Source organism: Bacillus sp. FSL K6-1338, from assembly GCF_038006965.1.
Classification (GTDB): domain Bacteria; phylum Bacillota; class Bacilli; order Bacillales; family Bacillaceae_G; genus Bacillus_A; species Bacillus_A thuringiensis_S.
Genome location: NZ_JBBOWI010000001.1, coordinates 523,186 through 580,856, shown reverse-complemented (window position 1 = coordinate 580,856; position 57,671 = coordinate 523,186). Strand labels below are relative to the sequence as shown.

The following is a 57,671-nucleotide window of genomic DNA, read 5'->3' as shown; positions in this document are numbered from 1 at the left end:
AAGGATCTATCCCTTTCGGGGCATATTCTATTTGATCTCCCTTCACACCTCTTTGAGACCATAAATATTCAATTTGTTCCGTAGATAATTGATTGTTCTTCTTTAACTGTATAATCTTTTTTTGATAGCCTTCTAGACTTGCTTTAAATCGATCAAACATTAGTGGCTTTACGATATAATCTGTTACTCCGCCCCGCAGGGCGTGCCTCACTACATCTGTTTCCGATGCCGCTGTAATCATAATGATATCTGTATCGTGCAAATGATTCCTAATATATGTGACAAGTTCCGTTCCCTGCATATCAGGTAAGTACACATCTAATAACACGAGCTGTGGCTTCACAAGCTCTAGCCATTCTTTCGCTTGTTCTCCAGTCGTTGCCGTTCCAATTACTTTAAATCCCTCAATTTTTTCAGTAAAACGACGATGAATGTCAGCAATCCGAATATCATCTTCTACAATTAATACTTCAATCTCCTCACCCATTACTATTCGCCTCTCTCTTTCGGTAGTGCAATAATAAATAATGCACCACCTAAATCCCCTTTTTCAATTGCAATACTTCCATTTAAATCTTCTACTAACTCTTTCACTTTTGCTAATCCATATCCTCGCTCTCCTCCTTCTTTCGTCGAAAAGCCTTTATAGAATATGCTAGTAATTATTTCATCATGAATCCCTTGCCCTGAATCTTCCACTTCAATTAATATTTCTTCTCCAATATCAGTTACAAACATCCTTACTTTCCTATCATTCTCTTCATTTTTTTCAATTGCTTCAAATGCATTCGTAATTAAATTCCCTAAAATAGAAACGACATAATTACTCTCAATATGTGGACTTAATTTGTCTAAACCACTTTCTCTATCTAGCATAAAATCAATCTTCAACTCTCGTGCTCTATTATAAAATCCAATTAAAATTCCACCTAGCCATGGATTTTGAATCCGCTTCATAATAAATTGAACAAAATCTTGATATACCGCTGTTTCCTTATGAATAAGCTCTAAAGCATCTTCATATGATTCTAATTGGATAAGACCCGAAAGCGTATACAATAAATTATTATATTCATGCGTTTGCGCCCGCAATGCCTCTGTATATTGCTTCGTCTGGGACAATTCTGCTGTTAACTGATCCATTTCAGATTTCAAACGTAAGCTCGATACAACGCCAGTTACTTTATTCTTTACTTTAATAGGTAGACGGTTCGCAATAACAGCCTGTCCTTTTATATTTAATTGGCGGTCAAACTGTTCTTCACCAGTTTGAAGTACATCTAGTATCGTTGAATTAGGAATTACATTTAAAATAAATTCCCCAATAATATTTTGTTGTTTATTTAGCGAAAGAATATCATAAGCTGCTTGATTGACTAAACTAATCATGCCATTTTTATCGATTACAATAATCCCTTCACGTACAGATTGAATCACTGTACTATGCTCTTCATATAAAGATGAAATTTCTTCTGGCTCCATCCCGAACATCATTCTTTTTATACTTCCCGCTAAATATATAGAGCCGATTACCCCAATTAAAAGACCTATTACTGTAATCCAAAATACACGCTTTCCATACACTTCTACTGCTCCATGAATATCAGCCATTGAAAACCCAACAGACACCACACCGATAATTTCATTTTCCTGGTTACGGATTGGGACTTTCCCACGCAATGAAGGGCCTAACGATCCATTAGCTTTCGAAACATAAGATTTCCCTTCTAATAAAACGCCTTTATTATCTCCGCCAACCATTTTTTCTCCTATTTTATCTCGCTCAGGATGCGCATAACGAATCCCCTCTTTGTTTCCAACTACAATAAAGTCAGCTTCTGTATCAATTCGAATTTTTTCTGCGATTGGCTGAATAATAGAAGCTGGATTTTCTTTTTGAAAAGCTTCCTGAATTTCTGGTATCGCAGCAACTGTTTTCGCAACATGCAAGGCCCTTTTACCAATTTGCTCTTCTACTGTTTCAGATAATATGTAAAAAAATAAATAACTTGTTAGCAAAAGTACAACAAGAATAAGTGTACTAATAGTTAATGTAATTCTCGGTTGTAGTTTTAATTTTTTCAATGTCAAAACCATTCCCCTAACATAATTAAAGATAGAATTTAAAGAAAATACAGTTTTTTATTATCATAACACGCTTACTATATATTTCTTTCTTTTTTATCTTCATAAAAAAAGAAACGAAGCATAAGCACTACTTCGTTTCTTAACAGTTTATTATTATATTTTAAACTTACCAATCATCTCTTGTAATTCTTCTGCCATTTGTGATAAATGAACTGCTGCTGCATTTATTTCATCTACTGAAGCTAATTGTTCCTCAGAGGAACCAGCAATATTTTGAACGCTTGCCGCATTTTCTTCAATCGTAGCTGCAATTTCATTAATAGATGCACTTACTTGCTTTGCATCTACCGTCATTTGTTTTGCTACATCTACCATGCTATCAATTTGTACAACTGTATCATTTGTAGACTTCAATATTTCGGCAAAGCTTTGCTTCGTTTCATTTGCAACTACAAGTCCTGATTGTACTTCTGTTCCAACTTGATTCATAGAGCTTACTGTTTCTTTTATATCAAATTGAATCTCTTTCACTAGTTTTCCAATTTCCGTAGAAGACTTTCCTGATTGTTCTGCTAGCTTTCGCACTTCATCTGCTACAATTGCAAATCCTCTTCCTTGCTCTCCAGCTCTCGCAGCCTCAATTGCCGCATTTAACGCTAATAAATTTGTCTGTTCTGCAATATGTTGAATCACTTCAAGAATTGCTCCAATTTGTTTCGACTTATCGTCTAACAAACCAATGATTTTGTCTGACTGTGAAACAGAATCATGAATTAATTGCATTTGATTCACAGTTTTTTCAACTAACGTCCCACCATTTTCAGCTTTTTTCTTCGTATACATAGAGGCTGTAGATACTAATGAAGAACTATCTGCAACACGCTGAATTCCTTCTGTAACTTCTTCTAACAATGTTGCTCCTTCTTCAACTTCTTTCGTTTGTATTTCTGCACCACTCGATACTTGCTCTATCGCCTGTGTAATTTGTTCCGTTGCTTCGCTTGTCTGCTTCATACTAGCTGTTAATTCTTCTGAAGATGCTGCTACATGACTTGCTGAAATGTTTATATTGGAAATGACACTATGTAACGATGTAGCCATCTCGTTAAAGCTTTCTCCTAGCTGTCCAATTTCATCTTTAGAATGAACTGTAATTGATTCTGTTAAATCGCCTTCACTAATCTTCTTCGATGATATAACAAGTTGTTTTAACGGTTTAATAATAGACGCAATAATGAAGTAAATTACAATCCCACCGATTAGTAGCGAAAATCCAAGAACAGTTATTGTTTTATAGAAAATAGGTTCAGCCGCTTCGATAATTTCTTTGGAAGGCATAATTCCTGCTATTTTCCATCCAGTTTTCTTATTCGTTTTAAAAGTGATATTACGATCTTCACCATCTAACGAATAATGAACATCCCCAGCTTCCTGTTTATACAATTCTTTACTAAGTTTCTCTTCTAATTTCTCTCCTGGCTTCAGTGTCGGGTGCGCTACTACATTTTTATCTTGATCAAATATTGCTACATACCCTTCCTTACCGATATTAACCATCTTGGAAGTAGTAACAATATCATTAATGATTAAGTCAATCCCAAGAACGCCACTTTTATCCTCATTTTGTTTTGCTAGTGTAATAACAATATTACCTGTCGTTTTTGACTTATATGGAGCAGTTACAATTACTTCTCCGCTTTTCTTCACTGCCTCTTTATACCAATCTCTTTCTGTAGGATTATATCCATCTGGCATCTGAATAGTTGGTGATTGAATAAACTGTCCATTACTAGATCCTGTATAGATTGCTTCCATTTCTGGATGCAGTTTATTGTATTCTTCTAGTTTATTTTGTATGTTTTGAATTTGATCTGCTTGGTAACTTGATTGTGTGAATAATTTTGTAAAATAAGTTGCATCTATTTTTTTACTATCCAATTCTTTATTAATTACATTATCCAAAATTTTTATATTATCTTTCGCCGAGTTCAAAATCGTTTCATTAAAATTCGTCTTCGCCTGTTGATAAGACGTCCAACCAATTACAATACTTGGAAGAATTAAAATAATAATAAATGATACAAGTAACTTTGTTTTTAAACTACTACTCCTTAATTTCCCTTGAAACATACTTCTACCCCTCCATACCGTTTTAAATGTAATTAATTAACATTTAATCTTTCTATAAAAATAATACAATTTAAATGTATCGATGAGACTCTCTATCTTTTTCTACATCATAAAGAATTGATACATACCTTTTTCATTCTATATAAATTAAATAATTAAAACAATATATAAAAATGTATATTATTCGAAATATTATAATTCACTGAAGAACCTCTAGTATCTCACTTACTAGAGGTTCCTCCCGCTTTACTATTCTTTATCTTTTTCTACTTCTTTTTTCGCATCTTCTACTACAGATACAACAGATTTATCGTTTGATAATTGTTGTACTGCTCCTTTTCCAGCAAATCCTTCTAATAACTCTTTTAAATCAATGCCAGAAGAAGCTTTTAATGTTTCTTGCATCGTTGCCATTAAATCAGTCGCATAACCTGCAACTTTTCCGGCGCCGCTATTTTTACCACCGCCACCTGTATCGACAACTGTAATTTTATCAATGTTGCTAAGTGGGCTTGCAACTTCCTTCGCATAACTTGGAAGCATGTTAAGAACCATATCCATAATCGCCGCTTGGCCATATAACTCAAATGCCTCTGCAATTTTTTGTTTCGCTTCCGCTTCTGCTAAACCTTTTAATCTGATAACATCTGCTTCCGCTGTACCTTGTGCTTTTTGTACTTCTGCTTTTGCTTGACCTTGCGCTTTTTCGATTTCCGCCTTCGCTAAACCTTCTACACGAACTTCTTCTGCACGTGCTCTTGCTTCCGCTTCAATTTTATATTGATCTGCATCTGCTTTTTTCATTTGTTTTACTTTTTCCGCTTCTGCTGATTGTTCAACAGCATAGCGATCTGCATCTGCCTTTTTCTTTACTTCTGCATCATATTGCTTTTCACGACGCGCAATCTCTTTTTCTTCTAATTCAATTTGCTTTTCACGTTCAATGATTTTAACGCGCATTTGCTCTTCTGTAACACCTTGTTGCGCTTTTGCTTGTTGTAATTCATAGGAAAGATCTGCATCTGCGCGAGCTTGTTCTTGATCTCTCTTATAAGATTGTACTTTTAACTCTTTATGTTTTTCAGCTTCAGCGATTTGTGCATCACGTTGATACTCAGCTTCTTTTGCTTCTTTCTCAGCACGAGCTTTTTCAATTCGTGCCTCTTTTTCACGCTCTGCATTTGCAACTGTTGCATCACGCTTAACCATCGCAATTTGTGGCTGACCAAGTGCATCTAAGTAACCGTTCTTATCCATGATTTCTTTAATTGTAAAGGAAACGATGCGAAGTCCCATCTTCTTTAAATCTGTAGAAGCTACTTCATGTACCTTTTGAGCGAATTGCTCTCTATTACTATAGGCATCTTCTACTGTCATAGAAGATAAAATAGCACGTAGATGACCTTCTAAAACTTCTTTTGCTTCTATTTTCAACTCTTCTGTTTCTTTTCCTAAATATTGTTCAGCTGCTGTAGAAACTTCTTCAATGGTAGATCCTACTTTAATAATAGAAACACCATTTACTGTAATCGGTACACCTTGTTTCGTATACGTATCACGTGTTCCCACTTCTAATTTGTAGTTTAATAGACTTAAAGGCTCTGCTCTTTGCATAATCGGAACTACAAAAGTACCGCCACCACGAATAATCTTAATCTTCTTTCCATCATCAGTGGTAACTACATTTTTCCCGCCACCAAGCCAGTTTCCAGTAACAATTAATGCTTCATCTGGTCCAACTGTTCGATACTTTGTAATGAATACTAAAATGAGTAGAATTAAAATTGCGAGTAATACTCCACCGATAATTAATGGAATCGTCATGTAAATTCCCCCTTATAATTTTGGTTTCTTTAAAGAATAAGCGATGTTCTGTACAAGTAAAACACCATCTTGGACTCCCTCGATAATAACCTCTGTTCCTTGCGAAATATCTTTCTTTCCAACTGTTTTAGCTAGGATTGCATTGTTTCCAAATTGGGAGGAAATTAATACTTCACCAAACCCTTCTGTAGGAATAGTCGTAATGACCTCTCCTTTGCAACCGATGAATTCATCCATACGTTGCACCGTGTTTTGTTCTGCTTCTGCAATCGGTTTTAAAATTAGTATTTTCATGATGAATACACCGATAAAAGATATAGCAAATGCAGCCCCAAAAATAAGAATACTATTAAAGGAAAATAAATATTCTCCTATATAACTAAGTCCACATAACATGGCGAAAAAACTAAGTAATAAAGTAACAACGGATACAGATCCGCCTCCAAAACTAAATATGGATTCAAATATATCTCCAAAAAAGATATAAATTACAGTGAGTATAGTAGCAATAATAAATCCATATAAATAAATTGTTTCAAGTGGATAACCAAACAAAGCCATTTCTTATCCCCCTCTCTTAAACAATCCCTTTTTTGTTATGTGTATGCCCCACCTCTTTCAAAGATTATCGTTCTAAATTTTCAGTTATTTACCCTTTAAAGAAAAGCCTGTAAGACAGGCCTCTAAAAAAGAACAGGAGAAACCTATTGTGACAGGCTCCTCCTAGAAAATAACCGATATATTATATATCTATATAATATACTATTTTCCACAAAAAGTAAAGTTAAACATACATTGGAAAAGTACTTATTTTACTGACAATTCGTATGTTCCATCGCCATTATCATATTTATATACATACAAGTAATACTTACCTGGTTTTGCATTAAATTTTGCTTCTATATGATTCCCATTAGCTTGACCGTAAGCCGCATAATTTTGCATATCTGATTCATGGTGAAGTACCCATGTCATCCCAATTCCATACTCATTTAAAACAGAAATGTCGATATCTTTCGCTGATGCTACATTAAATGTATAAACATCAGTGTGGTCCCCGCCAATAAGATTACCTTTTATCGTACTATTTAGCCGGATACGATTTGCTTCCTCTGGACGATTATTTGGTTCTGATTCTGTTAAACTTCCATCTTTAATCGTAACAGTTGTTTCGCTTCTGCTCTCTTTTCCTTTATCATCTTTTACTCTTAACGATACTTTATAAGAACCTTCTCTTTCATATACATGTACTGGATTCACTTCTGCACTTGTGCTTCCATCTCCAAATTCCCATAAATAAGAAACAATTTTTCCATCTTCATCGTTTGAGCCATCACTTTTAAATTGAATTCCCTCTTTTACAACTCCATTATAAGGCCCGTTTACATTAACCGTCGGAGCTTTATTTTCTCCATCATCTTTTGCGATTCCATGGAAGACTACATCATATTCAAATTCATTTGAGCTATTCACACGATAATTGACGAAGTATGCTGTAACAGTTTTGTAGCCACTCCATTCTTTTTGCGCCAATTGTTCTAAAGATTCATTTACTCTTTTACTCATTGCTTTCCAATCTTCTGATTCACCTTTTGTGACACTACCTGTATACGTACCTTCTAATGTAAATGTATTAAAGAATTGAGAATTATGTTTTGTCATTTTTGTATCTTTCATAGGCAACGTATCACTAATTTCTTTCTTCACCGCTGTTAACGACTTCGTTGCATGTTCAGCTAAATAATCATCTGCTACTTCCGGTACATTATATTTATCTTGATTATCAATTAACTGCTGCATATACTCTTGATACTCTTTATTTAACTTAGGATCTTTACTTAGATTTTCACGATATGCATCATAATTTTTCACGTCATTCGCACGAATTAAATCTTGAATTTTATCAAATGTTTCAAACTGATGCGTATATAAGTAAGACTGCAATGCGAACGAGTAATTATAGAAATCCCAAGAACCGTATTTAGCAAATAGTGTGCGCTCTGCAGTATAACGGCTTGCCGGATCAGATGATAATCCGCTAATTATACTCTTTCTTGGTACAACGTTATTCGTACGAGTAGAGCCTGCGAAAAACTCTGCATTTCCTTCTTGGAACCAAGTTAACCTTTCATTTTGATACATATCTCCTCTTCCAAATAAACCAGGAACTTCATATCTCCCTTGCAGATAATGAGTAAATTCATGACGGAATAACTCTTCTAAACTATAAATACTTTGCTCTGGTGTACGCTCATATGTAAAGAATGTTCCTGTTTCTTCGATATAAATTCCACCGTTGTTTGTTTCATACCCATACAATTGTCTATTTAACTGATATTCATCTGGACTATTATAAATTACGATTGTTAACACATCATCCGCATTTCCTGGCTCTAATGCTTTGTCATTTCCAATTACACGGTGATACTGTGCCTTTACTTCCTTCGCAGCCCAATATAATCTCTTAATTTTTTCTTCTGATACTTTATCTCCTGTTTTGAACACAATTGATCCATCATCGAATGTATACGTTTTTGGTAAGTACTGCTCTTTTCCTTCTTTACGTATTTTCTCTAAATCTACTGTATTCCCGCTATAATCTTTACCATTATAATTTGTTGTAATTTGTTCTATCGCAACAAAATATGGTTCACTTAAGTGTGGGTACATATGCATTGCTTGTGTAACAACCTCTAATCCTTTATTCGGATTGCTATGAAATTTCCCTAAACGGCTTGCAAAATAAATACCATTATTAACGAGCCATTTATTTTCTGACGTTACTTCATTTAAAAGAGCAATACGATTTATTTCATTAATAAACCCATCTACTTTTCCATACCACATCGTTTCATTCGCTTCTTTACGGGCCTCAACTAAATACGACTGTATATCATAGTCAATCCCTTGCATAATATCGTATATTGCTTGTCCCTTCATTCGATCATTTACATAAGTAGTAAAATTATCATTGTATTGCTTTAAAATATTTGATGCGTATTGAACTGTTTCAACATCACTTGATGCATTACTAATTAATTTTCCGTATGCAGATACGACTGTATCTTGTTCATCTGTACCAAGCTTAAAGTTTGGATTTTTTGCGATTGCTTTTAAAGCAGGTAAACATTTATCCTGGAAGCTTCTTTCATTTAATTCACTTAATTCGTTATTATAAAATGCCAGATAAAAAGCGGAACGCAACACTTCAGTAAACGTTTGAATTCCTTTTGAATCATCTTTCGTAAATGTACTACCTCTATGAGCTAATTCATCTATAATGACTTGCATTTTTCCTTTATCTTTATAAAAGGCCTTTGTGTCTTCATTAAACTGGAATAAATCTGTAATTTGGTGCCACTTAATACTGCCTAATGTTTCAACTAATTCTTGATCATTCATTTTGTTTAAATCAGCCATTGAATAGCTTTCTTTAACTTGCTTTACTGCCGTTTTCTTCGTAATAGATGCTGGTCGCTGTGAAAAATCGCCTACTTTTAAACGTTCTTGAAATGATAAGGTTTCATCAACTTTTGAAACATGCCCAACTTCATCTACTGGCTTTTCAATTCCAACCGGTTTCGTTTTTAGCACATTATACGGTACTTTTTCTTCCGCTACTGCATGAGTTTGAAGTGCCCCTAACGATAAAGCCATTGTACTAATGCTAAGCATCACTTTATTGATCTTTGATTTCTTGTTCATATCCTTGCCCCCTATTTTAATATTCCATTCAAGAATTTAACATAAAATCTGGATGTAACAATATAAAATGCAATATTTCATATTATTTCTTCCTATAATTTGTACATATCGTGAACACCCTTTCCTTTATCTAACCTCCGCTGATTATGAACTTATAACAATCAAAATTCCCTTTTACAAATATTAAAAAGAGAATTTTTTGACATTTCACCCTTTAATTGTTATGGTTAATATAATTGTTAACTTTATTAAATAAAGGTGGGATTCTATGATAAAAAAAGAGAACAGTGTATTTTATATCTCCATCTTGCTTACAACCTTATTTATTATATGGGGTGTCATACCAGCAAGCTGGATACAAGGCCATGATTTACAAAGTATCACATCTTCTTTAAACTCATTTATCCTCAATAAATTTGGATGGTTTTACTCTCTACTTATGACCACAATGCTTGTTTTAGCTACTTATTTAGCCTTTTCAAAATACGGTTCTATTCGTCTTGGTAAAGATGGAGAAAGACCAAAATACAGCTATTCATCTTGGTTATCCATGTTGTTTGGAGCAGGAATGGGGATTGGACTCCTCTTCTATGGAATCGCTGAACCGATTTCACATTTTACAGATCCATTAACAGGAAAAGCAGGTACAGAGGAAAGCGCCAAACTCGCTATGCAATATTCATTTTTCCACTGGGGACTCTTTCCGTGGTCACTATACGCGATGGTTGCTTTAACAATTGCATATTTCACATTCCGCAAACAAAAAGGTAGCACAATTGGGGCTACAGTTACTCCATTATTTAATCGATCGAAAAATTCTCCTATCGGAAAAACAGTCGATATTTTGGCTGTTTTAGCCACAGTATTTGGCATTGTGCCATCTGTTGGGATTGGTGCTCAACAAATTGCCGGAGGATTAAGCTATTTATTCCCTTCTATTCATAACACTTTACTTACTCAGCTCGTACTTATAGCTATCTTCGCTGTTTTATATTTAACAAGTGCGCAAACTGGCTTAGATCGTGGGATTAAATATTTGAGTAACTTGAATTTCTCTCTCGCAGGTATTTTACTCGTCTCCTTTTTAATTTTAGGACCAACTGTATTTATTATGAAATATTTCACATCTACACTCGGTTCTTATATCGGCGCTTTACCTAGTATGGGATTAAATTTAGGAGCATTTAGTGAAAAATCTTCTTCTTGGATTGAAAACTGGACTATTTTCTATTGGGGATGGTGGATCTCTTGGTCTCCATTCGTCGGTACATTCATTGCTCGTATTTCTAAAGGGCGCACAATAAAAGAATTTATTATTGGAGTTGTATTAGTCCCAACTCTTATCTGTACATTTTGGTTTGCAGTATTTGGCGGTACCGCTATCCATATGGAAATGTTCCAATCGCTTGGGATAGCTGATGAAATCGCAAAAAATGGTACAGAGATTGGATTATTTGCTGTTATTTCGCACCTACCATTCTCTACATTTTTAACGGTTATCGGGTTAATTTTAGTAGCCACATTTTTCGTTACTTCTGCCGACTCGGCAACATTTGTTGTTTCAATGCAAACGAGTAACGGAAGCTTATCACCGAAAAATAGTTTAAAACTTATATGGGGATTAACAATCGCGATCATTGCAGCACTTTTATTACAAGCTGGAGGATTAAATGCACTACAAATTGCAGCTATAATCGCAGCACTACCATTTTCTATCGTAGTCGTTCTTATGGTTGCTTCGCTATTTAAAGAGCTGCGAAAGGAAGATGTTAATTCGCAAACGAAAGAAGTTCCGCAAAAAATAAAAAAGATTATGTAACAATTGGCACCTCAAATTACTTCTGAATCCGTGATGACTGAGAGAAAAAAGAAAATTAACAAACCCCATTCGTATGAAATATAATTTTCATACGAATGGGGTTTTACTCTATCTATTACACAAAAGACAAACATTAATTATATACAATAATAAGATTAAACGTTATTTATTTCTTAAATAACCTCTTTCTAAATACGAACATACTTAGTGCGGAAAGAACAAGTGTTATTCCAGAAAGTAAAGTCGATGTGCTAGCTTCACCGCCTGTTGATGGTAAAGATTTCTTTCCTTCCTCCGTCTTATTAACATGTTGTGTATTTAAAGTATCTGCTGTTCTGCCTTCGTTTTCAACAACCTGATTATTTCCTTTTGGCTCTTTTACTTCCTCTTTCGCTTCTTCAACTTCTTTTGTTGGTTCTTTCACTTCTTCTTTTGACTCTTCCACTTCTTTCGTTGGTTCTTTTACTTCTTCTTTTGACTCTTCAACTTCTTTTGTTGGTTCTTTCACTTCTTCTTTTGACTCTTCAACTTCTTTCGTTGGTTCTTTTACTTCTTCTTTTGACTCTTCAACTTCTTTTGTTGGTTCTTTCACTTCTTCTTTTGACTCTTCCACTTCCTTTGTTGGTTCTTTCACTTCTTCTTTTGACTCTTCAACTTCCTTTGTTGGTTCTTTCACTTCTTCTTTTGTTTCTTCCACTTCTTCTTTTGACTCTTCCACTTCCTTTGTTGGTTCTTTCACTTCTTCTTTTGTTTCTTCCACTTCTTTTGTTGGTTCTTTCACTTCTTCTTTTGACTCTTCCACTTCCTTTGTTGGTTCTTTCACTTCTTCTTTTGGTATTAATTTTTCTACTATATTCTGCATTACAATGCCACTATATAATATGCCAGTCTCATAATGATCTGCATCTAAATCAAATTCATATATTTTTTCTCCTAAAGTACGCCAAATGATTCCCTCATCAGTAAGAGTTCCACCTTCACTCTTTAGTGTAATCTTTTCAATTGGCTCTCCCTCTAAATCATATACAGGTATTTTCACTTCTTTATTTATTTCTGCATCATCCAAAATGACCTTTTGCCTTCTAACATCAATTGTTACCCACTGACCTAATTGTATTAATGGCCTTACATCACGAATCTCATTTTCAGCTAATTTTAAACTAAGTAAGTCTAACATTGAGCCAAGAACCGTTACATCTGTAATACGATTCTCAGTAAGATTTAACCACTGTAAATTTTTCAATGAAGATAGCGGTGTTATATCTTCAATTTGATTATGAGATACATTCACATTATTCAATCGTTTCAAGTTTGAGATGAAATCAATATTTTTCAGGCCTACTCCTTCTAAAGTAAGGTTTTCTAAGTTCGTCATGTACTCTAAACCTGTTATATCTTTTATCTCATTTCCTTTTTCTTTAAGTATCTCTAATTTTTTAACCTGTAATAAATCTTCTTTTGTGATAGGAGCGTTTAAGTTCTCTCTACCTAAATTCTCTTTATTAATATGTTGTTGTAAAGTTTTATCGAGAATTACATTTGCACGTTCTTTTTGTTTTTCAACTATATTCTGTATAACCGTACCATTAAATCTTATTTTACTTTCAGTAGAATTAGTATCTAGTTTAAATTCATATATTTTTTCTCCAGGACTATTCCATTTTATAAATCCGTTATTCAGAGTAGCCCCCTCACTTTTTACATTAATATTTTGAAGTGGTTCTCCCTTAAGGTTGTATACTGGGATTTTTAATTCCTCATCTACGCTTGCTTCATTTAAAAAGATTTTTTGTCTTTGAATGTCAATTGAAATTCGCTTACCTAATTCCTCAACAGGCCTTACGTCAGAAATTTCATTTGCTCCAAGATTTATCTCATGTAAATTTGTTAAAGTGCTCAACGGCGATATATCAGAGATATAATTCTCTTCTAAATTCAGCACTTGTAAATTTCCTAATTGAGATAATGGTGATATATCTTTTATTTCACTATCAGCAATTTCTAGTTCAATAAGATTACTCATTTTACTAATAGATTCAACATTATTAATTTTATTGTTCCCTATCCATAATAGTTCCACATTATTTAATCGATCAATTCCATTAAGATCACTGATTTGATTATTTGCTAAGTATAATTGTTTCATAGTTGATAATGTAAATAATGGCTGGATATCTTTAATGTTATTACCGATTAAATCTAATGTTTTGATTTTTTTCATTTTACTTAATGGTGTAAGATCAGAAATTTTATTATCTCTTAAAAAAAGCATATTAATATTCTCTAATTGCCCAATTGGATGAATACTTTCAATTGAATTAGAAGTTAAATCAACGTACTTCAAACTTCTCAATTTCGAGATAGCTGATATATCTGTTACATTAGACTCTCGTAACGTCAACTTCTCTAAATTTGTCATATACTCTAAACCAGCTATTTCATTTATCCCTTTACCTGAATAAATGGATAATGTTTTAATTTGTAATAAATCTTTCTTTGTGATTGGCGCATCTACATTATCTCTATCTAAGTTATATTTATTAATATATTTTTGTAATTGCTTATCTAATATTACATTTCCGTTTTCATCTTGTTGCTCCTCTTTATTTTCCTTTTGTTTTTCTGAAACATTGTTTTCTAAATTTATAGCATTTACTTCAAACTGCACTTGATATTTATTATCATAGGCCATCGTTGGAATATAAATATGCATTTGCATATTGTATGTTTTTCCTAATTCTCCAACTTCAAATTGAATAACCTTCGTCCCATTTTTCTTTTTGTCTTCTGATAGGACCTTTACATCATGAAACACACCTGGCGTATGAATATCCTCTGTTTTCAAGTATTGGAAGAAATCACTATCACTTAACGTTGCTGTTACAATTTTCTTTCCATTCTCAATTGTTAATTTCGGATCCTTTATATAAACAGCTGCCATAGACTCTTCATTCGTTTTATCTTTATACGCTTTAATAACAGCATCATATGTACCATCTTCTAAACCTTGTCCCGTTTTATTCGCCTCAATTGCCACTGCCGCTAAAGCAGGTGTTGAATAAACAGCAAACGGAAGTGATAACGCCGCCGCTATAATCATTGCATTTATACGTTTTCTTTTATTTTGTTTCAACTTTACATCTCCTCCAAAATATATAATTCGAAATGTAATCATTTCTCGAATAAATGATAATGATTTTCATTATCATTGTCAACTAGGAAAATAAAAAGTTTACAAAAAAAGAACCTCTTTAAAAGAGGTTATGCCATTTTCTCACCTGATTCTTCTCTAAAAAAGCTTTTCATCGCATGAAATACGTCTGCTTTTTGCTTTAAAATATAGTATCTAAAGTTTTCATCTTTAATATTTTTATAGGCTGACATGAGTGTACTATGGCGATTATACTGATTCACTTCCCCATATCCAAACATATTACATTTCTTCATTAATTCTTCCACAAGCTTTACACACCTAGCGTTATCTGATGTTAAATTATCACCATCTGAAAAATGGAATGGATAAATATTATAGCGGTCTGGTGAATATTTATTATCAATCAGTTCTAATGCCTTTTTATATACGGAAGAACATATTGTTCCGCCACTTTCTCCTTTTGAGAAAAATTCTTCTTCTGTGACGACTTTCGCTTCTGTATGGTGAGCAATAAATTCAATATCAACTGTTTCATACTTTGTTCGTAAAAATCTTGTCATCCAGAAAAAGAAGCTACGTGCCATATACTTCTCCCACATTCCCATCGATCCACTCGTATCCATCATCGCTAACACAACAGCCTTTGAATCTGGCTTTAATACTTCATTCCAAGTGCGGAACTTTAAGTCTTCTTGATGAATTGGATGGAAAGATGCTTTACCACGCATCGCATTTCGTTTATATGCAGATATCATTGTTCGTTTCTTATCGATATTTCCCCATAATCCTGTTTTTCTAATGTCATTAAATTCAACATGTTCAATCCGATTTTCATCTATTTCTTTTCTCTTTAAATTAGGCAGCTCTAACTCTCTGAAAAACGCCTGCTCTAATTCTAAAATAGAGACTTCAGCTTCATAGTAATCTTCCCCAGCTGCATCTCCTGCTCCTTGCCCTTTTCCTGGCCCTTTTTGTTTTTGACCACCTGATCCATCTCTCGCAACGACATCACCAACTTTACTGTCACCGTTTCCTTGCCCAACATGTTTATTTTTATCATAATTGTATCTAATCTTATATTCATCTAGAGAACGAATTGGTATTTTTACAACATCTTTGCCATTAGACATAACTATACTTTCTTCTGTTACAAGATCGGGTAAATTATTCTTAATTGCCTCTTGTACTTTTTCTTGATGGCGTTGTTGGTCGTCATATCCTTTGCGATGGAGGGACCAGTTTTCCTGTGAAATCGTATAATTTGGTTGATTTTCTTCGCCCATTCCTTTCCCTCCTTACTGTAATTGTCTTCCTTTATGAACAGCAATCTATAAATTTTGTTCTGTACTGTGCAAGCTAGAATATTTGAAAGGTAACTGCCCACAGAAAATCATCCCATAAACATTTATAACGTTTTTCATACAATACCCGAGCATCCTAAACAAAATTTTGCCACTCACATAATAGAAAGAAATATTCAGCCACTGATAAGAAAGAAACACAATGCATTGTTGCACACATTTTTACTTTGCAACATATTGTATTGTGTTGGCTTTTTTCGTATGAATGGTTGGTTACTCTATCATATGCATATTGTAAAAATAATTGACAATAAATTCATGAAATTGCATCTTAATTTATTACATTTGGACAAGGTATGACACTTTATACACATATGAACGGATAATAAAACGCTGTCCCGCAAAATACAAGAGACAGCGTTTTGTTATCAAACTATCGGTTTAACAAGCTACCTACATAGCGTAATAATTCATTTGCTGAAGAAGAATTATAGCCATGCTCATCAATTAAACGCGCAACAACATCATTGATTTTCTTAAGCTGATTTTCGTCTGGCGTTTTCGTTGATGTTGTAATTTTCACTATATCTTTTAAATCAGCAAATAGTTTTTTCTGAATCGCTTCACGAAGACGTTCATGTGAATTATAATCAAAGCGTTTTCCTTTACGGGCATAAGCAGAAATGCGAATTAAAATCTCTTCACGGAACGCTTTCTTAGCATTTTCTGAAATCCCAATTTGCTCTTCAATTGAGCGCATTAATTTTTCATCTGGACTCATTTCTTCTCCTGTTAACGGATCACGTAATTTCGATTTATTGCAGTACGCCTCGACGTTATCTAAATAATTATCCATAAGTGTCTTAGCCGATTCTTCATATGAATAAACAAACGCCTTTTGTACTTCTTTCTTTGCGATTTCATCGTATTCTTTTCTCGCTAATGAGATGAAATTCATATAACGTTCACGGTCTTCATTACTAATCGATGGATGCTGATCCAGCCCATCTTTTAAAGATCTAAGTACATCTAACGCGTTAATAGATGGTACCTCTTTTCGAATGATTGTAGACGAAATTCGGTTAATGACATAACGAGGATCAATACCCTTCATACCTTCATCTTGATATTCTCGTTGTAGCTCCTCTACATCAATCGCATTATAACCTTCTACCGTTTCTCCATCATACAAACGCATCTTTTTAATTAAATCAATATCCGGACGCTTCGGATCTTTTAAACGAGTTAAAATAGTGAACATTGCTGCAACGCGAAGTGTGTGTGGTGCAATGTGAACATTCGACACATCACTTTCACGAATCATTTTTTCATAAATATGTTCTTCTTCACTTACTCGTAAATTATAAGGAACTGGCATTACAATAATTCTTGAGTGCAATGCCTCATTTTTCTTATTTGCTATAAATGAGCGATACTCTGTTTCATTCGTATGCGCTACAATTAATTCATCTGCTGAAATAAGCGCAAATCTTCCCGCTTTGAAATTCCCTTCTTGCGTAAGCGATAATAAGTGCCATAAAAACTTCTCATCACATTTTAACATCTCTTGGAACTCCATCATTCCTCGGTTCGCCTTATTTAATTCTCCATCAAATCGATACGCACGCGGGTCTGATTCTGAACCATATTCTGCAATCGTAGAAAAGTCCAGACTACCTGTTAAATCTGCAATATCCTGTGATTTTGGATCAGACGGGCTAAATGTACCAATCCCTGTACGGCGATCTTCAGAGAAGAAAATACGCTCTACAACTACATCCTCAATTCTTGATCCGTATTCTTGCTCTAAACGCATGACATTTAGTGGTGATAAATTCCCTTCAATTCTAACCCCATACTCATCAAAGAAATCATCTCGTAAATGATGTGGAATTAAATGCAGTGGATCCTCATGCATTGGGCATCCTTTAATTGCAAAAATTGCTCCACGATCTGTTCGTGAATATGTTTCTAATCCTCGTTTCAACATCGTAACTAACGTTGATTTCCCTCCACTAACAGGACCCATTAATAATAAAATTCTTTTTCTAACATCTAATCGTTTTGCGGATGGATGAAAATATTCCTCTACAAGACGTTCTAGAGCATCCTCTAATCCAAAGAGCTGATTACTAAAGAAGTTATACTTTCTTCTACCATCAACTTCTTCAATTCCAGCATCTTTTATCATATTGTAAATGCGAGAGTGTGCTGTTTGAGCCACCCATGGTCTTTCTTTCACAAGCTCCAAATACTCCGCAAACGTACCTTCCCATTGTAACCGTTCTTCTGCTGCTCGATGCTGTTCAATCTTTTTTAGAATATCCATTATAGCTCCTCCCCCATCTCCTTGTTCAATCGGATTATTATAAAAGGTATGCTAGGATGTCCTTAAACATTCTTTAAATCAAAACGAAATATATAATAGCACGCTAAAATTCTCTCCAAAATTCAAAGAAAATTCTGTATAATATAGGTATTAACGTTTTCACACTGCTATTCATTATAAATAAATTCTTTTCTTCTAAGAACCTTACATACATTTTGGGTAATAAATAGAACTCGTGAACCGAAAAAAGTAAGGAGGATATTAGTATGAAATTATTATTAATTTTAGGTGTATCACTCACATTTCTTACAGCTATTTTTACATCTGGTTACAATGACAAACCAGGTACACATAAAAAATGATGTGCTTTTAGCACATCATTTTTTTATACATTATTTATAATACATATTTTCCATATCATATTTGGATAATGGTCGACTATAATAATAACCTTGTACAAGCTTCACATTCTTTTCTTTCAAAAACTGTATTTGCTCCTTTTTTTCTACTCCCTCTGCAATTACATTCAGTTCTAAAGTATGAGCTAAATGAATAATTGCAGCTGTAATATTCGTATCACGTTCATCTATATGTATACCTTCCATAAAAGAACGATCAATTTTTAAAGTATCAATTGGATATGTTTTCAAGTAACTTAAAGATGAATAGCCTGTTCCAAAATCATCTAAATGAATCTTTAAATTTTGTTCTTTTAATTGTAGTAACACTCTCTTCGATATATCTTTATGTATAAGAGCTCCTTCTGTAACCTCTATCGCTAATAAATAAGCTGGTACATTGTACTTATTTAAAGCCCGTGTAATCATCTCTATTAATGTAATAGAGCGAAAGTGTCTAGCTGAAATATTAACTGCAATTGGGACCACTTCATATCCTTTATTTAACCATTCGCGCAGTTGCTGACACACTTGATTTACTACCCATTCATCGAGCTTAATAATAAATCCTGTTCTTTCTGCCAACGGAATAAATTGATTTGGAGAAACAAATCCTAATTCCTTATTCTCCCACCTTATTAAAGCTTCCATACTAGCTATTTTTTTCGTTTCAATATTAATTTGTGGCTGATAATATAAGAAAAACTCATTTTTTTCTATAGCACGATGTAACTGGTTTTCTATTATAAACCTTTGTTCACGCTCACAGTCTAATCCACTACAATAAAAATGATAATGTCCTTTTCCTTTTTCTTTTGCTTTTTCTAAAGCAGCATCGACCCTCTGAAATAGTATTTTTTCATCTTCTCCATCTGCTGGAGCCATTACAATTCCAATTGACGCACTTAAATATACATCTTCTTCCTCGATTACAAAATATTCACTAATATTTTTCAGTATGCCTTTTGCAATTTCCTCTACACATTCTTTTGTTATATTTTCTATTAACATAACAAATTGATCATCGTGTTCTCTAAATAAGTGCATACCTTCTATTTTTAGATTGCTTAAACATTCTGTAACTTTTTGTAATACTTTATCTCCCTCTTTATGACCAAATGTATCATTAATACGATGAAACTCATCTAAATCTATAAATACAAGCGCAAAATTTATACTCTCTTTTAAAAAAGTATTTAACTTATTTGTACATGAAATTCTATTCATTAATCCCGTTAACTGGTCATAGTAGGCTAAATATTCTGTTCGCATTTCGTTTAATACTTGCCTTGTAACATCTCTCGTAACAATATAAACTCCAACAATTTCACCGTTCACAATAATCGGGATAGTTCTCAAAGAAATATATAGCTCGTACCCTTCTTTATGAACATATTTCTTTGAAACAATTTGTTTTGCTCTTCCCTGCAGAGCTCCTTTAAATAGAATTTGAAAGTCTTTTTCATATTCTTTATTAATGAATTCAAAAATAAATTTATTATTTAACTCTTCATACCGGTATCCAAATATTTCATACGTTGCCGGGTTTGCATATGTAACTCTCCCTATAGAATCTATAGATATAATTGAGTCATTATTATATTCTAGTAACGACTTAAATAACATTTGTTTTTCCTCTATCTCTGTCTTCTCCTCAATTTGAGCTGTAATATCTCTTGTAATACAAATAACAAATTGACATATTCCTTCTTCATCGCAGACAGGATTAAGTGAAGATTCATAATGTATCTCACCTTTTTGTAATTTGACTACATCACAAAATGTGTGTGCTTTCGCTTCTCTCACTACTTTTTCATATTGCCTTTGCAATATCCCCGCTATATCTTTTGGTAATACTTCTGCAAAAGTTTTTCCATAGCACTCTTCGCTTAACCTAGCATAATCCATTCCTATTCTATTCACATACATATATTTAAACGTTTCATCATCAATAACTTTCAAAATAAATACTAAATCTTGAATAGCATGTAATAATCCTTGTCTAATTAAATCCATATCTATCATACTTAAAAAGGTATTTTGATTACTATATTCTTCCTTCATATTTATCTCAACCCGTCTTATCTATTTTTAATCATATATCCCATTCTATATGATTATGTCCTCTCTTTTAAATGTATGATTACATATTATTTTTATTTTATAAAAAAAAGTCGCCATATGGCGACTTTTAATAAACGATTTCTAAATCTAATCCAGGGTAATTTTGTTGACGGAACGCTTCATAAATTAAAATTGCTGCTGTATTAGATAAATTTAATGAACGTACTTTATCTGTCATTGGAATACGTAAACAATGATCAAAGTTTTCTTCGATTACATTAGCTGGTAAGCCGTTTGTTTCTCTTCCAAATACAAAATAGTAATCCTTCTCGCGCTTGCTATAGTCAAACGCTGTATGAGCTTTTTCGCCATACTTCGTTAAATAGAAGAATTCACCATCTTTATTTTTTTCATAAAATTCTTCAATTGAATCATAATACGTAATTTTCACGTGCTGCCAATAATCTAATCCGGCACGCTTTAACATTTTATCATCCGTTGAAAATCCAAGCGGTCTAATCAAATGTAATTCTGTTCCAGTTGCTGCACAAGTACGAGCAATATTCCCTGTATTTGCTGGAATTTCTGGCTGATATAAAACAACATGTACTCCCACGCGATATTCACCTCTGTTTTTTGTCTACTACGTATTATACCACTTGAGCGAAAAATCTCTACCCATTAATAATATGAAAGAATTTATATTTCATTTGTGGTGTATATTTACTAGAGTCTTCATAGTTCCAATAACGTCGACGGCTATTCGCTGAATGTGCATTTACAAGCGGCATACCATCTGCATCTTTTGCTACTACAATCGTCGTATGATTCCATCTTCCGTCATCCTCGAAATCATAAGCAATAACATCTCCAAGAATAAGTTCTTCTGGCCTCTCTACCGCCTCTGCTCGAAGTCCTGTTGTAGCACCTGACAAATACCAATAAAAAGAATGTGCAACAGCCCAGCTCCAACTCCACTGATTCTCCCTTTGCCACCATCCTTTACGAATATTAGGATATCCGTTCATAGGTACTTCTCCAGTATGAAGACATTGAGAAATAAAATTCGTACAATTATCAGGGAAATTACGATACATAGGATTTCGGTCATCCCACCAACGCTCTGCATATTTCACTGCCTCTAAACGATTATACTGATAAGAACCGTACTTCTCTTTCGTAATTTCCCTTTCTAATGTCTCACCCATTCTAATTTCTTCTGACACTTCAATATCATAATCGCCTATAATCCGACTATTATTTAAACAAACTCTTCGTTTTAATTGTTCCTCTTCAATATAAAATAATTCTTTATGCTTAATTAAATATTTAAAATGTATTTGATAATCAATTTCTTGATGGTCATTACTATTTAATTGTCTAATGAAAGAAACATCCGCAGTTGCTTTCACTATATGTGCACTACGCCTTTGAAACAATTGTTTCTTTCTCTGTGCCATTTGTAGTAAATCCTCAGCAATACCATCCACGTCTGTTCGTTTCTCTGTGATATATGCTAAAAACTGTTGTACTTGCTTTTCAATATTCATTTTTACAGCCATTTCGTTTCCCTCCCATATTACAATATGAAAAAGGGAAATATTATCTACTCTTTTTTCTGTGCTAACAATTCAAGCCCGCGCTTCATTTCATGAAGTACTTCTTCATCTTTCTCACGTTCCATCGCTTTCTCAATCGCTTCGCCTACTCCATCTCCCCCAATTTTCCCAAGTGCCCATGCTGCCGTTCCGCGCAATACCGGTCTTGGGTCATCTTTCATAACACCAATTAAATCAGGAATTGCCGATGCTTCTTTAAAATGTGCTAATGCTAAAATCGCATTTCTTTGCAGTGGCTTTTTCCCTCTCCATGACCCTGACATAATCCCATATTTCTCTTTAAAATCACGATTACTAATTGTTAAAAGTGGCGTTAATAATGGTTTAACTAGCTCAGGGTCCGGCTCCATCTCAGGATGATTATGAAAATCCATTCCTTTGTTTTTCGGGCAAACAGTCTGACACGTATCACATCCATATATACGATTTCCTATTTTATCGCGATATTCTTCAGGTAGGAATCCTTTCGTCTGTGTTAAAAAGGCAATACACTTCTTCGAATCTAACTGTCCCCCCTGTATTAAAGCACCTGTAGGACAAATATCGATACATTTCGTACAGCCCCCGCATTGATCTTCTATCGGCTTATCTGGCGGGAATGGAACATTTGTAATCATTTCCCCTAAGTATACGTACGAACCGAATTCAGGTGTAATAATAGCACAGTTTTTCCCACTCCAGCCAATGCCTGCACGCTCTGATACAGCTCGATCACTTAATTCACCTGTATCAACCATGGACTTCACTTCTATATCTGGAAGTTTTTCAATTAAATATGCTTCTAATTTTTGCAAACGATCTCGTAAAACAAGATGATAATCTTGTCCCCAAGAAGCACGGCAAAAAATTCCACGGCGTTCTCCACGCTTACTTAATGGTGCATTTTTTAATTTTGAAGGATATGCTAAAGCAATCGCAATAATTGATTTAGCACCCGGTAATAAAAGTTGCGGATTCGTTCTCTTCTCTATATCAGGCTCTTCAAATCCAGATTGATAATTTAATTGTTGTTGCTGGATTAAGCGCTGCTTTAATTCCTCAAAAGGAGAAGCACTCGCAAAGCCTATTTTATCTATGCCAATTGTTTTACTATACGCAATTACATCTTGCTTTAATTGTTCAAAATCCACTCTTAATCGCCTCCTCAGATGAATCCATCATCCCTTATGTAACGACTTTATTGGTTAGTAATTCACTTTTGGAATACTATTATTTACTTCTATTTTCGCATGTAATTATATTTTTCAAACATTAAAAAACGCAATGCCTCGTTTATCTCGGAAACGAAACACTGCGTTGATCACAATTTATAGAAAAACATTTAATAAAATTTGGAGCGGGTGAAGAGAATCGAACTCTCGACCAGAGCTTGGAAGGCTCTTGTTTTACCACTAAACTACACCCGCAAATATGAATTACATATAAGATATTAGAATAACTTATGTAAAGTAGTATAGCATGTTAAAAAAATAGAGGCAAGAATTTTATCGAAAAAAGTCGAAAAAGTGATGAGAGACCTCATCACTTTTTCAATTCTTTATCAATGGCCTTCTTCATACTATCGAAATCAGGGTTTGCAAGATTTCCGTTTACATATACTGAAGGAGCACCTTGAACTTTTAATTTTTGAGCACGATCTGAATCTTTACGTACTTTTTCTGTCATTTCTTTACTGTGTAAATCTTTCTTAAATTGCTCTACATCAACTTTTGGAAGTTTCTCTTTCACAATGCTAAGAAGCAAATCTTCTGTAATCCATTCTTCCGTATCTTTCTTTTGATTTTGATAAATCTCATCATAGAAAATCCAGAATGAATCTTTATCTTGTTTATAAATTGCTTCACCAGCTGCTGCACCTAAATCCGAGTCTTTTCCGATAAATGGGAAGTTAATAAAATATAACTGCACTTTGCCTTTATCAATATACTCTTCTTTTAATCGAGGTAATACTGTTACATCCCAAGTACGACAAGCAGGACATTTGAAGTCTCCAAATTCAACTACCTTAACTGGAGCATCATCTTTCCCTAAAGATTGTTGCGTGGAATAAGCAAACATCTCATTCCCTTTATCTTTTTTGTCATTTATGATGCTATACGCAATTGTTCCAATTACAATCAATACTGCGATAGAAAAAACTATACCAAGAGCCATGAGTTTATTTGATTTCATATACATTCCTCTTTAAATTCATATTCTGTATACAGCATTGTACACAATACACATAATATCAACACTTATATACGTCACGCAATGAACACGCTCACATAAATTACAAAAACACAATAATTGTGACGATATTGTGTCACAATTTGTCACAATTTATTCAAAAAAAGAAGCTCCTCTGTAGGAACTTCTCTTAACTTACTGCTTTTTTACGCGCGCTATTTAACATCGACTGCTCTATTTTTATATCATGACGAATTACCAATTTCTCACTAACTGCTTGAACATACTCATCATGGCTTATATAGCCTTCTTTCTCCATTAGTCTCAAAACGACATTTCGTCTCTCTACTGCTTTATCATAATTTTGGGCAGGTGAGTAATAAGCAGGTGCTTTTACTACAGCAGCCATCATTGCACTTTCAGCCAACGTTAATTGGTTCACCTTTTTACCGAAGTAAAGGTTTGCTGCTTTTTCAATTCCCCATGCTCCTTCTCCATAATAAATGTTACTTACATATAATTTTAAAATTTCATCCTTCGTAAATGTACGTTCAATTTTTTTCGTATAAAAAATCTCTTTCCACTTACGAGAAAATGTACGTTCATTCGTTAAAAAAGCATTTTTAGATAGCTGCTGTGTAATCGTGCTTCCTCCTTGTACGACACCACCAGCCTTTATATTCTCAACAGAGGCCCTAATAATTGCTATATAATCTAAACCGTTATGATGATAAAATCTTTTATCTTCTGTCGCAATAAATGCATGTGTTAATGATTCTGGTACCTCTAACTTAGCCGGCACATGTAATTTACTAATATCACTTTGCTCAATCATTACATTTCCAATGAATAATAACGTACAACTTAACAATAATAATAATATAATGGCTTTATAAAAAAGTTTAGTCATTGGATTTAATGCAACTTTTTGATGATAGTTCACCCTAGATAATACTCGTTCTTTCATCTTGAACACCTCTTTTCCGCACAGCATATAACTCTTACTTTAAGAATACATTGTTGTAAAAAAATATCCCATCGATTTCTCTTACACGTACCTTACATCATTGTAAGGTATAAAGTGAAACTTTAATAAGCCCTCATCAATCAGGCTTACTGCCCAGCAAATAGTCGGATAAAAAAGTATTGTATCACAGTCTTTTTTTATCTACTATTCATCTGAAATATTGAATATAGGTATGTTAAAGTACGAATAACCAATAAGAGAGTAACCCTTAAGACTATTATATTTTCACTTTACACTTTAATTATATCATCTACAAATATATGTACTTTTAACTATCTAGTAATCTAAATGTATATAACATATAAAGTGAAACTTTAATCAGTGGAGGTTTTGTTCATCCCCACTGATTATTAGCCCTCACCAATTGAGCTGCCCGGCAAATAGCGGGATAAATCCATTATACAGAACAAACGTTCTACAAATCAATACTAGCGCTATTATTATTTTGACCTTTTTCTTAAACAGTATACAAAAAAAAGAGTAGTGATTTGAATGTATCTCAAATCAGTCACTCTTTTCTTTACAATCTTCCTATTAAACTATACGGCTGTACTTCCCACGTTTCGTACGGAATATAATGTGTTGCTCTCATCGCATCAAGCGTTCTGGATTTCATATGAGGACGCGTTATATACTCATCTATATTCTCTTCATTTAAAGCAACAAATTTAGCCTCTTGTATTTCTTCAGGTTGAATTTTTATTTCACCGCTCACATATGCCACTTTAAAAACAACAGCTAAAATATGCATAGAAGCATTATAGTAAACACCTGTAACTCCAACCGGCTTCACAGTTAAACCGGTTTCCTCAAACATTTCCCTACAAACTGCTTGATCGAGCGCTTCTCCTTCTTCCACCTGTCCTCCTGGCAACTCCCACGTATCCGATCGCCAATGTACTTTAGCTAATAACACTTCATCTTTTTCATTTGTTAAATAACCTGCTACAGCAACGATATGCTTTGGTGTTTTATGTTCCATATTAAACCTCCTAGAAATAATGATTATTTCATATATCCCTATAAGCATATTCCCTGTCTACAACAAAATACCTTTACTAATTCATCAACTTAATTAACTTCATAAAAAAAGCCTCTATCCGTTAAACGGACAGGGCTTCTATCGTATTATTCTCCTAAGTCTACGTTGTGGTAAACTTGTTGCACATCTTCTAAATCTTCTAATGCATCAACCATTTTCTCAAATTGTACTTGAGCATCTTCGGGAAGTGTAACATCACTTTGTGCAAGCATTGTTAATTCTGCAACTGTAAATTCTTCAACACCAGCACCTTTAAGTGCAGATTGTACTGAATGGAATTGATCAGGTTCAGCATACACGATAACAGAATCTTCTTCTTCTAGAATGTCACGTGCATCAACATCTGCTTCCATTAAAATTTCAAGAACTTCATCTGATGTTTTACCTTCAAGGCCGATAACAGCTGTCGCATCAAACATGTAAGCTACAGAACCGTTTACACCCATGTTACCACTGTTTTTGCTAAATGCAGCTCGTACATCTGCTGCAGTACGGTTTACGTTATTTGTAAGTGTATCTACAATAACCATAGCTCCATTTGGTCCAAATCCTTCATAACGAAGCTCGTCATAATTTTCCTCTGAACCGCCTTTTGCCTTTTCAACTGCACGATCAATAATTGTTCTTGGTACATTGTATGTTTTCGCACGTTCTAATACGACTCTAAGCGCTTGGTTTGATTCTGGATCTGGCTCTCCTTGTTTTGCCGCCACATAAATTTCACGTCCAAATTTCGCGTATATACGGCTTGTATTTGCATCTTTCGATGCTTTTTTGTCTTTAATATTGTTCCATTTACGGCCCATACTTTCCACTCTCTTTCTCGTTTTAAATCTACATAAAAATATTAATATGAAATATAATGTGTGTTCAACACATTTTTAAAAGAAATATAAAAAGTTCATTTTTGATTCATATTACAGACATAATATAAATCACTATCATTTTGTTCTTTCGACAAGTTATATTATACATGAATTCCTAAGTTTATTACGAATTTTAGCATCACATAATATAATTTAACAAAAAAGACTCTAACATTTCTGTTAGAGTCTTTTTATATTGCCAATACCGATTTCCATAATATTCCCATAATTACTTTCTATTGCTGTACAATAAAAATAGGGAAAAATTTGAAGAAAAGGTGGAGGGAGAATTATGACACATTCAAATGAGAAAAAATCACATGCTTTTAAAGGAATAGGAGAGAAGTTAAACCCAACTATCTATCAAGTAAGATTCATGAAATTAGATGAACCAATCCAATTTGAGGCGTTTCCTGAATTGAAGGAATTAGGGGACTGGTTGAGTACTTCAACGCACATGTGGTCGTGCCACTCAACTATGTACAAATACAACAGAGAAAAGTTTGAAAAGAAGTTTTTAGAAATTACGAAATTAACAGCTGATCATGTACTAATATCTACTGGTGGTGTCGGATTTAACTTCATGTCACCGGGGTGGAGAAATTCTCTCTAGAGTGCTCGAAGGGAATATTATAGAATACCGCAATTAAAAGGATAAAATTGAATGTTTGTTTTTATCCTTTTAATGTTTCGCAGTTTACTCACCGTACACTTTTTGTGCTTATTTTGTCATGTAATGAAAAGAAAACAAAAAAAACTCTATACTAATTGTATAGAGTTTTTTTACGACGTTCATGATACCGATGGTCGGGGTCGAACCGACACTCCCGAAGGAACACGATTTTGAGTCGTGCGCGTCTGCCAATTCCGCCACATCGGCACAAAAGAAAAGGCGGCAACCGGATTTGAACCGGTGATAAAGGTTTTGCAGACCTCTGCCTTACCACTTGGCTATGCCGCCATATTAAATTTCATTGGAGCGGAAGACGGGATTCGAACCCGCGACCCCAACCTTGGCAAGGTTGTATTCTACCACTGAACTACTTCCGCAAAAATGGCTGGGCTAGCTGGATTCGAACCAGCGCATGACGGAGTCAAAGTCCGTTGCCTTACCGCTTGGCTATAGCCCATCGAATTCTTACTTAATTATATGTAAGTATCAATTAAATTATTTGTAATTTTAAAAATAAAAATGGGGCGACTGATGGGAATCGAACCCACGAATGCCGGAGCCACAATCCGGTGCGTTAACCACTTCGCCACAACCGCCATGTTGTGTAAATATATTTGGCAGGGGCAGTAGGAATCGAACCCACACTGGAGGTTTTGGAGACCTCAGTTCTACCTTTAAACTATGCCCCTATGTAAATGGTGGAGGGGGGCAGATTCGAACTGCCGAACCCGAAGGAGCGGATTTACAGTCCGCCGCGTTTAGCCACTTCGCTACCCCTCCGAAACTTACATGGTGCCGGCTAGAGGACTTGAACCCCCAACCTACTGATTACAAGTCAGTTGCTCTACCAATTGAGCTAAGCCGGCGTATTTTATTAAAATAAATGGTGGCTCGGGACGGAATCGAACCGCCGACACGAGGATTTTCAGTCCTCTGCTCTACCGACTGAGCTACCGAGCCTTATTAAAATGGCGGTCCCGACCGGGGTCGAACCGGCGATCTCCTGCGTGACAGGCAGGCATGTTAACCACTACACCACGGGACCATTTGGTTGCGGGGACAGGATTTGAACCTGCGACCTTCGGGTTATGAGCCCGACGAGCTACCGTACTGCTCCACCCCGCGATGATACTATTCATATAAAATTCATATGGTGGAGGATGACGGGATCGAACCGCCGACCCCCTGCTTGTAAGGCAGGTGCTCTCCCAGCTGAGCTAATCCTCCAAAGTGGTGACCCGTACGGGATTCGAACCCGTGTTACCGCCGTGAAAGGGCGGTGTCTTAACCACTTGACCAACGGGCCAAATATTATAAATCCTATGGCGGAGAGCAAGGGATTCGAACCCTTGATACGCTTGTGACGTATACACGATTTCCAATCGTGCTCCTTCGGCCAACTCGGACAGCTCTCCAATGGCTCCGCAGGTAGGAATCGAACCTACGACCGATCGGTTAACAGCCGATAGCTCTACCGCTGAGCTACTGCGGAATAATATTGCCTGGCAACGTCCTACTCTCACAGGGACAAGGTCCCAACTACCATCGGCGCTAGAGAGCTTAACTTCCGTGTTCGGTATGGGAACGGGTGTGACCTCTCTGCCATCATTACCAGACATTATTCTTTTGAGACAATCATTATTATAACTTATTCACTTTAAAAGTCAACAAATTTTTTATGTTCTCTCAAAACTAGATAACATTGCTACATATTATATGGTTAAGTCCTCGATCTATTAGTATTCGTCAGCTCCACATGTCACCATGCTTCCACCTCGAACCTATCAACCTGATCATCTTTCAGGGATCTTACTAGCTTACGCTATGGGAAATCTCATCTTGAGGGGGGCTTCATGCTTAGATGCTTTCAGCACTTATCCCTTCCGCACATAGCTACCCAGCTATGCCCTTGGCAGAACAACTGGTACACCAGCGGTGCGTCCATCCCGGTCCTCTCGTACTAAGGACAGCTCCTCTCAAATTTCCTACGCCCACGACGGATAGGGACCGAACTGTCTCACGACGTTCTGAACCCAGCTCGCGTACCGCTTTAATGGGCGAACAGCCCAACCCTTGGGACCGACTACAGCCCCAGGATGCGATGAGCCGACATCGAGGTGCCAAACCTCCCCGTCGATGTGGACTCTTGGGGGAGATAAGCCTGTTATCCCCGGGGTAGCTTTTATCCGTTGAGCGATGGCCCTTCCATGCGGAACCACCGGATCACTAAGCCCGACTTTCGTCCCTGCTCGACTTGTAGGTCTCGCAGTCAAGCTCCCTTATGCCTTTGCACTCTACGAATGATTTCCAACCATTCTGAGGGAACCTTTGGGCGCCTCCGTTACACTTTAGGAGGCGACCGCCCCAGTCAAACTGCCCACCTGACACTGTCTCCCGGGTCGATAAGACCCGTAGGTTAGAATTTCAATACAGTCAGGGCGGTATCCCACCAGCGCCTCCACCGAAGCTAGCGCTCCGGTTTCAATGGCTCCCGCCTATCCTGTACAAACTGTACCAAAATTCAATATCAGGCTACAGTAAAGCTCCACGGGGTCTTTCCGTCCTGTCGCGGGTAACCTGCATCTTCACAGGTACTATAATTTCACCGAGTCTCTGGTTGAGACAGTGCCCAAATCGTTACACCTTTCGTGCGGGTCGGAACTTACCCGACAAGGAATTTCGCTACCTTAGGACCGTTATAGTTACGGCCGCCGTTTACTGGGGCTTCAGTTCAGAGCTTCGCTTACGCTAACCCCTCTCCTTAACCTTCCAGCACCGGGCAGGTGTCACCCCCTATACTTCGCCTTACGGCTTCGCAGAGAGCTGTGTTTTTGCTAAACAGTCGCTTGGGCCTATTCACTGCGGCTTTCCGTTAAGAAAGCACCCCTTCTCCCGAAGTTACGGGGTCATTTTGCCGAGTTCCTTAACCAGAGTTCTCTCGCACACCTTAGGATTCTCTCCTCGCCTACCTGTGTCGGTTTGCGGTACAGGCACCTTTTATCTCGCTAGAAGCTTTTCTTGGCAGCGGGGAATCAAAGACTTCGCTCCATAAGGAGCTTCCCCATCACAGCTCAGCCTTCACGATAAGCGGATTTGCCTACTTATCAGCCTAACTGCTTGGACGTGCACAACCAATCGCACGCTTCTTCTATCCTTCTGCGTCCCTCCATTGCTCAAACGATAAAGAGGTGGTACAGGAATATCAACCTGTTGTCCATCGCCTACGCCTGTCGGCCTCGGCTTAGGTCCTGACTAACCCTGAGCGGACGAGCCTTCCTCAGGAAACCTTAGGCATTCGGTGGACGGGATTCTCACCCGTCTTTCGCTACTCATACCGGCATTCTCACTTCTAAGCGCTCCACCAGTCCTTCCGGTCTGACTTCACTGCACTTAGAACGCTCCCCTACCACTGATACCATTGGTATCAATTCGCAGCTTCGGTGGTGTATTTAGCCCCGGTACATTTTCGGCGCAGAGTCACTCGACTAGTGAGCTATTACGCACTCTTTAAATGGTGGCTGCTTCTAAGCCAACATCCTAGTTGTCTAAGCAACTCCACATCCTTTTCCACTTAATACACACTTTGGGACCTTAGCTGGCGATCTGGGCTGTTTCCCTCTTGACTACGGATCTTATCACTCGCAGTCTGACTCCTAAGGATAAGTCATTGGCATTCGGAGTTTGACTGAATTCGGTAATCCGATGAGGACCCCTAGTTCAATCAGTGCTCTACCTCCAAGACTCTTACACTTAAGGCTAGCCCTAAAGCTATTTCGGGGAGAACCAGCTATCTCCAGGTTCGATTGGAATTTCTCCGCTACCCACACCTCATCCCCGCACTTTTCAACGTGCGTGGGTTCGGGCCTCCATTCAGTGTTACCTGAACTTCACCCTGGACATGGGTAGATCACCTGGTTTCGGGTCTACGACCACGTACTAAACGCCCTATTCAGACTCGCTTTCGCTGCGGCTCCGCCTCTTCAGCTTAACCTTGCACGGGATCGTAACTCGCCGGTTCATTCTACAAAAGGCACGCCATCACCCATTAACGGGCTCTGACTATTTGTAGGCACACGGTTTCAGGATCTCTTTCACTCCCCTTCCGGGGTGCTTTTCACCTTTCCCTCACGGTACTGGTTCACTATCGATCACTAGGGAGTATTTAGCCTTGGGAGATGGTCCTCCCAGATTCCGACGGAATTTCACGTGTTCCGCCGTACTCAGGATACATTCAAGAGAGAACGAAGTTTCGACTACGGGGTTGTTACCCTCTACGACGGACCTTTCCAGGTCGCTTCGTCTACCTCGTTCCTTTGTAACTCCGTATAGAATGTCCTACAACCCCAAGAGGCAAGCCTCTTGGTTTGGGCTATGTTCCGTTTCGCTCGCCGCTACTCAGGAAATCGCATTTGCTTTCTCTTCCTCCAGGTACTTAGATGTTTCAGTTCCCTGGGTCTGTCTTCCATACCCTATGTATTCAGGTAAGGATACCATACCATTACGTATAGTGGGTTTCCCCATTCGGAAATCTTCGGATCAAAGCTTACTTACAGCTCCCCGAAGCATATCGGCGTTAGTCCCGTCCTTCATCGACTCCTAGTGTCAAGGCATCCACCGTGCGCCCTTTCTAACTTAACCAAACTAAAAATTAAAAAATATGAGCTACACTGTTATCTAGTTTTCAAAGAACATACATTTATATATGAGAGATAGTTCTCTCAAAACTGAACAAAACGAAACACGGAAACTTATATTGATGAACAGCGTTCATCAATTCTCCATAGAAAGGAGGTGATCCAGCCGCACCTTCCGATACGGCTACCTTGTTACGACTTCACCCCAATCATCTGTCCCACCTTAGGCGGCTGGCTCCAAAAAGGTTACCCCACCGACTTCGGGTGTTACAAACTCTCGTGGTGTGACGGGCGGTGTGTACAAGGCCCGGGAACGTATTCACCGCGGCATGCTGATCCGCGATTACTAGCGATTCCAGCTTCATGTAGGCGAGTTGCAGCCTACAATCCGAACTGAGAACGGTTTTATGAGATTAGCTCCACCTCGCGGTCTTGCAGCTCTTTGTACCGTCCATTGTAGCACGTGTGTAGCCCAGGTCATAAGGGGCATGATGATTTGACGTCATCCCCACCTTCCTCCGGTTTGTCACCGGCAGTCACCTTAGAGTGCCCAACTTAATGATGGCAACTAAGATCAAGGGTTGCGCTCGTTGCGGGACTTAACCCAACATCTCACGACACGAGCTGACGACAACCATGCACCACCTGTCACTCTGCTCCCGAAGGAGAAGCCCTATCTCTAGGGTTTTCAGAGGATGTCAAGACCTGGTAAGGTTCTTCGCGTTGCTTCGAATTAAACCACATGCTCCACCGCTTGTGCGGGCCCCCGTCAATTCCTTTGAGTTTCAGCCTTGCGGCCGTACTCCCCAGGCGGAGTGCTTAATGCGTTAACTTCAGCACTAAAGGGCGGAAACCCTCTAACACTTAGCACTCATCGTTTACGGCGTGGACTACCAGGGTATCTAATCCTGTTTGCTCCCCACGCTTTCGCGCCTCAGTGTCAGTTACAGACCAGAAAGTCGCCTTCGCCACTGGTGTTCCTCCATATCTCTACGCATTTCACCGCTACACATGGAATTCCACTTTCCTCTTCTGCACTCAAGTCTCCCAGTTTCCAATGACCCTCCACGGTTGAGCCGTGGGCTTTCACATCAGACTTAAGAAACCACCTGCGCGCGCTTTACGCCCAATAATTCCGGATAACGCTTGCCACCTACGTATTACCGCGGCTGCTGGCACGTAGTTAGCCGTGGCTTTCTGGTTAGGTACCGTCAAGGTGCCAGCTTATTCAACTAGCACTTGTTCTTCCCTAACAACAGAGTTTTACGACCCGAAAGCCTTCATCACTCACGCGGCGTTGCTCCGTCAGACTTTCGTCCATTGCGGAAGATTCCCTACTGCTGCCTCCCGTAGGAGTCTGGGCCGTGTCTCAGTCCCAGTGTGGCCGATCACCCTCTCAGGTCGGCTACGCATCGTTGCCTTGGTGAGCCGTTACCTCACCAACTAGCTAATGCGACGCGGGTCCATCCATAAGTGACAGCCGAAGCCGCCTTTCAATTTCGAACCATGCAGTTCAAAATGTTATCCGGTATTAGCCCCGGTTTCCCGGAGTTATCCCAGTCTTATGGGCAGGTTACCCACGTGTTACTCACCCGTCCGCCGCTAACTTCTTGAGAGCAAGCTCTCAATCCATTCGCTCGACTTGCATGTATTAGGCACGCCGCCAGCGTTCATCCTGAGCCAGGATCAAACTCTCCAATAAAGTTAGTTTGTCTAGCATCTAAAAATAAAAATTGACGTTTCACGTTGTTTGTTTCGTTCAGTTTTCAAAGAACTACTTGGTCGCTCATTTGCGACTTCCTTATGTTAACATCTTCATTTTTCAATGTCAACTAAGTTTTTCAATTTCTTTTTTGTCGTTTTCTGCGTTTCCGCATCAGCGACGGTTATTAATATATCATGCAGTATATACAGGGTCAATACTTTTTACAAAAAAATTTCACATCCCGTTAAAAACTTAAAAATCGCTGTAAAAATCATTATAGCACCCATTCATTCTTCATGGCTCCCCTCCTATCCATTTCATATCTTATCCCTTTATCAATTTACACGAGAGTGAAAATTCTAAATTTTATGTTATATTATTATTATAGGAGTGTGGTGAGAATGAGCATTAAGTATTCAAACAAAATCAATAAAATCCGGACCTTTGCATTAAGTTTAGTATTTATCGGCCTCTTCATTGCATACTTAGGTGTCTTTTTCCGCGAAAACATTATTGTTATGACAACGTTTATGATGGTTGGCTTTTTAGCTGTTATCGCTAGCACTGTCGTTTACTTTTGGATTGGTATGTTATCTACTAAGACTATCCAAATTATTTGTCCAAGCTGTGATAAGCCAACAAAAATGCTCGGCCTTGTCGATGCATGTATGCACTGCAATCAACCTTTAACACTAGATCGAGATCTAGAAGGAAAAGAATTTGATGAAAAGTATAATAAGAAGAGTTATAAATCATAAGTATCAAGGGAAATACGAGTTTGCAACACTACAAACGTTTCAACTCATTAAAAAGTTGATTTCTTAAGAAATCAACTTTTTAATTGTTTTATTAAATTTATTACACCTATTTTTTCGAAATAACAGTAAACATCCCTGTCATGTTAGGCGAATAATCTTTAAAATCATATTTTTCGTAGAATGACGTTTTACCTTGCGACGCAAACAAACCAATGAATGCTTTATCTGGAGCATTCTGATTTAAGTATTCTACTAAAGTATTCATTATTTTCTTTCCAATACCATTCTTTTGATACTCTGGATGAACCACTATATCTTGAATATAGAAATAGATAGCCCCATCACCAACAATTCTCCCCATGCCGATGATTTGATTATTATCCTTGACTGTTATACAGTAAATCGAATTTTGAAGTGATATTTCCGCCACCTCAAAGTTCATATAATTAGTCCATCCCACAGAATCACATAAATATTTATATTCTTCCAATGTTGGAATGTCACTTTTAATCTCATATTTCTTCAAAATGTCCCCTCCAAGAATTCATTTCCACCAATACAAAGTAAATTCGACAAACTTTTATCTAACCCTTCTTACTAACTTAGCACTGTAAATCCCGATTAACCTCACGCTAATCCTTATATAATAAAGAAAGAGGCTGACGTATAGCCGTCAGCCTCTTTCTTTATTATATATTACGCCTTATGACACTCTGGACAAACGCCATAAATTTCTAAGCGATGACTATTAATAACGAAGCCTGTCGTTTTTGCAGCTTCCTCTTCAAGTTGTTCCAAACCTCCATAAGGAAAATCAACAATCTTACCACATTTTTCACAAATCACATGATAATGTTGACTTGTAACATAATCAAATCTACTTGAAGCGTCTCCATAAGTTAATTCCTTTACAAGTCCAACCTCTTTAAATACACGTAAGTTATTATAGACAGTTGCAACACTCATATTTGGAAACTTACCTTCTAATGCTTTATAAATGTCATCCGCTGTTGGGTGCGTCATTGATTCCACAAGGTACTCTAAAATAGCATGACGCTGTGGAGTAATGCGTACACCCGTATTTTTCAGCATTTCTAGCGCTTCTTTTAATTCTTCTTTGACCACCGTCATGCACCCCGATTCTATACGGATTATTATTTTATAATTCTTATAAAGAGTGTACTCCTTTTCTTATAAATCGTCAATATTTCTACTATAAGTATGTGGTTTATTTTTATATTCAGGGCTTGTTTTTATGTATCTTTCCCTTTTTCTTCATATATTACATAGAAAAAGGTGCGACATAATCGCACTTGGAATACTATCATCTGAGGAGGTATGCCCTACACTTCCACTTTATGTAAGGCAGTAAAATATGTATAGACACTTGCCTTGTTTCTGCATATTTTATCTCCACTATAGATTTATTTTATATAAGAAAGAACATCCTCAATATGTCCTTTCACTTTCACTTTACGCCACTCTTTCACAAGTTCACCATCTTTATTAATAAGGAATGTAGAACGCTCGATTCCCATATACTCTTTCCCAAAGTTCTTTTTCAGCTTCCAAACATCATATAACTCTGCTACTTTATGATCTTCATCTACTAAAAGTGTAAATGGCAATTCATGTTTCTCAATGAATTTCAAATGTCTATTCGCTGAATCAGGACTTACTCCAAGAATAACCGTATCCTTCTCTTGAAATACTCCATACGCATCACGAAAATCACATGCTTCAGTTGTACATCCTGGCGTCATATCTTTCGGGTAAAAATAGAGAACTACATTTTTACCGCGGAAATCAGCTAGGCTAACTTCTTCTCCGTTACTTCCCTCTAATGTGAATTCTGGTGCCATTTCTCCTACTGTAATCATAGTTATCACTCCTACTCTTTTCCTTTACTATAACAAATGCTTCCTTATTTTTCATTGTCTATTACAGACCTCATCACAAAAGCAAAAGGGAGTGTATATCCAATTAGCGCTTCTGCAATTGCAATCCATCGCCCAATTCCAATCGGAGATATGTCACCATATCCAACAGACAATAAAGTAACTGCGCTAAAATATAAACAAACTTCAACGAGTTGAAAAGAATGAGCGTTCAAACTTTCTCCGTCCTCTTTCAAAACTGCGAAACCCATTTCCTCTAATACAACGTAACTTAATCCAAACGCGATCAGTACTGTTGTATAGATTAAAAATAATGTGGCCAAATTATACAGCGAAAAAAAACGCGTTGAATCTGAATAGGAACTCCATAATAATTGGACACTTTTCAAAATAGCGATTGCTGCAAGTAATAGAATAAATCCCCATAACATGTCCTCCACCTCATTTTATATGTATGAGACGACCATTGGATTTATCCCTTAGAAACAAACAAGCTTCTATAATTAATTCCCAGCACCACGGTACCTTTTTACCCCTTGATTCCAAAGAGTGATTGCAATCGTAAAACAGATAACACCAACAATTGGCGTCGCGAATGCATAACTATTCCATTCTGTTTTTCTTAAAAAGTATGCTGCTGGATATACTCCAACAAACGCAAACGGTAAAACAAACGTTAAAATGAAACGAATTACACGATTATAAATATTAACAGGATAGCGCCCGTAATTACCTATGTTATACATAAGGGGCATAATTGAACTTTTCGCATCTGACCAAAAACCAAGGCTCGCAAGCGTAACAAATATCCCTCCATATACAAGTGCGCCTCCTCCTACCATCAATATAAATAAGAAGAAATCATACCAGTAAAAAGATAATTGTAACTCTACAGCTGCATATCCCATTACAATCATTCCTGTAATGGCCCCAATTAAAGACTCAAGTTCCATTCTTTCTAATATAATTTGAAACAAGCTATGAATCGGTCTCGTTAATATACGATCCATCTCCCCTTTAATAATGTAACGATCATTAAAGTCCCATATGTTAAAGAAAGCTGAGAAAATGGCAAACGGCACTAAAAAGAAACCATAAATAAAGATTACTTCTTCTCTACTCCAGCCTTTTAATGCTTGTGTATGCCCAAACACAACGAGAATAAAGATTAAATTAACAGCCTGTAGTGATAAATCAGAAAGTAATCCAACGATAAAATCGCCCCGATACTCCAATTTTGTTTTTATATATTGGCTTGCATATTGCAAAAATAGTTTTATATATATCATCTCATCATCCCCCTTGTACAATTAGACGTTTTCTCGCCGTTCTCCACATAAGTACAATTGGAATAATAAGGACAATCGCCCAAATTACTTGGAATAATAATGCCTCATACAATTTATTTCCTTGTATACCTTCTGAAAAAATCATACTCGGAATATAACTAATGGCTTGAAACGGTAAAAACATCATTGCCTTTTGGGCCCATAACGGATAAAAACTAATCGGTAATAATAGACCAGAAAATAAATCAATAACAACGCGTTTTGCATACATAATTCCACTATTATTAAATAGGAAGAACGTGAGCATTCCCGTCATTAAATTAATTTGTGTATTAATAATAAAACTAAATATTAGAGACAAGAAGAAATATAACCACGTTTGAAAATTCGTTGTAATTTGCAATGAAAATAATAACGTAACGATAACCATACCTGGAATTGAAAAAAATGCAAAACGAAATATCCCTTCCCCAAGACCTTGCATCACTTTCATCCCTAAATAATTATATGGACGAATCAGTTCTACCGCTACACGTCCTTCTTGAATCTCCATCGCAATTTCCCTATCTATATTATTAAAATAAAAGGCACGTGCCATCCACGCAATTGCGATATACGTAGTCATTTGCGAAATAGATAAACTTTCAATGTTCTCTTTTCCGCTATAAATTGCTTGCCATAAAAAATAATACGCACCGATATTAATCGTATAAATTAAAATCCCGCTATAATAATTTGTGCGATACGCAAGCATCATTAAAAAGCGAATTCGAATCATTTCAATATACTTACCCATGTTTAATACCTTCTTCATAAATGTTACGAATAATTTCCTCTGTAGACACTTCATTAATTTTTAAATCTTTAATTTGAAAGGCTTGTACTACTTTAGAAATAAGCATTGAAATAATAACTTCTTCATTCGGTATTTTTGCAACCCACGCGTTTTCCTCTTTCGCTTTCGACCAAACGACATGACTATCTGGCATAACCATTGATAAAGCCTGATAGGAAACTGGTGCAATAAACTGAAAATGTATTTCCTTCTCTGCTCCCCACTGCGTACGAAGATTATTTAAAGAACCGTCATACATAATATTTCCTTCATCCAGCATGATAACACGCTCACATAATGCTTCAATATCAGTAATATCATGGGTTGTTAATAAAATTGTTGTTTTATAACGTTCATTCATTTCTTTTAAAAATTCACGTATTTTCAATTTCACAAGTACATCTAGCCCAATTGTTGGTTCATCTAAAAATAATAACGGTGGGTTATGAATTAATGCTGCCGCTAATTCACAACGCATTCTTTGACCTAGAGATAACTTTCGAACTGGCTTATCTAATAAAGGACCAATATCTAACGTTTCAATCACGTGTTCCATATGCTCTTTATACTGAGCGTCTGATACACCGTACACTTTTTTTAATAAACGAAAAGATTCTTGTACAGCAATATCCCACCAAAGTTGTGAACGTTGACCGAAAACAACACCAATGGTTCTTACAAATTCTTCTCTCTGCTTATGTGGGTTCATCCCATTTACTAAAATCTCTCCTGATGTCGGAGTCAAAATCCCCGTAAGCATTTTAATTGTTGTTGATTTACCAGCACCGTTCTCACCGATATAACCAACCATCTCACCTTGTTTTACAGTAAAAGATACATCATTTACTGCTGGTACTATTTTATAATTACGATTTAATAAATCGCGAAATGCACCCTTTAAACCCGGACGACTTGAATAGGCTGTAAATTCTTTACGTAACCCTTGTACCTCAATTACCGATTTCATAATCGGACCCCCCTCCTAAATGTCACAACGAATAGTTTACCCAACTGCCTTCTCTATCACAAACAATACGTCTTTTCGAAAAACATGTTAGAATAATACATAGATTTTTGTAAGGAGATGAATGGTAGTGAAATTCACAAAATCAGAAGCATTACATAAAGAAGCTTTAGAACATATCGTTGGCGGCGTTAATAGTCCTTCTCGTTCTTTTAAAGCAGTTGGCGGTGGCGCTCCTGTTGCTATGGAACGTGGAAAAGGTGCTTATTTCTGGGATGTAGACGGAAATAAATATATCGATTATTTAGCAGCATACGGTCCTATTATTACTGGACATGCTCACCCGCACATCACAAAAGCAATTACAACAGCTGCTGAAAATGGTGTACTTTACGGAACACCAACAGCGCTAGAAGTAAAATTTGCAAAAATGTTAAAAGAGGCAATGCCTGCTTTAGATAAAGTACGCTTTGTAAACTCTGGTACTGAAGCAGTAATGACGACAATTCGTGTTGCTCGTGCTTACACAGGCCGCACAAAAATCATGAAATTTGCTGGTTGTTACCACGGTCATTCTGATTTAGTACTTGTAGCAGCTGGATCTGGTCCTTCTACACTAGGAACACCTGACTCAGCCGGCGTACCACAAAGTATCGCTCAAGAAGTTATTACTGTTCCATTTAATAATGTAGAAACTTTAAAAGAAGCGTTAGATAAATGGGGACATGAAGTAGCGGCTATTCTTGTAGAACCGATTGTTGGAAACTTCGGTATTGTAGAGCCAAAATCTGGATTCCTTGAGAAAGTGAATGAACTTGTTCATGAAGCTGGCGCACTAGTAATTTATGATGAAGTTATTACCGCTTTCCGCTTCATGTACGGTGGTGCTCAAGATTTACTTGGCGTAACACCAGACTTAACAGCTCTTGGTAAAGTTATTGGCGGCGGACTTCCAATCGGTGCTTACGGTGGTAAGAAAGAAATTATGGAACAAGTTGCTCCGCTTGGCCCTGCATATCAAGCAGGTACAATGGCAGGAAATCCTGCTTCTATGGCATCTGGTATTGCTTGTCTAGAAGTTCTTCAACAAGAAGGACTTTATGAGAAATTAGATGAACTTGGTGCCATGCTTGAAAAAGGAATTTTAGAGCAAGCTGCAAAACATAATATCGATATTACATTAAACCGCCTAAAAGGCGCTTTAACTGTATACTTCACAACAAATACAATTGAAGATTACGATGCAGCACAAGATACAGACGGTGAAATGTTCGGTAAATTCTTCAAGCTAATGCTTCAAGAAGGAGTTAGCTTAGCACCTTCAAAATACGAGGCATGGTTCTTAACGACAGAACATACAAAAGAAGATATTGAATATACAATTGAAGCTGTAGGCAGAGCATTTGCTGCTTTAGCAGATAGCAAATAATCTCGTCATTAAAAGGAAAAAAGAAAGCACATCTTTCTTTTTTCCTTTTTTCTATTTCATAAATCCCACATTAATAGTATAATTATTCATAATTATCTGTTTTATATTCTTTTACATCATTACTATCTCTGTGTACAAGGTGATTCACACCTTAAATAGTAAGATTATTCTAACTTTTACAAGAGGGGGGATTGACGGATGCTCAATAAAACAAATACATGGACACCGTCTTTATTTCGAGATTATAGAAATGCAGAACATGATGCGTGTGGAATCGTTTCCGTTATGGAGAAACGAAAAATTCCTACAAAAGAAAACATTGACCTTTGCATACAATCACTCGTCAAAATGAATCATAGAGCTGGTTTCATTAATGGCGAGGGCGATGGCATCGGCATTCACATTGATGTACCAAAAACGCTTTGGAATGAAAAACTAAAAAGTAGTGGATATAATCCAACGATTGTGGATCATCCCCACTTTATCGTTGGACATTTTTTTCTAAATAAAAAAGAAAACATTACTGCCTTAAAAGATTATATTCGTACGCAATTAAACAACAAAAACTTTACTATCATTTTCGAAAGTGATGATGCAACAAACTCAGATGCGCTCGGTCCACTCGGTAAACAAGAAGAACCTTTATTTTGGCAAGTTGCCCTTATCGCAGAAAATGAAATTACAAATATTGAGCAAACATTATTTTCTGTCACAATAAAAATAGAGGAAAACGAAGCAATTCATGTTGCTTCATTAAGTCGTGATCATGTTGTATATAAAGTTCTAGGTGCTGGTGATACACTTGTTGCCTACTATAATGATTTACAACATCCACTTATCGCTTCAACTATGACATTAGGACATAACCGCTACTCTACTAATACATTATCTAATTTTTTTCGTGTACAACCATTTAGTATTCTCGGACATAATGGTGAAATTAACACAATCGCAAAATTACGCGATCAAGCTGAAATGATTGATGTACCACTTACTGCTGGAGGCAGTGACTCTCAAGATTTAAACCGCACCTTAGAAACCCTACTTGTTCAATACGACTACAGTTTATTTGAAGCAATGGAAATACTATTTCCACCAATTATTAATGAAATTAAACTTTATGAAACACCTTTACAAGATTTATATACGTATATACGTGAAGCATGGGGACATTTTGCACAAGGACCAGCTGGCATCATTTCCCGTTTTAAAGATGAAGCTGTTTTCAGCGTTGATTCCCTTGGATTACGCCCAGTATGGAAAGTAGAGACAGAAAGCTCTTATATTTTCTCTTCTGAACCTGGAGTTGTATCACCAACTAAATATGTAGCAGAACCAAAGCCACTCGCCCCTGGAGAAAAGGTCGGATTAAAATGGAATGAACAAGATGAACTTGTTCTTTATGAATATGACAAATATCAAATCCAAGTATATAACCGTTTTAAAAAGCGAATTGATACTACCAATTATCATTTAAATTTATCTATCCCTGAAACGCAAAAAATCCAAGGGCTATGTGATTTTGTTCAAGTTGAAACGAAACAATACGTCGCTTTCGGATGGGACCGAGAACATATTCAGCTTCTTGAACAGATGGCAACAAAAGGTGTTGAACCAATACGCTCACTTGGGCATGACTCACCACTTGCCGCACTTGATACTGATAGACGAAATATCGCTGACTTTATTAAAGAAAGTGTAGCTGTTGTTACAAACCCAGCAATTGACCGTGACCGTGAAATTGAACACTTCTCTACACGTACTGTACTTGGAGAGCGTCCAAGTTTATTAAGCGGCGCAAAACGGCCATTTGTAGTTGAAATGCTTTCACCAATTATTTTAGAAGGCAGCGTGGCACAACCTATTGCAGAGGAATTACACACAATTACGTACGAACAACTCACAGCGTTATTTAGGACTCATAACTCTATTGCCACAATCTCTGCTACATTCAGCTCGTCAGAAACCCTGCAATGTGCATTAAGCCGCATTAGTTCTGAAGCGATAGCTGCTGTTAACAATGGTGCTTCCCTACTAGTATTAGATGACGCAAAAGCCCATCTAAATGAACGCTTGTGGATTGATCCACATTTAGTTACCGCGAAAGTACATCAAGAATTAAGTGAAAATAAATTACGCCGCAATTGTTCTCTCGTTATACGTTCTGGTGCCCTTCGCTCCTTACATGACATTGTCACGCTATATGGATTAGGAGCAGATAGTATTAATCCATATTTATTATTCGCGACTGTAAGTGATGGAACAAAAATACCAATTACGAATCTGTATAATGCACTTAATAAAGGATTAGAAAAAGTCATTTCAACAATTGGAATTCATGAGTTACGTGGTTACGGACGTCTCTATTCATCTATTGGGTTACATGAGGGAATTGCAAATATATTACAAATCACAAATTTCTTCGGTTCAAATGATTTAGCTTTTTCACTTGAATCACTTGCTGAAGATGCAAAAATACGAGCAGAGGATTATAACAATCCTAAAATTAGAATGCGAAAATCATTTCATATATTCCCGCGAATTTGGAAAGCAATCGGCGATGTTGCAAAAGGAAATCCTTATGATGACTACCGTGACAAGTTAAGTGAACTAGAAGAGAATAATCCAATCGCAATCAGACACCTTGTTCAAACGAAACAAACAAAACATGTCGTTCCAACTGAAGAAGTATCTATCGGCATTCAAAATCATAATTTACCATTTATTATTAGTTCTATGTCATTTGGTTCTCAAAACGAAATTGCCTTTCGCGCATATGCAGAAGCGGCCGATCAGCTAAATATGATTAGCTTGAACGGTGAAGGCGGCGAAATTAAAGATATGATCGGGAAATACCCACATACACGCGGACAACAAGTGGCATCTGGGCGATTTGGAGTAAATGCCGAACTACTAAACTCATCGAATTTAATTGAAATCAAAATCGGTCAAGGCGCAAAGCCTGGTGAAGGTGGGCATTTACCTGGTTCAAAAGTGACAGCCAAAATCGCTGAAGCACGTAATGCGACAATCGGCTCAGATTTAATTTCACCTTCTAACAACCATGATATTTATTCAATTGAAGATTTAGCTCAAATGATTACCGAAATTAAAACAGCTAATCAACTTGCCAAAGTAGCCGTGAAAGTCCCTGTTGTTCCTAATATCGGAACAATTGCTGTCGGTATCGCCAAAGCTGGTGCTGATTTTATTAACATTAGCGGATTCGATGGTGGAACAGGTGCTGCACGTATTCACGCCTTGCAACATGTAGGTCTTCCTGTAGAAATTGGTGTTAAAGCCGCTCACAACGCTTTATTAGAAGCGAGCATGAGACATAAAGTAGAGATTTGGGCAGATGGTGGTATTCGAAGTGTAAATGATGCCTTGAAAATCATGCTCCTCGGAGCAAACCGTATTGGATTTGGCACACTGTCAATGATTGCAATCGGCTGTACTACTTGCCGTGGGTGCCATCTAGATACTTGCCATGTTGGAATTGCGACACAAATTGAGTCTGAAGCACAGGCAAAAGAACATGGATTACGCCGCTTCGTCCCACGCGAATTAGAAAGCGCAGTTGCTGGCCTGCTAAATTTATTCACCTCTTTCGGTGTAGAACTAAAACGATTAACAGGACAGCTTGGGTATACAAATTTACAAGCAATTGTCGGGCGTTCTGATTTATTAGAGCAAGTTCGGGGCGAAAATTTATTAAACTTATGTAATTTACTACAAATAATAGAACATCCATCTGTTACAACAACAAAAGACGTACCAGAAAAACAATTTAAAACAGTTCATTCCGCTGACTCAAAAGAATTAGTAGGCGTTGGTGTAGAGCAACGCGTTATGGGCGGTCTAGAATCATGTTATCGCGTTCGCAGTAAACTATATGAAGCTACTCAACTTGAACCACTTACATTAAAGTATACGAATGGTTCTATCCCTGGAAATGGGTTAGGTGCTTACAATAGTGAAAATTTATTTATACACGTAAATGGCGGCGCACAAGATGGCATTGGTAAAACTTCCTTTGGTGGTGGTATTTATATAACGAAATCAAAAGGAAAAGACGGAGTATATTATAACGGTTCTGTCGGAAAAGGATTTGGATATGGGGCACAAAAAGGGGCACTATACGTGCAAGGGAACGCTGATGCTCGTGCTGGCATTCGCCTTTCTGGGGCAGACATGATCATTGGAGGTAGAATAACAAAACCACTCCGTGAAAAAGAGCAAGGAAATATAGGTGCATACTCCAATATTAAAGGTTTTGCTTTTGAATATATGACAAATGGGCGAGCGCTTGTTTTAGGTGACCCTGGTCCATGGATTTGCGCTGGCATGACTGGCGGTGTTGTTTATTTGCGTCATGATTCAAACTTAGGCTTAACAGAACAGGCCTTAAAAAGAAGAATTGCAAAAGGGGCAAATGTTACATTACAATCAATTAGTAAAAATGGTTTGAAAGATGTAACTGAATTATTGCTAGACTATATTCGTGTACTAAACGAGCATGAGCAATATGAGGAAGTTGCTTTGTTAACCCCATTATTAGATGATATACAGAACCAGTTTTTTGAAATTATCCCGAAAAAAGAACAGGCAGATCCATCTATCTCAACAGAGTAACATGAGTAATTTTCATTATTAAGAAAAAATTGACGAAGTACACTTCTCATAGTAATCTATAGTAACAATTTGAGACCTGCTGAAATTCAGCAGGTCTTTTTACTAAAAACTGATGTTTAAAAGAAATTAGGAAAAATTATAAAGTGAAACTTTAATTAGCCTACAGCAATTGAGCGTTTACCGGCATCCAGCTACTGAATTTAGAGGCGGGAAACTTACTGTTCACAATTAGCCGGATAAAATGAATACTAATTTCTTTTAACGTCACTAAAATATCACTTGCTAACATATTGTAATGAATGTATAGTATCATGTTGTACATTCATTATGACAAGAGAAAGGATCTTATTAAGGGTATGAAACTTGGTGCTCGCATTTTAAAAACGGGTATTGCCATCACGTTAGCTTTATTTGCTTGTATTTTACTTCAATTACCGAGTCCGGTATTTGCGGGAATTTCAGCTATCTTTGCTGTTCAACCGTCTGTATACCGTTCTTATTTAACCGCACTTGAACAAATTCAAGCAAATGTAATCGGTGCGATATTTGCTATCGCATTTGCTACTGCTTTTGGACATAATCCTTTTATTATTGGATTAACATGTATATTAGTAATTGCTCTTACACTGCAATTACGATTAGAAAACACAATATCAATTGCTTTAGTAACAGTTATCGCCATTATGGAGTATCAAGGCGAAGACTTCTTTAGTTTTGCCTTACTTCGATTTGCGACAATTATGATTGGTATTATTGCGGCTTCACTTGTAAATTTAGTATTTATGCCGCCGAAATATGAAACAAAACTTTATCATCGTATCGTTGATAATACAGAAGAAATTGTAAAATGGATTCGAATGAATAGCAGGCAGGCTTCTGATTTTACAACGCTAAAAACTGATATTGATCGTATGAAAGAAAAAATGATCAAACTAAATCATTACTATTTGCTGTATAAAGAAGAAAGAAGCTACACGAAAAAAGTAAAGTTCGCAAAAATTCGTAAGCTCGTTTTATTCAGACAAATGTTAGCGACAACAAGCCGTGCTTTAAGTACGTTAAAATCATTACACCGTACTGAAAATGAACTACGCTACATGCCGGAAGAATTTCAGGAATCTATCCAAAACGAACTTGATTCATTAACGCATTATCATGAACAAGTTTTATTAAAATTCATTGGTAAAGCAAAAAAACAACAATCAGTTGAAATGCTTGATGAAGTTGAAACAGGTAAACAAGAATTAATTGATATCTTTATGGAATATCAAAACAAGGACGATGAAGAAGCATATAAAACATGGTTACATCTCTTCCCTCTTATTTCTTCCATCATTAACTATAGTGAAGAAGTAGAGCATTTAGATTTACTTGTAGATAGCTTCTACACATACCATAAACCAGAAAAAGAACTCCAAATCGATGATAAAAAAGAAGACGAATAAAAAAGCAGCTCCTTTTATGCTAAAGGAGCTGTTTCTGTTATATGTTGAAGTTGATATAAATTATAATAAAATCCTCTTTTTCGCATTAACTCTTCATGAGAACCGGTTTCTTTAATCTGACCGTCTTCAATGTAAATGATCGTATCAACATGCGTAATTGTCGCTAATCGATGTGCAATTATAATCGTTGTCCGGTCAGCAGCTAACGTCTGAAGCGCCTCTTGAATATACCTTTCATTTTCTAAATCTAAAGCCGAAGTTGCTTCATCCAATATAAGTACCGACGGATTCTTTAGAAATACGCGTGCAATTGCCACGCGTTGCCTTTGCCCACCCGATAGCTTCACACCACGTTCTCCAACGACAGTATTATAACCATCTGGTAAATCTATAATAAAATCATGAATTTGCGCAGCTTTGGCAGCTGCAATCACTTCTTTCTCTGTAGCTTTCGGATTTCCATATAAAATATTAGCTTCAATTGTATCGCTAAACAATAAATTATCTTGCAGTACAATTCCAATATTACTACGTAAATTTCTCATATTATACTTCCTTACATCTATGCCATCTACATAAACCGTGCCTTCAGAAACATCATAGAAACGCGGGATCAAACTAGCAAGAGATGACTTCCCTCCTCCACTCGCTCCTACAAGCGCTACTTTCTCTCCAGACTGCATAGTTAATGACAAGTTGTGTAATATCTCTTTTTCATCTGCATTATAACGAAAAGAAACATTATCAAATACAATTTCTCCATTTAATTTTTCCGTTTGTATCGCATTTGGCACATTAACAATATCGTATTTTTCATCTAACAGTTCAAACACACGATCCATCGATGCAAAAGATTGTGTCAATGTTGTAGATGAATTAACAAGGCGGCGAAGCGGACTATATAAACTATCCATATATCCAACAAAGGCTACCATCGTCCCTAGCGTTAACTGCCCCTGAATTACTTCATATGCTGCAAAACCAATCACAAGTAACGGACCTAAATCGGTTAACGTATTTACTGCCGAAAATGTTCTCGCCGTCCAACTTGTATGGTTTAATGCTTTCGTTAAAAATTCATTATTTCTTTTTTCAAACTGCTTCCCCTCATACTCTTCTAACGCAAAGCTACGTGTCACTTGCATTCCTTGAATACGTTCATGCAAATACCCTTGCATCGTCGCTAACGCTTGTGAACGCTCTTTCGTCAATTTCCGAAGACATCCGAAAAAATATTTCACTGCTATTACATAAATAGGTAAAATCAATAACGCAACAAATGTTAATTTTATATTCATAGAAAACATAACAATGATAGCGATAGCAATTGTTGCAGTATCTAACCAGACGTTCATCAAACCTGTAATTACAAAATCTTTCGTTTGTTCTACATCATGGATGACCCGTGAAATAATCTCCCCTGTTTTCGTATTCGAATAATAACGTAAGCTTAACTTTTGTAAGTGACCGAAAATATGCTTCCGCAAATCATACAGTATTGTATTTGCGATACGTTGCGCGAAATATTGACGATAATATTCAATCGGTGGTCTTAATACCGCAAAAATAAAAAAAGCAATTCCAATCGCTGTTATTAATTGAGATGTTTTATCTTGAAGTGAACCCGCCCCTTGAATTACATCATCGATAATATACTTTAATAACCACGGCATAATAAGTGGAATACCGAACTTAACTAGTCCAATAATAATTGTAATAGCAATAAGCCATCGATATGGTTTAACAAATTGTAAATATCTTTTTATGCCCTGCACATAATCCCCCCTCTAATAGGACAAACCTGCCGGGAAATTCCCTGCAGGTTTGTTTTAATTTCTGTACATTAAATATCGTTCATACCACATATCTACGAAATCTGGTGCGAATGGACCTTTTCTTTGATGAATCCACTGTGTTAAATGTGCTACATTTCGTTTTAAAATTGTATCTATAACAGGTGGATACTGCATAATTTGACTATGTTTTTCATACTCATCTTCATCTAGAAGCGTATATGTCATATCTGGATACACTTTAATATCTAAATCATAATCAATATACTTTAATGCTTCAGAATCATACGCAAAAGGTGAGCTTAAATTGCAATAATAATATACGCCATCCTCCCTAAGCATCCCAATCACATTAAACCAATAGTTAGCATGAAAATAACAAATTGCTGGTTCGCGCGTAATCCATGTTCGACCATCTGATTCTGTAACTACTGTACGATCATTCGCTCCGATCACAAGACTCTGTGTTCCTTTTAAAATTGTTGTTTCTTCCCACATTCTATGAATGGAGCCATTATGTTTATAACTATGTATTTGTACTTTTTCTCCTTCTTTGGGAAATCCCATATATGCTCCCTTCTTTCAACTGCAAATGCCCTTTGAACGGCATTCACTTTTTTTCTATTATAACTTTTTTGTCAAAATTTTAAAACTAAAGGGATAAGACTCTATTTTCCACACTGAATATGCAGGAGGTTTATCGTTGAATACAATAATCCCCAATCTTCTCAGGGAACAAGGATTGTATTGTATTATTTATAAAGTGAAACTTTAATCAGCCCTCACCTAACTTCTTTGCTTTCGCTGAATTTTGAGGTGGGGGTCTTACTGCCCGGCAAATAGCGGGATAAACGAGGACATGTAATAAAAAAAGCCCTTCTCTATTTGAAGGACTTTTCACCTGAGACAATGATATATCTTATCCTAAATTTGAAATCATTTTTTCAGTTGCAAAAGATTGGATTACACTATTTGTTTGTTCTTCAAATTTCTCATGTAACATCTTCAACGCTACTTCTGTTCTATATATTTCCTGACGGATAAAATGCAGTTCCTTTTTATCGCACATATCTTTTTCATTCATTTCAATTTGTTGATACTTCTCTAGATGTGCTTGTAACTTTAACAACTCATCCATCGTTTCTAATTGCTCCCCTACCAACTTATCAAAATCGTTCATTACTTACCCCCTTTGGACTTATTCATCAGTTATTATTCCTAATTACATATTTCTAATTGTTAACTTCCTTTTCCTTTGACTACATTTGTTGACTTATTAGAAGTTATGTCGTTCATTTTCTTTTCATTACAAAGATCCACACACAAAGAAAACACTTCTCTCGAATTGGAGAAGTGTTTTTCTTTCATTACTCGTTTGAACTAGAAGATTGTGATTGTTTTGCAGCTGACTTAGCATTTTGTTTTTTCACAGCATGCACGTCTGTTTCAGTTGCAAATTCTGTACCATAGCTAGCGTTTGCACTTTGTGCACCAGAAGCTTGTGCTTTCTTTGCTTCTGATTGTGCGTTTGCTTGTTTTACTGCTTGTACATTTGTTTCAGTCGCAAACTCTGTACCATAACTAGCATTTGTACTTTGAATGCTAGCACCAGAAGTTGCCTTGTTATAACCTTGTTGTTTTTTACTCATCTTTCTCACCTCCACAACCAATAATGTAACCAATTCACTTAGAGGCTATCCGTAATTTTATTTTGAATAATTTCCGCATATATCTTTTGTTACTTATTCAAACTATAAGAAATGGAGGTGGAAATATGTATATAGGACGCGATATGACTGAACTAACAATGGTTTCAAAACATGAATGGAAAGAAGATGAATTAGCTTATTTTCATCACTCACTACAACAGATTCTGCCTTATTTAAATGCAGAAGGTCAAAGTATTTACAAAGAAATTGTAGTAGAAATTGAATCAAGAGGCGGCTTACAAGAAGGTGAAGCTAGTTGGACTCATGGGACAAAAATTTCTTACGACTAAAAAAGTGTTCCCTAGATTGGGAACACTTTTTTATTTATTGTATTGTAATTTTCTCCACGCAATTTTCGTAAATAGTACGATGCGATTTCGAAAAAGGTAATTGCTCAAATGCTTCTTTCGATACAAATTTCAATGTATCTGTATCAACAATATTGCCAGTTACCTTTCCATAAAATACAAATATATCCCAAGTACGATGTGTAAACGTATGTTGTACATTCATTGCATATTCATCAATAGAAACCGCGAGTTCAAATTTTTCTTTCATATAATCTATAAGCTGTTCCTTCTGATTTCGAATACCTTCTCCAAGTTCAGCATTAGGAAACTCCCACATATTAGCTAACAAACCTGTACTTGGACGTTTATTAATAACGTAACGACCGTCTTCAGTTTGAAGTACTCCTGCAACAATAGGTACCATTTTAGGAGCTTTCGCTTTACTTTTTACTGGTAATTCTTTTTGAACACCTTCAGCATATCCTCTGCAATGCTCACGTACAGGACAAAGTAAGCACGATGGATTTTTAGGAATACAAATCAGTGCACCTAATTCCATCAATCCCTGATTAAAATAAGATGGGTTTTCTACTGAAATAATTTCACGCACAATCTCTTCAAAAACTTTTCGAGTCTTCGGTTTTGCAATATCATCCCATACTGATAAAATGCGAGATAATACACGCATAACATTTCCATCAACTGCCGGCTCTGGTATACCATATGCAATACTTAAAATAGCACCTTTTGTATATGGTCCGACTCCTTTTAACTTTTCAATTTTCTTTACATCACTTGGTACAACCCCGCCGTATACTTCTTTTACCTCTTTTACTGCCGCATGTAAATTACGTGCTCTAGAATAATATCCTAAACCTTCCCATGCTTTTAATACTTCTTCATCATCTGCGTTCGCTAACGCTTCAAGTGTAGGAAACTTCCCCATAAAATTTGCGTAATATGGTTTTACGGCTTCTACTCTTGTTTGCTGTAACATAATCTCAGAAACCCAAACGCGGTATGGATCTTTATTTTTTCTCCATGGTAAGTCGCGCTGCTCCTCTTCAAACCAACCAATTAAATCATTTTGAAACTGCTCTATATTAAATTTTTTTAGTATTTCAAGTGTCAAACTTGATCCCCCTCATTTTTTTGCATATAAGTACTATTATAAAGATTTTAGGAAAAAATTTAAGTAAGATGACATAGGAAATTGAAGGCAAAGGACTTGAGGTATCGAATAAAAAGAGTTACATTAATAAAAAACGGAGGTGGATTTTTATGGACACAGCCACTCACCTTGTTATGGGTATCACTTTAGGTAGCTTAGCAACATTAGATCCAGCCATAGCACAAAGTGATATTGGCCCACAAGCTGTTATGCTTGCTACAATTGCTGGTTCCAACATTCCTGACATTGACACAGTTTTAAAATTGCGTAATAACGCTAAATATATAAGAAATCATCGCGGAGTTACTCATTCCATTCCCGCGGTAATTCTTTGGTCATTTCTTATAAGTGGCATCTCTTTCGCCTTCTTTTCAGACGCTCCATATCTTCATCTACTACTTTGGTCATTTATTGCAGTCTTCCTTCACGTCTTTGTCGATATTTTTAACGCCTATGGTACACAAGCATTACGGCCTTTCACAAAAAAATGGGTCGCACTCGGCGTGATTAATACATTTGATACCGTAATTTTCTTTATCCATATACTTGCAATTGCTTGCATGCTCGTCGGTTCTCATAAAGGATACACAGCCTTAGCAGCATATATATTAATGATTATTTACTATATCGGACGGGTTATGATGCACCGAAATATAAGAAGCGTTGTACACAAACGTTTCAAAAATGTCGAAAAGATTATCATTTCTCCTTCTTACCGATTTTATCATTATCATTTAGCAGTCGTTACAGCTGATTATTACTACGTTGCGAGATGGCACCGTGGTAACATCATGATATATGACAAATTCGATCGGGTACCGTTCCCAGAAAATGATATTATGCGAGCAGCTAAACAAGATGAAAACATCTCGGCCTTCCTATCTTTCTCTCCTGTATATCGCTGGGATATTTTTGATCATGATCATTATTATGAAGTACGATTCATTGATTTACGGTATCGCAGTAAAGATTATTATCCATTTGTCGCGATTGTTCAGCTCGACCATAATTTAAATATTATTAGTTCCTATACAGGATGGATTTTTAGTGAAGAAAAACTTCGAAAAAAGCTGGAATTACTTCCACATTAAAAAAAGCGACTTAAGTCGCTTTTTTTAATGTTTCAAATGATCTTCTTGATTAAATAAATGGCTATACTTCGGATTATTTGTACGCATTTCATGAAGGCGTACACCATGATTATTAATCCATGATCGTACCACTTGCTCAGTCATTTCCTCACCTTGATAACGCCCTGATTTTGCATAAGTTGTTTGAAAATCTTCCCAAAGTAATTCAACCCACGCACGTGCTTGTCCGTAAGAAAGCTTGTCATTCTTATCTAATAATTCTTTCGTTAATGCTTCATAAATATCATTCATGTTCTAATCTCCTTTTCCCTATTTATCCCTTCATTTCTAAAGGATAGTTTCTTCTGTTTTGCACATTCTATAAGTGATACTTCTTAAAGAGGTATCAACTGATGATGAGGAGGGCGTTCGCAATGGGTAAACAAGCCGAATTTTGGTCTGAGTCAAAAAACAACAGCAAAATCGACGGTCAGCCGAAAGCGAAATCACGCTTCGCTTCGAAGCGACCTAACGGCACAATTAACACGCACCCACAAGAACGTATGCGTGCTGCAAATCAGCAGGAAGAGTAATACAGTTACAACCTAAAAAATTAACTTCCTACACGAGGTGATAAAGATGAGCTACCGTGATCGTTTAGATAGTCGTTCTGAATTATTTAACCATACGTGGACTCGTCCGAAACATGCGAAAGCGCAAGTTAACGGACAGACGCAGCAAACCCAGTCTCTCATTATATTGGCCAACGAATGTAAAAAACGCCAATTTTAGAATCTCCTATCTCCTTTAACGCCTACCAAAGATGAAAACCAGAGAGATATTTGCTCTCTGGTTTTTATTTTTCTTGCAATAAGGAAATTGGTATTCCAATCTCTTCATTATCATTTTGTTTATAACCCCAAGCGAATACCCCATTGAAGTAAGTAATTTTAAATAATATACCAGGTTCTTCTATTAATTCATATGTTTCACCAATATGGAATTTGTTTATATCAGTCATATAAGCGCGAGCCATTGCCATCTTTCTCATTAATACATCGAACTCATTTACAATTCCAAGCTGTTCAGCCTTTATTGCTTGCTCCTTCAAATCCCCAATTTCTTCTCTAAGCTCATGTGGTGTCATTTCACTGTAGCGTTTTGGCATATTCATCTCATTATTCCCCTCATCCCTCTTCACGTTTCATTTGTAAAAATATCTCTATCTCATCAATAGAGAATCCTTTTCGATATAACGCTTGTTTCATCTTGTTTTCAAATGTCCATCCATCATACTTCTTATATTTCTCATAATACTTATTCCCATGATAGTGTAACGCTTCTTGTTGCTTTTCGTCATCTCTTTCGTCTTTCAATTCTTCCAAACAAATTTGAATTACTTCTCTAGAATACCCTTTTCGAACAAGCATCTCATCCAACTTTAGCTTCATTTGTAAAAAAGAATGCTTTTGATAAGATTTTTTTTTCTTTTCTATGAGAAACAAGGCATTCTCAATTTGCTTTTCCTTCGGATATTCTTGTAAACTATGCATAATAATTAAATCCTGAACACCTTTATTTAACAACTCTCTTTTAATAACAGTTGGACCTTTTCGATTCACATTACTTTGCGTTCGCGTATATAAAACCGCGTACTCTTTATCATTAATATATCGGTCATGTAATAATTTCGAAACGACTTCAGAGATGATGGCCTGTCCCACTTCTTTTTTTCGTAAAAAATCTTCTATTTCTTGTTTTGTTCTCATTTGATAGGATAAATAGGAGATTGCTTGTAAATATGCTTTTTGTACCTCTTCATTGTACAAAATATTTCCTAACTCTATTTCATCAATTTCTAAGCCTTTTTGTAATCCATGTTTCATTAAGATTACTTGATCCACACTAAACCCGTACTCTTCACCTTGGCCTTTATCAATATAAATATTAAATCGTTCTTTCGATCGCTTTTGTACTTCTATTTTTGTAATGACAGCCATACTCTCACCTCCCTATTATTTTAACATAATCGAGGAACATTTTTTCTTTTCAAGAATATATATAATGAGGAGGAAATGATTATGAAAATCGCAATTTCTGGTGGCACTGGTTTTATTGGTAAATACCTCTCTACTTTTTTTATTCAAAAAGGATATATGGTCTACATTCTTACTCGAAAGAAAACTACTAGAACCTCAAACCATAACCTTCAATACGTACACTGGACACCAGATTTATCTACCTTTCCACTCTCCTCTATCGATGTAGTCATTAATCTAGCTGGAGAATCTATCAATAGTAGATGGACAAAAAAACAAAAAGAAACAATATTAAACAGTAGAATTCAAACAACAAAAGGACTTATTCAACAACTACAAGTAATGGAAACAAAACCACATACATTTATTAATGCAAGTGCTATTGGATACTACGGAACATCTGAAATAGAGTCTTTTACTGAGCAACAAGAAACTCCCGGAAATGATTTTTTAGCAGAAACAGTATTTTTATGGGAGCAAGAAGCAGCTAAAGCATGTTCTCTCGGAATAAGAACAATTTACACAAGATTTGGCGTTGTATTAGGTGCAGATGGCGGAGCCTTGCCAAAGATGTTACTTCCCTATCAATTCTATATCGGCGGCACCATTGGTTCTGGGAAGCAATGGTTATCATGGATTCATATAGACGATGTCGTTCGTATGATGGATTTCATCATACACAAAAAAGAAATTGATGGCCCTCTTAATATGACAGCACCAACACCTATAAGAATGAAGGAATTTGGAAAAACCATCGCTGTCGCAACGAGAAAACCACATTGGCTGCCTGTCCCTTCATTTATGCTTCACGCCTTATTAGGTGAGATGAGCATACTTGTACTAGAAGGGCAACATGTATTACCTATTAAAGCAATTAAACATGGATACCAATACACATTTCCGGCAATAGACCATGCATTACAAAATATACTTTCGCATACAATGTAGTACTTCTAAAACAAAATTTTACATGGGCCCTTTTAAAACTTTCATTTTCTAGGATCCGAAGCATTACCATACAAATAACCTTTCAGTTACTTTCCCTTAACTTCCATTAGCATTATAAAGTAACAGAAATGAGGTACCTATGAAAATATTGCTCAAACAAGCCATTGTATACCCTATTACATCTCCAAAGTTTCAAGGCGATGTACTCGTTACAGAAGAGCGAATTACCGAGGTCAAACCTTTTATTCAACCTACTCAAGATATGACCGTTATAGATGCACGGGCACTCCATCTCTTACCTGGCTTTATTGATGTCCATACTCACCTTGGTCTCTATGATGAAGGTACTGGTTGGGCTGGAAATGATGCCAATGAAACATCTGAAGTTTCAACACCACATATTCGTTCTTTAGATGGTATCCACCCTTTCGATATTGCCTTTCAAGACGCTGTGCAAAATGGAATTACAACCGTTCACGTTATGCCTGGTAGTCAAAATATTATCGGGGGTACTACTTGTGTAATAAAAACAGCTGGAACTTGTATTGATCATATGATTATTCAAGAACCTGCTGGTTTAAAGATTGCCTTTGGAGAAAATCCTAAAAAGGTCCATAGTAATGGAACGAAAGAATCCATAACACGTATGGGGATTATGGGGTTACTACGGGAATCATTCTATGAAGCACAACACTACGGGCACGAAGCTGATTTTCGAATGCTTCCTATTTTAAAAGCATTACGTCGTGAAATACCCGTACGTATCCACGCTCACCGAGCAGATGATATTAGTTCTGCGCTACGCTTTGCAACGGAATTCAACCTCGATCTACGTATTGAACATTGTACAG

At 36.5% G+C, this 57,671-nt stretch carries 44 protein-coding genes, 16 tRNA genes and 3 rRNA genes (2 of these 63 only partly in view); 12 read left to right on the top strand and 51 right to left on the bottom strand.

Going from position 1 to position 57,671, the window contains the following annotated elements; genetic code table 11:
* From NZ044_RS03095 to colA, 6 genes are all read right to left on the bottom strand, one after another.
* Positions 1-487, bottom strand: the 5' portion of a protein-coding gene (locus tag NZ044_RS03095) for a response regulator (RefSeq protein WP_000503468.1). Its footprint begins 206 nt before the window's first position; the window shows 487 of its 693 coding nt (coding positions 1-487); its start codon is at positions 485-487; its stop codon lies off the left edge, out of view.
* A gap of 2 nt (positions 488-489) precedes the next feature.
* Complete coding sequence (locus NZ044_RS03090; protein ID WP_003255872.1) at positions 490-2,097, bottom strand: ATP-binding protein; 1,608 nt, start codon at positions 2,095-2,097, stop codon at positions 490-492.
* A 144-nt stretch (positions 2,098-2,241) separates the two neighbouring features.
* Positions 2,242-4,218, bottom strand: coding sequence for a methyl-accepting chemotaxis protein (locus NZ044_RS03085; protein WP_063674872.1), 1,977 nt, complete (start codon positions 4,216-4,218; stop codon positions 2,242-2,244).
* Between the two features lie 249 nt (positions 4,219-4,467).
* Positions 4,468-6,042, bottom strand: a complete 1,575-nt coding sequence (locus NZ044_RS03080; protein WP_000154997.1) for a flotillin family protein — start codon at positions 6,040-6,042, stop codon at positions 4,468-4,470.
* A 12-nt stretch (positions 6,043-6,054) separates the two neighbouring features.
* Positions 6,055-6,603, bottom strand: a complete 549-nt coding sequence (locus NZ044_RS03075) for an NfeD family protein (protein WP_001173143.1) — start codon at positions 6,601-6,603, stop codon at positions 6,055-6,057.
* A 246-nt stretch (positions 6,604-6,849) separates the two neighbouring features.
* Entirely contained in the window at positions 6,850-9,747 is a 2,898-nt protein-coding gene (gene colA, locus NZ044_RS03070) for a collagenase ColA (protein ID WP_098425616.1), read from the bottom strand.
* A gap of 268 nt (positions 9,748-10,015) precedes the next feature.
* Here colA and opuD point away from each other — a divergent pair, with 268 nt between their 5' ends.
* Entirely contained in the window at positions 10,016-11,566 is a 1,551-nt protein-coding gene (gene opuD / locus NZ044_RS03065; RefSeq protein WP_000591601.1) for a glycine betaine transporter OpuD, read from the top strand.
* Positions 11,567-11,732: 166 nt separating this feature from the next.
* On the opposite strand, the gene NZ044_RS03060 is transcribed toward opuD, so the two are convergent.
* The 12 genes from NZ044_RS03060 to NZ044_RS03005 form a co-directional block, all read right to left on the bottom strand.
* The gene (locus NZ044_RS03060) at positions 11,733-14,699 is read right to left on the bottom strand and encodes a leucine-rich repeat domain-containing protein (RefSeq protein WP_340949551.1); all 2,967 of its coding nucleotides are present in this window, start codon (positions 14,697-14,699) and stop codon (positions 11,733-11,735) included.
* Between the two features lie 128 nt (positions 14,700-14,827).
* Complete coding sequence (gene yhbH, locus NZ044_RS03055) at positions 14,828-16,003, bottom strand: sporulation protein YhbH (protein WP_000503516.1); 1,176 nt, start codon at positions 16,001-16,003, stop codon at positions 14,828-14,830.
* Positions 16,004-16,454: 451 nt separating this feature from the next.
* Positions 16,455-18,350 (bottom strand): PrkA family serine protein kinase, encoded by a 1,896-nt coding sequence (locus NZ044_RS03050; RefSeq protein WP_000353273.1) that lies wholly within the window; start codon positions 18,348-18,350, stop codon positions 16,455-16,457.
* A 392-nt stretch (positions 18,351-18,742) separates the two neighbouring features.
* Positions 18,743-20,812 (bottom strand): sensor domain-containing protein, encoded by a 2,070-nt coding sequence (locus tag NZ044_RS03045; RefSeq protein WP_000657163.1) that lies wholly within the window; start codon positions 20,810-20,812, stop codon positions 18,743-18,745.
* A gap of 127 nt (positions 20,813-20,939) precedes the next feature.
* Entirely contained in the window at positions 20,940-21,428 is a 489-nt protein-coding gene (gene trmL / locus NZ044_RS03040; protein WP_000538147.1) for a tRNA (uridine(34)/cytosine(34)/5-carboxymethylaminomethyluridine(34)-2'-O)-methyltransferase TrmL, read from the bottom strand.
* A 58-nt stretch (positions 21,429-21,486) separates the two neighbouring features.
* On the bottom strand, positions 21,487-22,374 hold the full coding sequence (locus NZ044_RS03035) for an amidase domain-containing protein (protein ID WP_000279323.1): 888 nt from the start codon (positions 22,372-22,374) through the stop codon (positions 21,487-21,489).
* A 44-nt stretch (positions 22,375-22,418) separates the two neighbouring features.
* Complete coding sequence (gene queG, locus NZ044_RS03030; RefSeq protein ID WP_000345208.1) at positions 22,419-23,561, bottom strand: tRNA epoxyqueuosine(34) reductase QueG; 1,143 nt, start codon at positions 23,559-23,561, stop codon at positions 22,419-22,421.
* A gap of 202 nt (positions 23,562-23,763) precedes the next feature.
* A tRNA-Gly gene (locus tag NZ044_RS03025) sits at positions 23,764-23,837 on the bottom strand.
* Between the two features lie 115 nt (positions 23,838-23,952).
* Positions 23,953-24,603, bottom strand: a complete 651-nt coding sequence (locus NZ044_RS03020; protein ID WP_098506697.1) for a DsbA family protein — start codon at positions 24,601-24,603, stop codon at positions 23,953-23,955.
* A 187-nt stretch (positions 24,604-24,790) separates the two neighbouring features.
* Complete coding sequence (locus NZ044_RS03015; protein WP_000664718.1) at positions 24,791-25,567, bottom strand: transglycosylase domain-containing protein; 777 nt, start codon at positions 25,565-25,567, stop codon at positions 24,791-24,793.
* A gap of 580 nt (positions 25,568-26,147) precedes the next feature.
* Positions 26,148-26,609, bottom strand: a complete 462-nt coding sequence (locus tag NZ044_RS03010; protein ID WP_000400451.1) for an NUDIX hydrolase — start codon at positions 26,607-26,609, stop codon at positions 26,148-26,150.
* A gap of 146 nt (positions 26,610-26,755) precedes the next feature.
* Positions 26,756-27,475, bottom strand: a complete 720-nt coding sequence (locus NZ044_RS03005; protein WP_000532954.1) for a YebC/PmpR family DNA-binding transcriptional regulator — start codon at positions 27,473-27,475, stop codon at positions 26,756-26,758.
* Positions 27,476-27,827: 352 nt separating this feature from the next.
* Between NZ044_RS03005 and NZ044_RS03000 the strand changes: the two genes are divergently transcribed.
* The gene (locus NZ044_RS03000) at positions 27,828-28,148 is read left to right on the top strand and encodes a DUF3884 family protein (protein ID WP_000149824.1); all 321 of its coding nucleotides are present in this window, start codon (positions 27,828-27,830) and stop codon (positions 28,146-28,148) included.
* A 185-nt stretch (positions 28,149-28,333) separates the two neighbouring features.
* Here the strand turns inward: NZ044_RS03000 and NZ044_RS02995 are convergent.
* The 18 genes from NZ044_RS02995 to NZ044_RS02910 form a co-directional block, all read right to left on the bottom strand.
* Positions 28,334-28,415 (bottom strand) — tRNA-Leu (locus NZ044_RS02995).
* Between the two features lie 10 nt (positions 28,416-28,425).
* Positions 28,426-28,496: transfer RNA gene (locus NZ044_RS02990), tRNA-Cys, on the bottom strand.
* A gap of 14 nt (positions 28,497-28,510) precedes the next feature.
* Positions 28,511-28,585, bottom strand: a tRNA-Gly gene (locus NZ044_RS02985).
* Positions 28,586-28,590: 5 nt separating this feature from the next.
* A tRNA-Gln gene (locus NZ044_RS02980) sits at positions 28,591-28,665 on the bottom strand.
* A gap of 63 nt (positions 28,666-28,728) precedes the next feature.
* Positions 28,729-28,804 (bottom strand) — tRNA-His (locus NZ044_RS02975).
* Positions 28,805-28,823: 19 nt separating this feature from the next.
* Positions 28,824-28,897, bottom strand: a tRNA-Trp gene (locus NZ044_RS02970).
* A 7-nt stretch (positions 28,898-28,904) separates the two neighbouring features.
* Positions 28,905-28,988: transfer RNA gene (locus tag NZ044_RS02965), tRNA-Tyr, on the bottom strand.
* Positions 28,989-28,998: 10 nt separating this feature from the next.
* Positions 28,999-29,074 (bottom strand) — tRNA-Thr (locus NZ044_RS02960).
* A gap of 18 nt (positions 29,075-29,092) precedes the next feature.
* Positions 29,093-29,168 (bottom strand) — tRNA-Phe (locus tag NZ044_RS02955).
* 9 nt (positions 29,169-29,177) lie between these two features.
* Positions 29,178-29,253 (bottom strand) — tRNA-Asp (locus tag NZ044_RS02950).
* A 3-nt stretch (positions 29,254-29,256) separates the two neighbouring features.
* Positions 29,257-29,333 (bottom strand) — tRNA-Met (locus NZ044_RS02945).
* A 26-nt stretch (positions 29,334-29,359) separates the two neighbouring features.
* A tRNA-Val gene (locus tag NZ044_RS02940) sits at positions 29,360-29,435 on the bottom strand.
* A gap of 4 nt (positions 29,436-29,439) precedes the next feature.
* Positions 29,440-29,514, bottom strand: a tRNA-Glu gene (locus tag NZ044_RS02935).
* 17 nt (positions 29,515-29,531) lie between these two features.
* A tRNA-Ser gene (locus NZ044_RS02930) sits at positions 29,532-29,623 on the bottom strand.
* Positions 29,624-29,625: 2 nt separating this feature from the next.
* Positions 29,626-29,700: transfer RNA gene (locus tag NZ044_RS02925), tRNA-Asn, on the bottom strand.
* A gap of 8 nt (positions 29,701-29,708) precedes the next feature.
* Positions 29,709-29,824, bottom strand: a 5S ribosomal RNA gene (gene rrf / locus NZ044_RS02920).
* A gap of 100 nt (positions 29,825-29,924) precedes the next feature.
* Positions 29,925-32,846 (bottom strand): 23S ribosomal RNA (locus tag NZ044_RS02915).
* Positions 32,847-32,992: 146 nt separating this feature from the next.
* A 16S ribosomal RNA gene (locus NZ044_RS02910) occupies positions 32,993-34,544 on the bottom strand.
* The 16S, 23S and 5S rRNA genes sit together here with 15 tRNA genes alongside, the layout of an rRNA operon.
* A gap of 404 nt (positions 34,545-34,948) precedes the next feature.
* Between NZ044_RS02910 and NZ044_RS02905 the strand changes: the two genes are divergently transcribed.
* The gene (locus tag NZ044_RS02905) at positions 34,949-35,305 is read left to right on the top strand and encodes a YgzB family protein (RefSeq protein ID WP_098506745.1); all 357 of its coding nucleotides are present in this window, start codon (positions 34,949-34,951) and stop codon (positions 35,303-35,305) included.
* 106 nt (positions 35,306-35,411) lie between these two features.
* Here NZ044_RS02905 and NZ044_RS02900 read toward each other — a convergent pair whose 3' ends face one another.
* From NZ044_RS02900 to NZ044_RS02870, 7 genes are all read right to left on the bottom strand, one after another.
* Entirely contained in the window at positions 35,412-35,831 is a 420-nt protein-coding gene (locus NZ044_RS02900) for a GNAT family N-acetyltransferase (protein ID WP_000759743.1), read from the bottom strand.
* A 170-nt stretch (positions 35,832-36,001) separates the two neighbouring features.
* Positions 36,002-36,430, bottom strand: a complete 429-nt coding sequence (gene perR, locus NZ044_RS02895; protein WP_000237831.1) for a peroxide-responsive transcriptional repressor PerR — start codon at positions 36,428-36,430, stop codon at positions 36,002-36,004.
* A gap of 299 nt (positions 36,431-36,729) precedes the next feature.
* Positions 36,730-37,185 (bottom strand): thioredoxin-dependent thiol peroxidase, encoded by a 456-nt coding sequence (bcp, locus tag NZ044_RS02890; RefSeq protein WP_000633711.1) that lies wholly within the window; start codon positions 37,183-37,185, stop codon positions 36,730-36,732.
* Positions 37,186-37,229: 44 nt separating this feature from the next.
* Entirely contained in the window at positions 37,230-37,634 is a 405-nt protein-coding gene (locus NZ044_RS02885) for a potassium channel family protein (protein WP_000964360.1), read from the bottom strand.
* A 72-nt stretch (positions 37,635-37,706) separates the two neighbouring features.
* Positions 37,707-38,492: an ABC transporter permease gene (locus tag NZ044_RS02880; protein ID WP_000639350.1), complete on the bottom strand. Its 786-nt coding sequence runs from the start codon at positions 38,490-38,492 to the stop codon at positions 37,707-37,709.
* Positions 38,493-38,496: 4 nt separating this feature from the next.
* Entirely contained in the window at positions 38,497-39,288 is a 792-nt protein-coding gene (locus NZ044_RS02875; RefSeq protein WP_000521515.1) for an ABC transporter permease, read from the bottom strand.
* Entirely contained in the window at positions 39,281-40,294 is a 1,014-nt protein-coding gene (locus tag NZ044_RS02870; RefSeq protein WP_000843649.1) for an ABC transporter ATP-binding protein, read from the bottom strand. The genes NZ044_RS02875 and NZ044_RS02870 overlap by 8 nt, the downstream gene beginning before the upstream one ends.
* A gap of 121 nt (positions 40,295-40,415) precedes the next feature.
* Here NZ044_RS02870 and hemL point away from each other — a divergent pair, with 121 nt between their 5' ends.
* From hemL to NZ044_RS02855, 3 genes are all read left to right on the top strand, one after another.
* The gene (hemL, locus tag NZ044_RS02865) at positions 40,416-41,720 is read left to right on the top strand and encodes a glutamate-1-semialdehyde-2,1-aminomutase (protein WP_142918982.1); all 1,305 of its coding nucleotides are present in this window, start codon (positions 40,416-40,418) and stop codon (positions 41,718-41,720) included.
* Between the two features lie 198 nt (positions 41,721-41,918).
* Positions 41,919-46,355, top strand: coding sequence for a glutamate synthase-related protein (locus tag NZ044_RS02860; RefSeq protein WP_098506746.1), 4,437 nt, complete (start codon positions 41,919-41,921; stop codon positions 46,353-46,355).
* A 356-nt stretch (positions 46,356-46,711) separates the two neighbouring features.
* Entirely contained in the window at positions 46,712-47,800 is a 1,089-nt protein-coding gene (locus NZ044_RS02855; RefSeq protein ID WP_000765787.1) for an aromatic acid exporter family protein, read from the top strand.
* Between the two features lie 14 nt (positions 47,801-47,814).
* Here the strand turns inward: NZ044_RS02855 and NZ044_RS02850 are convergent, their stop codons facing one another.
* The 4 genes from NZ044_RS02850 to NZ044_RS02835 form a co-directional block, all read right to left on the bottom strand.
* Entirely contained in the window at positions 47,815-49,575 is a 1,761-nt protein-coding gene (locus NZ044_RS02850) for an ABC transporter ATP-binding protein (protein ID WP_098506747.1), read from the bottom strand.
* Positions 49,576-49,629: 54 nt separating this feature from the next.
* Positions 49,630-50,160 (bottom strand): nucleoside tri-diphosphate phosphatase, encoded by a 531-nt coding sequence (ntdP, locus tag NZ044_RS02845; protein ID WP_000506625.1) that lies wholly within the window; start codon positions 50,158-50,160, stop codon positions 49,630-49,632.
* 352 nt (positions 50,161-50,512) lie between these two features.
* Positions 50,513-50,773, bottom strand: coding sequence for a YgaB family protein (locus NZ044_RS02840; protein ID WP_000997574.1), 261 nt, complete (start codon positions 50,771-50,773; stop codon positions 50,513-50,515).
* A 187-nt stretch (positions 50,774-50,960) separates the two neighbouring features.
* Entirely contained in the window at positions 50,961-51,242 is a 282-nt protein-coding gene (locus NZ044_RS02835; RefSeq protein ID WP_000039034.1) for a gamma-type small acid-soluble spore protein, read from the bottom strand.
* Between the two features lie 125 nt (positions 51,243-51,367).
* On the opposite strand from NZ044_RS02835, the gene NZ044_RS02830 reads away from it, so the two are divergent.
* Positions 51,368-51,592, top strand: coding sequence for a hypothetical protein (locus tag NZ044_RS02830; protein WP_000275441.1), 225 nt, complete (start codon positions 51,368-51,370; stop codon positions 51,590-51,592).
* 34 nt (positions 51,593-51,626) lie between these two features.
* On the opposite strand, the gene mutY is transcribed toward NZ044_RS02830, so the two are convergent.
* On the bottom strand, positions 51,627-52,724 hold the full coding sequence (gene mutY, locus NZ044_RS02825; RefSeq protein ID WP_000171380.1) for an A/G-specific adenine glycosylase: 1,098 nt from the start codon (positions 52,722-52,724) through the stop codon (positions 51,627-51,629).
* Positions 52,725-52,873: 149 nt separating this feature from the next.
* Here mutY and NZ044_RS02820 point away from each other — a divergent pair, with 149 nt between their 5' ends.
* Positions 52,874-53,854, top strand: coding sequence for a metal-dependent hydrolase (locus tag NZ044_RS02820; protein WP_000379114.1), 981 nt, complete (start codon positions 52,874-52,876; stop codon positions 53,852-53,854).
* Positions 53,855-53,878: 24 nt separating this feature from the next.
* Here the strand turns inward: NZ044_RS02820 and NZ044_RS02815 are convergent, their stop codons facing one another.
* Positions 53,879-54,145: a YfhJ family protein gene (locus NZ044_RS02815; protein WP_098506748.1), complete on the bottom strand. Its 267-nt coding sequence runs from the start codon at positions 54,143-54,145 to the stop codon at positions 53,879-53,881.
* Between the two features lie 122 nt (positions 54,146-54,267).
* Between NZ044_RS02815 and NZ044_RS02810 the strand changes: the two genes are divergently transcribed.
* Entirely contained in the window at positions 54,268-54,426 is a 159-nt protein-coding gene (locus NZ044_RS02810; protein ID WP_000517891.1) for a small, acid-soluble spore protein K, read from the top strand.
* Positions 54,427-54,472: 46 nt separating this feature from the next.
* Positions 54,473-54,625: a YpzG family protein gene (locus tag NZ044_RS02805; protein ID WP_000122093.1), complete on the top strand. Its 153-nt coding sequence runs from the start codon at positions 54,473-54,475 to the stop codon at positions 54,623-54,625.
* 64 nt (positions 54,626-54,689) lie between these two features.
* Here the strand turns inward: NZ044_RS02805 and NZ044_RS02800 are convergent, their stop codons facing one another.
* Together NZ044_RS02800 and recX are read right to left on the bottom strand one after the other, a co-directional pair.
* A complete protein-coding gene (locus NZ044_RS02800) occupies positions 54,690-55,007 on the bottom strand; it encodes a YfhH family protein (protein WP_001057028.1) in 318 nt (105 codons plus the stop codon).
* A 13-nt stretch (positions 55,008-55,020) separates the two neighbouring features.
* Entirely contained in the window at positions 55,021-55,833 is an 813-nt protein-coding gene (recX, locus tag NZ044_RS02795) for a recombination regulator RecX (protein ID WP_000268512.1), read from the bottom strand.
* A gap of 81 nt (positions 55,834-55,914) precedes the next feature.
* Here recX and NZ044_RS02790 point away from each other — a divergent pair, with 81 nt between their 5' ends.
* Together NZ044_RS02790 and NZ044_RS02785 are read left to right on the top strand one after the other, a co-directional pair.
* Positions 55,915-56,820, top strand: coding sequence for a TIGR01777 family oxidoreductase (locus NZ044_RS02790; protein WP_000684387.1), 906 nt, complete (start codon positions 55,915-55,917; stop codon positions 56,818-56,820).
* 139 nt (positions 56,821-56,959) lie between these two features.
* A protein-coding gene (locus NZ044_RS02785; protein ID WP_000698293.1) for an amidohydrolase crosses the window boundary here: on the top strand, positions 56,960-57,671 show its 5' portion. Its footprint extends 419 nt past the window's final position; the window shows 712 of its 1,131 coding nt (coding positions 1-712); its start codon is at positions 56,960-56,962; its stop codon lies beyond the right edge, outside the window.

Coding starts and splice junctions, on each gene's coding strand:
- NZ044_RS03090 (WP_003255872.1), bottom strand. CDS start 2,097: ATGGTTTTGACATTGAAAAAATTAAAACTACAACCGAGAATTACATTA.
- NZ044_RS03085 (WP_063674872.1), bottom strand. CDS start 4,218: ATGTTTCAAGGGAAATTAAGGAGTAGTAGTTTAAAAACAAAGTTACTT.
- NZ044_RS03080 (WP_000154997.1), bottom strand. CDS start 6,042: ATGACGATTCCATTAATTATCGGTGGAGTATTACTCGCAATTTTAATT.
- NZ044_RS03075 (WP_001173143.1), bottom strand. CDS start 6,603: ATGGCTTTGTTTGGTTATCCACTTGAAACAATTTATTTATATGGATTT.
- colA (WP_098425616.1), bottom strand. CDS start 9,747: ATGAACAAGAAATCAAAGATCAATAAAGTGATGCTTAGCATTAGTACA.
- opuD (WP_000591601.1), top strand. CDS start 10,016: ATGATAAAAAAAGAGAACAGTGTATTTTATATCTCCATCTTGCTTACA.
- yhbH (WP_000503516.1), bottom strand. CDS start 16,003: ATGGGCGAAGAAAATCAACCAAATTATACGATTTCACAGGAAAACTGG.
- NZ044_RS03050 (WP_000353273.1), bottom strand. CDS start 18,350: ATGGATATTCTAAAAAAGATTGAACAGCATCGAGCAGCAGAAGAACGG.
- NZ044_RS03045 (WP_000657163.1), bottom strand. CDS start 20,812: ATGAAGGAAGAATATAGTAATCAAAATACCTTTTTAAGTATGATAGAT.
- NZ044_RS03035 (WP_000279323.1), bottom strand. CDS start 22,374: ATGGCTGTAAAAATGAATATTGAAAAGCAAGTACAACAGTTTTTAGCA.
- NZ044_RS03020 (WP_098506697.1), bottom strand. CDS start 24,603: ATGAAATCAAATAAACTCATGGCTCTTGGTATAGTTTTTTCTATCGCA.
- NZ044_RS03015 (WP_000664718.1), bottom strand. CDS start 25,567: ATGAAAGAACGAGTATTATCTAGGGTGAACTATCATCAAAAAGTTGCA.
- NZ044_RS03010 (WP_000400451.1), bottom strand. CDS start 26,609: ATGGAACATAAAACACCAAAGCATATCGTTGCTGTAGCAGGTTATTTA.
- NZ044_RS03005 (WP_000532954.1), bottom strand. CDS start 27,475: ATGGGCCGTAAATGGAACAATATTAAAGACAAAAAAGCATCGAAAGAT.
- NZ044_RS03000 (WP_000149824.1), top strand. CDS start 27,828: ATGACACATTCAAATGAGAAAAAATCACATGCTTTTAAAGGAATAGGA.
- NZ044_RS02905 (WP_098506745.1), top strand. CDS start 34,949: ATGAGCATTAAGTATTCAAACAAAATCAATAAAATCCGGACCTTTGCA.
- bcp (WP_000633711.1), bottom strand. CDS start 37,185: ATGATTACAGTAGGAGAAATGGCACCAGAATTCACATTAGAGGGAAGT.
- NZ044_RS02885 (WP_000964360.1), bottom strand. CDS start 37,634: ATGTTATGGGGATTTATTCTATTACTTGCAGCAATCGCTATTTTGAAA.
- NZ044_RS02880 (WP_000639350.1), bottom strand. CDS start 38,492: ATGATATATATAAAACTATTTTTGCAATATGCAAGCCAATATATAAAA.
- NZ044_RS02875 (WP_000521515.1), bottom strand. CDS start 39,288: ATGGGTAAGTATATTGAAATGATTCGAATTCGCTTTTTAATGATGCTT.
- NZ044_RS02870 (WP_000843649.1), bottom strand. CDS start 40,294: ATGAAATCGGTAATTGAGGTACAAGGGTTACGTAAAGAATTTACAGCC.
- hemL (WP_142918982.1), top strand. CDS start 40,416: ATGGTAGTGAAATTCACAAAATCAGAAGCATTACATAAAGAAGCTTTA.
- NZ044_RS02860 (WP_098506746.1), top strand. CDS start 41,919: ATGCTCAATAAAACAAATACATGGACACCGTCTTTATTTCGAGATTAT.
- NZ044_RS02855 (WP_000765787.1), top strand. CDS start 46,712: ATGAAACTTGGTGCTCGCATTTTAAAAACGGGTATTGCCATCACGTTA.
- ntdP (WP_000506625.1), bottom strand. CDS start 50,160: ATGGGATTTCCCAAAGAAGGAGAAAAAGTACAAATACATAGTTATAAA.
- NZ044_RS02840 (WP_000997574.1), bottom strand. CDS start 50,773: ATGAACGATTTTGATAAGTTGGTAGGGGAGCAATTAGAAACGATGGAT.
- NZ044_RS02835 (WP_000039034.1), bottom strand. CDS start 51,242: ATGAGTAAAAAACAACAAGGTTATAACAAGGCAACTTCTGGTGCTAGC.
- NZ044_RS02830 (WP_000275441.1), top strand. CDS start 51,368: ATGTATATAGGACGCGATATGACTGAACTAACAATGGTTTCAAAACAT.
- NZ044_RS02820 (WP_000379114.1), top strand. CDS start 52,874: ATGGACACAGCCACTCACCTTGTTATGGGTATCACTTTAGGTAGCTTA.
- NZ044_RS02815 (WP_098506748.1), bottom strand. CDS start 54,145: ATGAATGATATTTATGAAGCATTAACGAAAGAATTATTAGATAAGAAT.
- NZ044_RS02810 (WP_000517891.1), top strand. CDS start 54,268: ATGGGTAAACAAGCCGAATTTTGGTCTGAGTCAAAAAACAACAGCAAA.
- NZ044_RS02805 (WP_000122093.1), top strand. CDS start 54,473: ATGAGCTACCGTGATCGTTTAGATAGTCGTTCTGAATTATTTAACCAT.
- NZ044_RS02800 (WP_001057028.1), bottom strand. CDS start 55,007: ATGAATATGCCAAAACGCTACAGTGAAATGACACCACATGAGCTTAGA.
- recX (WP_000268512.1), bottom strand. CDS start 55,833: ATGGCTGTCATTACAAAAATAGAAGTACAAAAGCGATCGAAAGAACGA.
- NZ044_RS02790 (WP_000684387.1), top strand. CDS start 55,915: ATGAAAATCGCAATTTCTGGTGGCACTGGTTTTATTGGTAAATACCTC.